Origin of the sequence: Flavobacterium reichenbachii, assembly GCF_002217435.1 — a bacterium.
GTDB lineage: Bacteria > Bacteroidota > Bacteroidia > Flavobacteriales > Flavobacteriaceae > Flavobacterium > Flavobacterium reichenbachii.
Genome location: NZ_MUHF01000030.1, coordinates 57,672 through 110,690 on the forward strand (window position 1 = coordinate 57,672; position 53,019 = coordinate 110,690).

General features: G+C 34.2%; 40 protein-coding genes and 2 tRNA genes (1 of these 42 cut by a window edge). 21 read left to right on the plus strand and 21 right to left on the minus strand.

Going from position 1 to position 53,019, the window contains the following annotated elements; all coding sequences use genetic code 11:
• From B0A68_RS21580 to B0A68_RS21635, 12 genes are all read left to right on the plus strand, one after another.
• Positions 1-34 (plus strand) — tRNA-Thr (locus B0A68_RS21580) (it extends 38 nt beyond the left edge of the window).
• A gap of 55 nt (positions 35-89) precedes the next feature.
• Entirely contained in the window at positions 90-1,277 is a 1,188-nt protein-coding gene (tuf, locus tag B0A68_RS21585) for an elongation factor Tu (RefSeq protein ID WP_035684958.1), read from the plus strand.
• 60 nt (positions 1,278-1,337) lie between these two features.
• A tRNA-Trp gene (locus tag B0A68_RS21590) sits at positions 1,338-1,408 on the plus strand.
• Positions 1,409-1,426: 18 nt separating this feature from the next.
• Entirely contained in the window at positions 1,427-1,624 is a 198-nt protein-coding gene (secE, locus tag B0A68_RS21595) for a preprotein translocase subunit SecE (RefSeq protein ID WP_035684955.1), read from the plus strand.
• 11 nt (positions 1,625-1,635) lie between these two features.
• On the plus strand, positions 1,636-2,187 hold the full coding sequence (gene nusG, locus B0A68_RS21600) for a transcription termination/antitermination protein NusG (RefSeq protein WP_029273444.1): 552 nt from the start codon (positions 1,636-1,638) through the stop codon (positions 2,185-2,187).
• A gap of 67 nt (positions 2,188-2,254) precedes the next feature.
• Positions 2,255-2,692, plus strand: coding sequence for a 50S ribosomal protein L11 (gene rplK, locus B0A68_RS21605; RefSeq protein WP_026713295.1), 438 nt, complete (start codon positions 2,255-2,257; stop codon positions 2,690-2,692).
• A 13-nt stretch (positions 2,693-2,705) separates the two neighbouring features.
• Positions 2,706-3,395, plus strand: coding sequence for a 50S ribosomal protein L1 (rplA, locus tag B0A68_RS21610; protein ID WP_035619180.1), 690 nt, complete (start codon positions 2,706-2,708; stop codon positions 3,393-3,395).
• A gap of 22 nt (positions 3,396-3,417) precedes the next feature.
• Positions 3,418-3,918: a 50S ribosomal protein L10 gene (gene rplJ / locus B0A68_RS21615; RefSeq protein ID WP_035684943.1), complete on the plus strand. Its 501-nt coding sequence runs from the start codon at positions 3,418-3,420 to the stop codon at positions 3,916-3,918.
• Between the two features lie 86 nt (positions 3,919-4,004).
• A complete protein-coding gene (rplL, locus tag B0A68_RS21620; RefSeq protein ID WP_007807437.1) occupies positions 4,005-4,376 on the plus strand; it encodes a 50S ribosomal protein L7/L12 in 372 nt (123 codons plus the stop codon).
• Between the two features lie 263 nt (positions 4,377-4,639).
• Positions 4,640-8,452, plus strand: a complete 3,813-nt coding sequence (gene rpoB, locus B0A68_RS21625) for a DNA-directed RNA polymerase subunit beta (RefSeq protein ID WP_035684940.1) — start codon at positions 4,640-4,642, stop codon at positions 8,450-8,452.
• 295 nt (positions 8,453-8,747) lie between these two features.
• Positions 8,748-13,058 (plus strand): DNA-directed RNA polymerase subunit beta', encoded by a 4,311-nt coding sequence (gene rpoC / locus B0A68_RS21630; protein ID WP_035684937.1) that lies wholly within the window; start codon positions 8,748-8,750, stop codon positions 13,056-13,058.
• Positions 13,059-13,067: 9 nt separating this feature from the next.
• Entirely contained in the window at positions 13,068-13,379 is a 312-nt protein-coding gene (locus B0A68_RS21635) for a DUF3467 domain-containing protein (RefSeq protein ID WP_012024017.1), read from the plus strand.
• 247 nt (positions 13,380-13,626) lie between these two features.
• On the opposite strand, the gene B0A68_RS21640 is transcribed toward B0A68_RS21635, so the two are convergent.
• Positions 13,627-15,219 carry a peptide chain release factor 3 gene (locus B0A68_RS21640; protein ID WP_035684935.1) on the minus strand — a complete coding sequence of 531 codons (1,593 nt, stop codon included), beginning with the start codon at positions 15,217-15,219 and terminating at the stop codon, positions 13,627-13,629.
• 354 nt (positions 15,220-15,573) lie between these two features.
• Between B0A68_RS21640 and B0A68_RS21645 the strand changes: the two genes are divergently transcribed.
• Both B0A68_RS21645 and B0A68_RS21650 read left to right on the plus strand, forming a co-directional pair.
• Positions 15,574-17,007, plus strand: a complete 1,434-nt coding sequence (locus B0A68_RS21645; protein ID WP_035684932.1) for a peptidylprolyl isomerase — start codon at positions 15,574-15,576, stop codon at positions 17,005-17,007.
• A gap of 77 nt (positions 17,008-17,084) precedes the next feature.
• A complete protein-coding gene (locus tag B0A68_RS21650) occupies positions 17,085-18,038 on the plus strand; it encodes an AAA family ATPase (RefSeq protein ID WP_035684929.1) in 954 nt (317 codons plus the stop codon).
• Between the two features lie 56 nt (positions 18,039-18,094).
• On the opposite strand, the gene xrtN is transcribed toward B0A68_RS21650, so the two are convergent.
• On the minus strand, positions 18,095-19,402 hold the full coding sequence (gene xrtN, locus B0A68_RS21655) for an exosortase N (protein WP_035684926.1): 1,308 nt from the start codon (positions 19,400-19,402) through the stop codon (positions 18,095-18,097).
• Positions 19,333-21,825 (minus strand): XrtN system VIT domain-containing protein, encoded by a 2,493-nt coding sequence (locus B0A68_RS21660; protein ID WP_035684923.1) that lies wholly within the window; start codon positions 21,823-21,825, stop codon positions 19,333-19,335. Before B0A68_RS21660 ends, xrtN begins: the two co-directional genes overlap by 70 nt.
• A gap of 438 nt (positions 21,826-22,263) precedes the next feature.
• Here B0A68_RS21660 and B0A68_RS21665 point away from each other — a divergent pair, with 438 nt between their 5' ends.
• Together B0A68_RS21665 and B0A68_RS21670 are read left to right on the plus strand one after the other, a co-directional pair.
• The gene (locus B0A68_RS21665) at positions 22,264-25,035 is read left to right on the plus strand and encodes a bifunctional aconitate hydratase 2/2-methylisocitrate dehydratase (protein WP_035684921.1); all 2,772 of its coding nucleotides are present in this window, start codon (positions 22,264-22,266) and stop codon (positions 25,033-25,035) included.
• A gap of 122 nt (positions 25,036-25,157) precedes the next feature.
• Positions 25,158-27,422 (plus strand): aconitate hydratase, encoded by a 2,265-nt coding sequence (locus B0A68_RS21670; RefSeq protein ID WP_035684919.1) that lies wholly within the window; start codon positions 25,158-25,160, stop codon positions 27,420-27,422.
• A 198-nt stretch (positions 27,423-27,620) separates the two neighbouring features.
• Here the strand turns inward: B0A68_RS21670 and B0A68_RS21675 are convergent, their stop codons facing one another.
• Positions 27,621-29,000, minus strand: a complete 1,380-nt coding sequence (locus B0A68_RS21675) for a Kelch repeat-containing protein (RefSeq protein WP_035684916.1) — start codon at positions 28,998-29,000, stop codon at positions 27,621-27,623.
• A 258-nt stretch (positions 29,001-29,258) separates the two neighbouring features.
• On the opposite strand from B0A68_RS21675, the gene B0A68_RS21680 reads away from it, so the two are divergent.
• Positions 29,259-30,383 (plus strand): C40 family peptidase, encoded by a 1,125-nt coding sequence (locus B0A68_RS21680; RefSeq protein ID WP_035684915.1) that lies wholly within the window; start codon positions 29,259-29,261, stop codon positions 30,381-30,383.
• A 2-nt stretch (positions 30,384-30,385) separates the two neighbouring features.
• Here B0A68_RS21680 and B0A68_RS21685 read toward each other — a convergent pair whose 3' ends face one another.
• Together B0A68_RS21685 and B0A68_RS21690 are read right to left on the minus strand one after the other, a co-directional pair.
• Entirely contained in the window at positions 30,386-31,144 is a 759-nt protein-coding gene (locus tag B0A68_RS21685; RefSeq protein ID WP_035684912.1) for a methyltransferase domain-containing protein, read from the minus strand.
• A 29-nt stretch (positions 31,145-31,173) separates the two neighbouring features.
• Positions 31,174-31,518 carry a hypothetical protein gene (locus B0A68_RS21690; protein ID WP_035684908.1) on the minus strand — a complete coding sequence of 115 codons (345 nt, stop codon included), beginning with the start codon at positions 31,516-31,518 and terminating at the stop codon, positions 31,174-31,176.
• Between the two features lie 214 nt (positions 31,519-31,732).
• On the opposite strand from B0A68_RS21690, the gene B0A68_RS21695 reads away from it, so the two are divergent.
• On the plus strand, positions 31,733-33,142 hold the full coding sequence (locus B0A68_RS21695; protein WP_035684905.1) for an APC family permease: 1,410 nt from the start codon (positions 31,733-31,735) through the stop codon (positions 33,140-33,142).
• A gap of 127 nt (positions 33,143-33,269) precedes the next feature.
• On the opposite strand, the gene B0A68_RS21700 is transcribed toward B0A68_RS21695, so the two are convergent.
• The 5 genes from B0A68_RS21700 to B0A68_RS21720 all read right to left on the minus strand — a co-directional run bounded on the left by B0A68_RS21700 (position 33,270) and on the right by B0A68_RS21720 (position 37,952).
• Positions 33,270-33,731 (minus strand): DUF1810 domain-containing protein, encoded by a 462-nt coding sequence (locus B0A68_RS21700; protein WP_035684904.1) that lies wholly within the window; start codon positions 33,729-33,731, stop codon positions 33,270-33,272.
• Between the two features lie 151 nt (positions 33,732-33,882).
• Positions 33,883-34,509: an alpha-ketoglutarate-dependent dioxygenase AlkB family protein gene (locus B0A68_RS21705; protein WP_035684903.1), complete on the minus strand. Its 627-nt coding sequence runs from the start codon at positions 34,507-34,509 to the stop codon at positions 33,883-33,885.
• Between the two features lie 36 nt (positions 34,510-34,545).
• The gene (locus tag B0A68_RS21710; protein ID WP_035684901.1) at positions 34,546-35,925 is read right to left on the minus strand and encodes an exonuclease domain-containing protein; all 1,380 of its coding nucleotides are present in this window, start codon (positions 35,923-35,925) and stop codon (positions 34,546-34,548) included.
• Between the two features lie 86 nt (positions 35,926-36,011).
• On the minus strand, positions 36,012-37,271 hold the full coding sequence (locus B0A68_RS21715; RefSeq protein ID WP_035684899.1) for a Y-family DNA polymerase: 1,260 nt from the start codon (positions 37,269-37,271) through the stop codon (positions 36,012-36,014).
• Between the two features lie 231 nt (positions 37,272-37,502).
• A complete protein-coding gene (locus tag B0A68_RS21720) occupies positions 37,503-37,952 on the minus strand; it encodes a LexA family protein (RefSeq protein WP_035684897.1) in 450 nt (149 codons plus the stop codon).
• A gap of 96 nt (positions 37,953-38,048) precedes the next feature.
• On the opposite strand from B0A68_RS21720, the gene B0A68_RS21725 reads away from it, so the two are divergent.
• Both B0A68_RS21725 and B0A68_RS21730 read left to right on the plus strand, forming a co-directional pair.
• A complete protein-coding gene (locus B0A68_RS21725) occupies positions 38,049-38,822 on the plus strand; it encodes an XRE family transcriptional regulator (RefSeq protein WP_035688189.1) in 774 nt (257 codons plus the stop codon).
• Between the two features lie 50 nt (positions 38,823-38,872).
• Complete coding sequence (locus B0A68_RS21730) at positions 38,873-39,658, plus strand: hypothetical protein (protein ID WP_131407087.1); 786 nt, start codon at positions 38,873-38,875, stop codon at positions 39,656-39,658.
• A gap of 63 nt (positions 39,659-39,721) precedes the next feature.
• Here B0A68_RS21730 and B0A68_RS24555 read toward each other — a convergent pair whose 3' ends face one another.
• The 10 genes from B0A68_RS24555 to B0A68_RS21775 form a co-directional block, all read right to left on the minus strand.
• Complete coding sequence (locus tag B0A68_RS24555; RefSeq protein ID WP_165571340.1) at positions 39,722-39,880, minus strand: hypothetical protein; 159 nt, start codon at positions 39,878-39,880, stop codon at positions 39,722-39,724.
• Between the two features lie 49 nt (positions 39,881-39,929).
• A complete protein-coding gene (locus B0A68_RS21735; protein ID WP_035684891.1) occupies positions 39,930-41,648 on the minus strand; it encodes an ATP-binding protein in 1,719 nt (572 codons plus the stop codon).
• 256 nt (positions 41,649-41,904) lie between these two features.
• Entirely contained in the window at positions 41,905-43,026 is a 1,122-nt protein-coding gene (locus tag B0A68_RS21740) for a universal stress protein (RefSeq protein ID WP_035684889.1), read from the minus strand.
• Positions 43,027-43,103: 77 nt separating this feature from the next.
• A complete protein-coding gene (locus B0A68_RS21745) occupies positions 43,104-44,180 on the minus strand; it encodes a porin (protein ID WP_035684886.1) in 1,077 nt (358 codons plus the stop codon).
• A gap of 497 nt (positions 44,181-44,677) precedes the next feature.
• The gene (locus B0A68_RS21750) at positions 44,678-45,229 is read right to left on the minus strand and encodes a K(+)-transporting ATPase subunit C (protein WP_035684884.1); all 552 of its coding nucleotides are present in this window, start codon (positions 45,227-45,229) and stop codon (positions 44,678-44,680) included.
• Positions 45,230-45,391: 162 nt separating this feature from the next.
• Positions 45,392-47,449, minus strand: a complete 2,058-nt coding sequence (gene kdpB, locus B0A68_RS21755; RefSeq protein ID WP_035688186.1) for a potassium-transporting ATPase subunit KdpB — start codon at positions 47,447-47,449, stop codon at positions 45,392-45,394.
• Between the two features lie 206 nt (positions 47,450-47,655).
• The gene (gene kdpA / locus B0A68_RS21760; RefSeq protein WP_035684881.1) at positions 47,656-49,377 is read right to left on the minus strand and encodes a potassium-transporting ATPase subunit KdpA; all 1,722 of its coding nucleotides are present in this window, start codon (positions 49,375-49,377) and stop codon (positions 47,656-47,658) included.
• Between the two features lie 91 nt (positions 49,378-49,468).
• A complete protein-coding gene (kdpF, locus tag B0A68_RS21765; RefSeq protein ID WP_082421266.1) occupies positions 49,469-49,546 on the minus strand; it encodes a K(+)-transporting ATPase subunit F in 78 nt (25 codons plus the stop codon).
• A 184-nt stretch (positions 49,547-49,730) separates the two neighbouring features.
• Complete coding sequence (locus B0A68_RS21770; protein WP_035684878.1) at positions 49,731-50,012, minus strand: DUF7674 family protein; 282 nt, start codon at positions 50,010-50,012, stop codon at positions 49,731-49,733.
• A 269-nt stretch (positions 50,013-50,281) separates the two neighbouring features.
• On the minus strand, positions 50,282-51,628 hold the full coding sequence (locus B0A68_RS21775; RefSeq protein WP_035684875.1) for a sigma-54-dependent transcriptional regulator: 1,347 nt from the start codon (positions 51,626-51,628) through the stop codon (positions 50,282-50,284).
• A 234-nt stretch (positions 51,629-51,862) separates the two neighbouring features.
• Between B0A68_RS21775 and B0A68_RS21780 the strand changes: the two genes are divergently transcribed.
• Positions 51,863-52,870, plus strand: a complete 1,008-nt coding sequence (locus tag B0A68_RS21780) for an LLM class flavin-dependent oxidoreductase (RefSeq protein WP_035684873.1) — start codon at positions 51,863-51,865, stop codon at positions 52,868-52,870.
• Positions 52,871-53,019 lie beyond the last annotated feature (149 nt).

A 53,019-nucleotide genomic window follows, 5' to 3' on the forward strand; every position in this document is an offset into this window, starting at 1 on the left:
GAAGAGGTCTCGGGTTCAATTCCCGACATTGGCTCAAGTAAGTAGGAAATTGAAAATTAATATATAACTAAGATTAAAAATTAAGTAAAATGGCAAAGGAGAATTTTAATCGTTCCAAACCGCACTTAAACATAGGTACAATTGGACACGTGGATCACGGAAAAACTACATTAACTGCAGCAATTACAAAAGTATTGTCTGATGCTGGTTACTGTCAAGCAAAATCGTTTGATCAAATCGATAACGCTCCAGAGGAGAAAGAAAGAGGTATTACTATTAATACATCACACGTAGAGTATGAAACAGCTAACCGTCACTACGCTCACGTTGACTGTCCAGGTCACGCGGATTACGTAAAGAACATGGTTACTGGTGCTGCTCAAATGGACGGAGCTATCTTAGTAGTTGCTGCTACAGATGGTCCAATGCCGCAAACTCGTGAGCACATCCTTTTAGGTCGTCAAGTTGGTATTCCAAGAATCGTTGTTTTTATGAACAAAGTGGATATGGTTGATGATGCTGAATTGTTAGAGCTTGTTGAAATGGAAATTAGAGATTTATTATCTTTCTACGAATATGATGGAGATAATGGTCCTGTAGTTCAAGGTTCTGCTTTAGGAGGATTGAATAATGATCCTACTTGGGTACCAAAAATCATTGAATTAATGGCAGCTGTTGATGCTTGGATCGAAGAGCCAGTGCGTGACGTAGCTAAACCATTCTTGATGCCGGTTGAAGATGTATTTACAATTACTGGTCGTGGAACTGTTGCTACAGGTCGTATCGAAACAGGTATTGCTAATACAGGAGATCCAGTTGAAATTATTGGTATGGGAGCTGATAAATTGACTTCTACTATTACAGGAGTTGAGATGTTCCGTAAAATCCTTGATAGAGGTGAAGCTGGAGATAACGTAGGTTTATTGTTAAGAGGTATTGATAAAGAATCTATCAAAAGAGGAATGGTTATCATTAAGCCAGGATCAGTAAAACCACACGCTACTTTCAAAGCAGAGGTTTATATCTTGAAAAAAGAAGAAGGTGGACGTCATACTCCATTCCATAATAACTACCGTCCACAGTTCTACGTACGTACAACTGACGTAACAGGAGTTATTACTTTACCAGAAGGAGTAGAGATGGTAATGCCAGGAGATAACTTGACTATCAATGTTGCTTTATTAAGCCCAATCGCAATGAGCGTAGGTTTACGTTTTGCTATCCGTGAAGGTGGTAGAACTGTAGGTGCAGGTCAGGTGACTGAAATCGTAGGATAATCCTATAAAAATTATATAAAGCCAGTTGATTTTCTTAACTGAAATCACTGGCTTTTAATTACGGGCGTAGTTCAAGGGTAGAATAGCGGTCTCCAAAACCGTTGATGGGGGTTCGAATCCCTCCGCCCGTGCAATAAAAAATTTATCAAATGACAAAAGTTACTAATTATTTATCAGAGGCTTTCGAAGAGTTAAAGTCAAATGTTACTTGGCCAGCTTGGGCTGAAGTACAAAAATTGACAATTGTTGTAGCTGTATTTTCGATTCTATTTGCTTTGGCAACATGGGGAGTAGACGAATTTTTTGCAAAAGCTTTAGCTGGATTTTTTAACTGGTTAAAAGCGTAAATTTTTTTGTCATGGCAGATAATAATGTGAAGAAATGGTATGTGGTTAGAGCTGTAAGCGGACAAGAAAATAAAGTCAAAGCTTATATCGAAACTGAGATTGCCAGATTAGGTATGGGTGATTATGTTTCCCAGGTTTTAGTGCCTACTGAAAAAGTGGTTACTGTAAAAGAAGGGAAAAAAATGTCTAAGGATAAAGTTTATTTCCCTGGATATGTTATGATCGAAGCTAATTTAGTTGGTGAGATACCTCATATTATTAAGTCTATTACTAGTGTAATTGGTTTTTTAGGTGAGATTAAAGGTGGTGAGCCTGTTCCGTTAAGACTTTCTGAGGTGAATCGTATGTTAGGAAAAGTAGATGAGTTGGCTGTAAATACAGATACTCGTGCTATTCCATTCAATTTAGGAGAAACTGTGAAGGTTATAGATGGTCCATTTAATGGATTCAATGGTACAGTTGAAAAAATTAATGAAGAAAAGCGTAAACTAGAAGTAATGGTTAAGATTTTCGGAAGAAAAACTCCACTAGAGCTAAGTTTTATGCAAGTTGAAAAAGTATAATTTTTTGTTACATATATAATAACCATTGTAATCGCTTCCATAGATTGCAGTGTTAAATTTTTTAAAAATGGCTAAAGAAATTAGTAAGGTAGTTAAACTACAAGTTAAGGGAGGTGCTGCGAATCCGTCGCCACCGGTTGGACCTGCTTTAGGAGCTGCTGGGGTAAACATCATGGAGTTCTGTAAGCAGTTTAATGCTAGAACTCAAGATAAACCTGGCAAAATTTGTCCAGTGCAAATCACTGTGTACAAAGACAAATCATTCGATTTTGTTGTTAAGACTCCTCCAGCAGCAGTTCAGTTAATGGAAGCTGCAAAGCTAAAATCTGGTTCTGGTGAGCCTAATCGTAAAAAAGTAGCTAGTGTTACTTGGGAACAAATTAGAGCTATTGCTGAAGACAAAATGCCTGACTTAAATGCTTTTACAGTAGAAAAAGCAATGAGTATGGTTGCAGGAACAGCTAGATCTATGGGTATAACCGTATCAGGAGATGCTCCTTTTTAATTAAGAAAAAGACATGGCAAAATTAACAAAAAAGCAAAAAGAGGCTGCTTCAAAAATTGAAAAGAACAAATTATACTCTCTTAAAGATGCTGCGGCATTATTGAAAGTTGTTGCTTCTGCAAAATTTGATGAGTCTGTTGATATCGCAGTTCGTTTGGGTGTTGATCCAAGAAAAGCGAATCAAATGGTTAGAGGTGTTGTAACATTACCTCACGGAACAGGTAAAGACGTTAAAGTATTAGCATTGGTTACTCCAGATAAAGAAGCGGAAGCTAAAGAGGCTGGGGCTGATTATGTAGGTCTTGACGATTATTTACAAAAAATTAAAGATGGTTGGACAGATGTTGATGTTATCATCACAATGCCAGCTGTTATGGGTAAATTAGGTCCATTAGGTCGTATTTTAGGACCTAGAGGTTTAATGCCAAACCCTAAAACAGGTACTGTAACTATGGATGTTGCAAAAGCTGTTCAAGAGGTTAAAGCTGGTAAAATTGACTTTAAAGTTGATAAAACTGGTATCGTGCACGCAGGAATTGGTAAAGTTTCTTTTGGAGCTGAGCAAATTGTTGACAACGCACACGAAATTATTCAAACATTAATAAAACTTAAACCAACTGCTGCTAAAGGTACATACATTAAAGGTATCCACCTTACAAGCACTATGAGTCCTGCTATTGCATTAGACCCAAAAGCAGTATAATTGGTAGTTAAAAATTTTTAGTATGACTAGAGAAGAAAAATCAATCGCGATTGAAAATTTAACTGCGCAGTTAGCTGGTACAAATATCATTTATGTATCTGATATTTCTGGTTTAAACGCAGAAACAACTTCAAACTTACGTAGAGCTTGCTTTAAAGCAGGAATCAAATTAGAAGTTGTAAAGAACACTTTGCTTGCAAAAGCAATGGAAGCTTCTGCTAATGATTATGGTGATTTACCTACAGTTTTAAGTGGTAATAGTGCTATATTTATTTCTGATGTTGCTAACGCACCTGGAAAAATTATCAAAGATTTCCGTAAGAAATCTGATAAACCAGTTTTAAAAGGAGCTTACATCAATTCTGAAATATACATTGGAGATAACCAATTAGATGCATTAGCAACTATTAAATCTAAAGAAGAACTTCTTGGAGAGCTTATCGGATTGTTACAATCTCCAGCTCAAAGAATTATTTCTGCTCTTCAGAACAAATTCGCTGGCGAGGAGTCAGAAGAAGCATAATATTAAAGACCAGTGTCTTTTGTATTATTAAATTCGCACACACAAATAAATTATAATTTTACAAATCATTTTAAACGATAGAAAAAATGGCAGATTTGAAACAATTCGCAGAACAATTAGTTAACTTAACAGTTAAAGAAGTTAACGAATTAGCAACAATATTAAAAGACGAGTATGGTATCGAGCCTGCTGCTGCAGCTGTAGTAGTTGCTGCTGGTGGTGGAGAAGGTGCTGCTGAAGAAGCACAAACTGAATTTACAGTTGTATTAAAAGAGGCTGGTGCTTCTAAATTAGCAGTTGTAAAATTAGTTAAAGAACTTACAGGTTTAGGTTTGAAAGAAGCTAAAGATGTAGTTGACGGAGCTCCAAGCAACGTTAAAGAAGGTGTTTCTAAAGAAGAGGCTGAAGGTCTTAAAAAATCATTAGAAGAAGCTGGAGCTGTAGTTGAACTTAAATAAGTTTACTCGGTTTTAAGAACTAGGTTTAGGTCCTGAGTTAACACTCAAAGGCCTAAACCATTTTTCGTATAATAAAATAGATCAAGTTTTATTATCAAATAGTTTAAAATACGAAAAAGTTTTTGATCAATACGAAGAAAAAAAATTGAACAGATTTTATCGGTTTATTTTTAAAGATGTATTGATTATAATAAGAAAGTATAGATTAAACAGTGTGTTTTACACAAAAAATTACTTTTTTTTAATCAAAATTTTGTCCATTGATGATAACAAATCAGACTGAAAGATTGAATTTTGCCTCTACAAAAAATATTCCTGACTATCCGGATTTTCTAGATGTTCAGGTTAAATCTTTTAAAGATTTTTTTCAATTAGAAACTAAATCTGATGAAAGAGGCAACGAAGGATTGTACAATACCTTCATGGAAAACTTTCCAATTACAGATACAAGAAATAACTTTGTATTGGAGTTCCTTGATTATTTTGTTGATCCACCGCGTTATACAATTCAAGAATGTATAGAGAGAGGTCTTACTTATAGTGTGCCTTTAAAAGCCAGGTTAAAACTATACTGTACAGATCCAGAACATGAAGATTTTGAAACTATTGTACAAGATGTTTATCTTGGAACAATACCTTATATGACTCCAAGCGGTACTTTTGTTATCAATGGTGCTGAGCGTGTGGTAGTATCTCAACTACACCGTTCTCCTGGGGTTTTCTTTGGTCAATCATTCCACGCAAATGGAACAAAACTTTATTCTGCCAGAGTAATTCCTTTTAAAGGTTCTTGGATAGAATTTTCTACAGATATCAACAGCGTAATGTATGCTTATATCGATAGAAAGAAAAAATTACCTGTTACAACTTTATTCCGTGCAATTGGTTTTGAAAGAGATAAGGATATCCTTGAAATCTTTGACCTTGCTGAAGAAATTAAAGTTTCTAAAACTGGTATTAAAAAATATATTGGAAGAAGACTTGCTGCACGTGTATTGAACACATGGCACGAGGATTTCGTTGATGAAGATACCGGTGAGGTAGTTTCTATCGAACGTAACGAAATCATCCTTGATCGTGATACAATTATCGACAAAGATAATGTTGAAGAGATTATCGATTCTAACGTTAAATCTATTTTGTTACATAAAGAGGATAATAATCAAGCAGATTATGCTATTATCCACAATACATTACAAAAAGATCCAACAAACTCTGAAAAAGAAGCTGTTGAGCATATTTACAGACAATTGCGTAATGCAGAACCGCCTGATGAAGAAACTGCTCGTGGTATTATCGATAAATTGTTCTTCTCTGATCAACGTTATAATTTAGGTGAAGTTGGTCGTTACAGAATGAACAAAAAACTTGGTTTAGATATCCCAATGGAAAAGCAAGTGCTTACCAAAGAAGATATCATTACCATTGTAAAATATTTGATCGAATTGATCAACTCTAAAGCAGAGATTGATGATATTGATCACTTATCAAACCGTCGTGTTAGAACAGTTGGAGAACAATTGTCTCAACAATTCGGTGTTGGTTTAGCACGTATGGCTAGAACTATTCGTGAGAGAATGAACGTTAGAGATAACGAGGTGTTTACACCAATCGATTTGATTAATGCTAAAACATTATCATCGGTTATCAACTCTTTCTTTGGTACTAACCAGTTATCTCAATTTATGGATCAAACGAATCCATTGGCTGAGATTACGCACAAAAGAAGACTTTCTGCACTTGGACCAGGTGGACTTTCGAGAGAGAGAGCTGGTTTTGAGGTTCGTGACGTTCACTATACACACTATGGTCGTTTATGTCCGATTGAAACTCCTGAGGGACCAAACATTGGTTTGATTTCATCTCTTGGTGTTTATGCAAAAGTGAACGGAATGGGATTCATTGAAACTCCATACCGTAAAGTAACTAATGGTGTAGTTGATTTAGAGAGTACTCCAATTTACTTAAGTGCTGAAGAAGAAGAAGGTAAAATGATTGCTCAGGCAAACATTGAAATGGATGAAACTGGTAAAATTACAGCTAGCAATGTTATTGCTCGTGAGGAAGGTGACTTCCCGGTTGTTGAACCATCTGTAGTTCATTATACAGACGTTGCTCCTAACCAGATCGCTTCGATTTCTGCTTCATTGATTCCTTTCTTGGAGCATGATGATGCGAACCGTGCGTTGATGGGATCTAACATGATGCGTCAGGCGGTTCCTTTGATCCGTCCTGAAGCTCCGATTGTTGGTACAGGTTTAGAGCGTCAGGTAGCTTCAGATTCAAGAGTATTAATCAATGCTGAAGGGCATGGAACTGTTGAGTATGTTGATGCTAACATTATTACTATTAAATACGATCGTACGGAAGACGAGAGAATGGTTAGTTTTGATGCTGATGAGAAAACATACAACTTAATTAAATTTAGAAAAACCAATCAAGGTACTAGTATTAACTTGAAACCTATCGTAAGAAAAGGTGATAGAGTTATTCCGGGACAAGTATTATCAGAAGGATATGCTACTCAAAATGGAGAATTAGCTTTAGGTAGAAACCTAAAAGTTGCGTTCATGCCATGGAAAGGGTATAACTTTGAGGATGCGATTGTAATTTCTGAAAAAGTAGTTCGTGATGATATTTTTACTTCTATCCACGTTGATGATTATTCATTAGAGGTTAGAGATACTAAGTTAGGAAATGAAGAGTTAACAAACGATATTCCTAACGTTTCTGAAGAAGCTACTAAAGATTTAGATGAAAACGGTATGATCAGAATTGGAGCAGAGGTTAAACCTGGCGACATTCTAATCGGAAAAATTACACCAAAAGGAGAATCAGATCCTACTCCGGAAGAGAAATTGCTTCGTGCAATCTTCGGGGATAAAGCAGGTGATGTAAAAGATGCTTCATTAAAAGCTTCTCCATCTTTACACGGTGTAGTTCTTGATAAAAAATTATTTGCAAGAGCCGTAAAAGATAAACGTAAACGTACTCAGGATAAAGATGCTTTAGGCGCTTTAGAAATGGAGTTCGAAACTAAATTTGTTGAATTAAAAGACAGATTGGTTGAGAAATTATTCCTGATCGTTAACGGAAAAACATCTCAAGGTGTAATGAATGATTTGGGTGAAGAAGTTTTACCAAAAGGTAAAAAATATACTCAAAAAATGCTTTACGCAGTAGAAGATTTTGCTCACTTAAGCAAAGGTCAATGGGTTGCTGATGATGCTACAAATAAAATGGTGAATGATTTAATTCATAACTATAAAATTAAGCTGAACGACTTACAAGGATCTTTAAGAAGAGAAAAATTCACTATTACAGTTGGAGATGAATTACCATCTGGAATCTTGAAATTAGCGAAAATTTATATCGCTAAAAAACGTAAACTGAAAGTAGGGGATAAAATGGCTGGACGTCACGGTAACAAAGGTATTGTTGCAAGAATCGTTCGTCATGAAGATATGCCTTTCCTTGAAGACGGAACACCAGTAGATATCGTATTGAATCCACTTGGGGTACCTTCACGTATGAACATTGGTCAGATTTATGAAACTGTTCTTGGATGGGCTGGTATGAACTTGGGTAGAAAATTCGCTACTCCAATTTTTGACGGTGCTTCTTTAGATCAAATTAATGAATTAACTGATGAAGCTGGAGTACCACGTTTCGGACATACACACCTTTATGATGGTGGTACTGGAGAGCGTTTCCATCAAGCAGCGACTGTGGGTGTAATTTACATGCTTAAATTAGGACACATGGTTGATGATAAGATGCACGCACGTTCTATCGGACCATACTCATTAATTACGCAACAACCACTTGGAGGTAAAGCTCAATTTGGAGGTCAGCGTTTTGGAGAGATGGAGGTTTGGGCACTTGAGGCTTATGGAGCATCAAGTACACTTCGTGAAATCTTAACAGTTAAGTCAGATGACGTTATTGGTAGAGCTAAAACTTACGAAGCTATCGTTAAGGGTGAGTCTATGCCAGAACCAGGATTACCTGAATCATTCAATGTATTAATGCATGAATTAAAAGGTCTTGGACTTGACATTCGTTTAGAAGAATAATAAGTATTAGGAAGTTATCAGTCCCGATTTTTATCGGGGCTGATTACTCATTTATAAAAGTTTTTAGGATTTATACCCGTAACCCGTTCCGATTTTTTATTTAAACCTGAAAAGTTTTGTAATTAGCACTTCAATTTAGTTTGAAGTTTAGAGAAGTAATCCGAGGTAGTGTTTAAGTCCAAAGTTTGAAAGTCCAAAGTCCAAAGTCATTCGTGACTTTAAAAACTTTATGACATTTGACTTTAGACTGAAATAAAATCAATTTTTAATTGCAGATAAATCAATAGTAAAAACTATGATGAATAATAGAAACAATAATAAGGATAAAAATCCAGTTAAAAGGTTTAACAAAATCTCAATTGGATTAGCTTCACCAGAATCTATCTTGAAAGAATCAAGAGGAGAGGTGTTGAAACCAGAAACAATTAACTACAGAACTCACAAACCTGAGCGTGACGGACTTTTCTGCGAAAGAATCTTCGGACCTGTTAAGGATTTTGAGTGTGCTTGTGGAAAATATAAAAGAATTCGTTACAAAGGTATCATCTGTGACCGTTGTGGTGTTGAAGTTACTGAGAAAAAAGTACGTCGTGATAGAGTAGGACACATCAACCTTGTTGTGCCTATTGCTCATATTTGGTATTTCCGTTCTCTTCCTAACAAAATTGGTTATATCCTTGGTCTTCCATCTAAGAAATTAGATATGATCATTTACTATGAAAGATACGTAGTAATCCAGGCTGGTATTGCTAAAAATGCAGATGGAGAATCATTACAAAGATTAGATTTCTTAACTGAAGAAGAATATTTGAATATTTTAGATACTCTTCCGCAAGAAAATCAATATTTAGATGATATGGATCCTAATAAATTTGTTGCCAAAATGGGGGCAGAATGTATTATGGATTTATTGGCTCGTATTGACTTAGATGCTTTATCTTATGAATTAAGACACAGTGCTAATAACGAAACATCTAAACAACGTAAAACTGAAGCTTTAAAAAGATTACAAGTTGTTGAGTCTTTCCGTGAGTCTAACTTAAACCGTGAAAATCGTCCTGAGTGGATGATTATGAAAGTGGTTCCTGTTATTCCACCAGAATTACGTCCGCTTGTGCCGCTTGATGGAGGTCGTTTTGCAACTTCAGATTTAAATGACTTATACCGTCGTGTAATCATCCGTAACAACCGTTTAAAAAGATTAATGGAGATTAAAGCTCCAGAAGTTATCTTAAGAAACGAAAAACGTATGTTACAGGAATCTGTAGATTCATTATTTGATAACACTCGTAAAGCTTCTGCTGTTAAAACAGAATCTAACAGACCATTAAAATCATTATCTGATTCCTTAAAAGGTAAGCAAGGACGTTTCCGTCAAAACTTACTTGGAAAACGTGTGGATTATTCTGCTCGTTCGGTAATTGTTGTTGGTCCAGAATTAAAATTATTCGAATGTGGATTGCCAAAAGATATGGCATCTGAATTATACAAACCTTTCGTTATCCGTAAATTGATAGAAAGAGGTATTGTTAAAACAGTAAAATCTGCTAAGAAAATCATAGACAAAAAAGAGCCTGTAGTTTGGGATATCCTTGAAAATGTAATTAAAGGACACCCAGTATTGCTTAACCGTGCTCCGACGTTACACAGACTTGGTATTCAAGCTTTCCAGCCAAAATTAATTGAAGGAAAAGCGATCCAATTGCACCCATTAGTATGTACGGCTTTCAACGCCGATTTTGATGGGGATCAGATGGCAGTTCACTTGCCATTAGGACCAGAGGCTATTTTAGAGGCACAATTATTAATGTTGGCTTCTCATAATATCTTGAATCCTGCAAATGGTGCTCCAATTACTGTACCTTCTCAGGATATGGTCTTGGGTCTATATTATATGACCAAAGAACGTATCTCAACTCCAGAACATGTAATTTTAGGTCAAGACTTAACTTTCTATTCTGCTGAAGAAGTAAACATTGCATTAAACGAAGGAAGATTAGAATTGAATGCTCGTGTGAAAATTAGAGCAAAAGATTTTAATGACGCTGGAGAATTAGTGTTCAAAATCATTCAAACAACTGCGGGACGTGTATTATTTAATGAAGTAGTACCTGAAGCAGCAGGATATATAAATGACGTATTGACTAAGAAAAACCTTAGAGATATTATCGGACACATTTTAAGTGTGACTGATGTACCTACAACGGCAGCTTTCTTGGATAATATGAAAGATATGGGTTATAAATTCGCATTTAGAGGAGGATTATCATTCTCTTTAGGTGATATTAGAATTCCAGAACAAAAAACTAAGTTAATTGCAGATGCGAGAGAACAAGTTGAAGGTATCTCAACTAACTATAACATGGGTCTTATTACAAATAACGAGCGTTACAACCAAGTTATTGACGTATGGACTTCAGCAAATGCGCAGTTAACAGAATTAGCAATGAAAAATATTAGAGAAGACCAACAAGGTTTCAACTCTGTATATATGATGCTTGATTCAGGAGCGAGGGGTTCTAAGGAACAGATTCGTCAGTTAACTGGTATGCGTGGTTTGATGGCTAAGCCTAAAAAATCTACTGCTGGTGGTGGTGAGATTATTGAAAACCCGATTCTTTCTAACTTTAAGGAAGGTCTTTCGATTCTTGAGTACTTTATTTCTACTCACGGTGCTCGTAAAGGACTTGCGGATACGGCTCTTAAAACTGCCGATGCTGGATACTTGACAAGAAGGCTTCATGACGTTTCTCAAGATGTTATTGTTAACATCGAAGATTGTGGAACTTTAAGAGGTGTTGAAGTTTCTGCTTTGAAGAAAAATGAGGAAATCGTTGAATCATTAGGGGAAAGAATTTTAGGACGTGTTGCATTGCAAGATGTTATAAATCCACTTACTAATGAAGTAATGGTTCAATCTGGCCAGCAAATTACTGAAGCAATTATGAGAACTATCGAAGCTTCTCCAATTGAAAAAGTAGAGGTTAGATCTCCATTAACTTGTGAAGCTTTAAAAGGTATTTGTGCTAAATGTTACGGTAGAAACTTAGCTACTGGTAAGATGACACAAAGAGGTGAAGCTGTCGGAGTTATTGCAGCTCAGTCTATTGGTGAGCCAGGTACACAGTTAACACTTCGTACGTTCCACGTTGGAGGGGTTGCTGGAGGTATTTCTGAAGAGTCTAGTATTGTTACAAGATTCAACGGTAGACTTGAGATTGAAGATTTAAAAACTGTTAAAGGTGAAGACAGCGAAGGTAATGCGACTGATATCGTAGTATCACGTTCAACTGAATTGAAATTAGTTGACGAAAAAACTGGAATCGTCTTAAATACACATAACATTCCTTACGGTTCTAGCATCTTTGTTAAAGATGGAGAAACTGTTGCTAAAGGAACTGTAATCTGTAAGTGGGATCCATATAATGGTGTAATTGTTTCTGAATTTACTGGTAAGATTGCTTACGAAGATTTAGAGCAAGGACAATCGTTCATGGTGGAGATCGATGAGCAGACTGGTTTCCAGGAAAAAGTAATTTCTGAAGCTAGAAACAAAAAATTAATTCCAACTTTATTAGTTTATGGTAAAGAAGGTGAATTGATTCGTTCGTATAACTTACCAGTAGGTGCCCACCTTATGGTTGAGAACGGTGAGAAAATTAAAGCAGGTAAAGTATTAGTAAAAATCCCTCGTCGTTCTTCTAAAGCAGGCGATATCACGGGAGGTTTACCAAGAATTACTGAGTTGCTTGAGGCTCGTAACCCTTCAAATCCAGCGGTTGTGTCTGAAATTGACGGTGTTGTTTCTTTTGGAAAAATCAAAAGAGGTAACCGTGAGATCGTTATCGAATCTAAATTTGGTGAAATTAAAAAGTATTTAGTTAAACTTTCAAGCCAAATCTTAGTACAAGAAAATGACTTCGTAAGAGCGGGAGTTCCATTATCTGATGGTGCAATTACACCAGATGATATCTTAAGAATTCAAGGTCCAGCTGCTGTTCAACAGTATTTGGTAAATGAAATTCAAGAGGTATACCGTTTACAAGGGGTAAAAATTAATGACAAGCACTTTGAGGTAGTTATTCGTCAAATGATGCGTAAAGTAAGAGTTCAAGATCCGGGAGATACATTATTCTTAGAAGATCAATTGATTCATACTAAAGACTTTATCGTTCAAAATGATAAGTTGTATGGTATGAAAGTAGTTGAAGATGCTGGAGATTCTGCTGTATTGAAACCAGGTCAGATTATTACACCTCGTGATTTACGTGATGAAAATTCATTATTAAAACGAAATGATAAAAATCTTGTTGTAGCAAGAGACGTAATTACTGCAACTGCAACGCCAGTTTTACAAGGTATTACGAGAGCTTCGTTACAAACTAAATCATTCATTTCTGCTGCTTCTTTCCAAGAAACAACAAAAGTACTTAACGAAGCTGCTGTAGCTGGTAAAGTAGATGATTTAGAAGGATTAAAAGAAAATGTAATTGTTGGACACAGAATTCCTGCAGGAACTGGTATGAGAGAATACGATAATACTATCGTAGGATCTAAAGACGATTACAATGAAATGATGGCTAATAAAGAAGAATATATTTATTAATTAGGAACTATGAGTAATCCGAAACAACAACAAGAGCAAATTAATATTGAGTTAGACGAAACTATTGCAGAAGGAATTTATTCTAATCTTGCGATTATCAATCACTCATCATCAGAATTTGTTTTAGATTTTGTAAGCATTATGCCAGGTATTCCTAAAGCCAAGGTAAAGTCAAGAATTGTTTTGACACCACAACATGCTAAAAGATTATTGCGTGCAATTGGAGAAAATATTCATCGATTTGAAGCCGCTCATGGCGAAATCAAAGAGACCGAACAAGCACCAATACCGCTTAATTTTGGTCCGGCAGGACAAGCATAAATTATTAAAGCCCCTTTTTAAGGGGCTTTTTTTTTGAAATATAAAACATGTAGTTCGTCCGATTTTATTTCACTTCGTCGAGTATTTTTCCTTGATGAATTCTATTGTTTTAAATTAGCAACGCAATTATGAAAAGAATAAAATTTTAGAATATTAATGACTTGATAAAGGTTGATTAATTCAAATTAAAAACAAAAAAGCGCTAATGAAAATTAGCGCTTTTTTTATGAAATTGTGTAAATAAAAATTAATCAAATTCTGATGTGAAAAATAATTTTACACTTTGATATTTACTTTGTGTCATTTGAATAGTGAAATCCGAATCGGCCAAAAATACTAATTGTCCATATTTGTCGTGCGCGAGAAATTTTTGTTTGATACGCTTAAATTCCTTAAATTCTTCATTTTTTGCGTCATCCGGTTTTACCCAGCATGCTTTGTGTACAGGGAAATTCTCATAAGTACATTTTGCACCGTATTCATGCTCTAAACGATATTGAATTACCTCATATTGAAGCGCACCAACCGTTCCGATAACTTTACGATTGTTCATTTCTAAAGTAAATAACTGAGCAACACCTTCATCCATTAACTGATCTACTCCTTTTTCTAATTGCTTAGCTTTCATCGGATCGGCGTTGTTGATGTATCTAAAATGTTCTGGAGAGAAACTTGGAATTCCTTTAAAACTCATAATTTCTCCTTCAGTTAGGGTATCTCCAATTTTAAAGTTTCCAGTATCATGTAATCCCACAATATCTCCAGGATACGAAATGTCAACGATTTCTTTTTTCTCTGCAAAAAAGGCATTAGGACTCGAGAATTTTAAATTTTTCTTTTGACGAACGTGATAATAAGGTTTATTTCTTTCAAAAGTTCCAGAAACAATTTTGATAAATGCTAGACGATCGCGGTGTTTAGGATCCATATTAGCATGGATTTTAAATACAAATCCAGACATTTTGTCTTCAGCTGGATCAACTAAACGAGTTTCAGAATCCTTAGGTCTAGGAGATGGTGCAATTGCAACGAAGCAGTCTAATAATTCTCTAACTCCAAAATTATTCAAGGCAGAACCAAAAAATACAGGCTGAATTTTTCCGTCTAAATAATCCTGACGTTCAAATTTTGGATAAACTTCATCGATTAACTCTAATTCTTCACGAAGTTTTTCCGCTGCTTTTTGACCCACAATTTTATCTAATTCAGGATTGTTTTGTACATCAGAAAAAGCAATAGTTTCTTCGATATTTTTACGGCTGTCTCCACTAAAAAGATTAATGTTTTCTTCCCATAAATTGTAAATTCCCTGAAAATCATAACCCATTCCAATAGGGAAACTTAAAGGCGTAACTTTTAGACCTAGTTTTTGTTCTACTTCATCCATAAGGTCAAAAGCATCTTTTCCTTCACGGTCTAATTTGTTGATGAAAACAATCATCGGAATATTGCGCATTCTACAAACTGCAACTAATTTTTCAGTTTGTTCCTCAACCCCTTTTGCAACGTCAATAACAACGATTACACTATCAACAGCCGTTAGAGTCCTAAAGGTGTCTTCAGCAAAATCCTTGTGACCAGGAGTATCCAGGATGTTGATTTTTTTATCTCTATAATTAAAAGCAAGCACAGATGTTGAAACCGAAATCCCTCTTTGGCGTTCGATTTCCATAAAGTCACTCGTGGCTCCTTTTTTAATTTTATTGTTTTTTACAGCTCCAGCTTCCTGAATTGCACCTCCAAACAACAATAATTTTTCTGTTAAAGTTGTTTTACCGGCATCGGGATGCGATATAATTCCGAATGTTCTTCTGCGTTGTATTTCTTTTAAAAAGCTCATATTTTGTATAAATAGGATGCAAAAGTACTATTATTTACTGCCAATTAAAAATAAATACTATTCTGTTTTTAATCTTGATGCTTTGATTTTAAGCCTGAATCAGCAATAAAAAGCGCTAGAGTTGTTGGTTTTTAAAGATTCGATTTACTGTGGCATATAATTTTTTGTTAATAGTATAGCTGATAGTTGTATTATGTAATTGAATTGTTATTTTTGTTCGTGATAAGTTAAAATCAGCTAGAACTTAATTATTTAGTATTTTTAGATCCTTTTCTGAAATTATAGATTTAATGAGTTTTGGTTTAAAGGAAATTCTAAAGCAAGATCTTTACATTCAAAATTAAATTTAAAATAATGTTATTAAAAAAATTACAGCTAAAAACAATTGATTGCAAGCTAGTGTTAACAATATGTTTTTTACTTTTTTTCAACTCAATTATTTCGGCTCAGGAAGTTATTAAAGATGCTGTAGCAGAAAAGCCGGCTGAGGCTCCGAAAACTGGAGGCAGACAGAAAATAGATGGTATTATTGCCACTGTAGGAGATTATATTGTTTTGGATTCTGATATTGACAAAGGATATTTGGAGATTGCAAGTCAAGGTGGTTCTGTAAAAGATATTACAAGATGTCAGATGCTTGGAAAACTTTTGGAAGATAAATTATATGCGCATCAGGCGATTCAGGATAGTATCATTGTGAGTGATGCTGAAGTAAGAACTATGATGGACGACCGTTTGAATTATATGATTCAACAAGTTGGGGATATTAATAAAGTTGTAGAATACTATAAAAAAAGTTCTGTAGAAGAATTTAAAACTTATTTTTCTGACATCTTAAAAGAGCAAAAATTAGCCTCAGAAATGAGAGATAAAATTGTTAAAGATGTGGAGATTACTCCAGAAGAAGTTCGAAATTTCTTTAAGAAAATTCCAAAAGAAGAATTACCGACTTTTGGAGCAGAAATGGAAGTTGCACAAATCGTGGTAGAACCAAAAGTTTCTGAAGAAGATAAACAAAAAGTAAAAGACAGATTAAACGCTATTAGAAAAGATGTTTTAGAAGGTTCTAGTTTTGCGACAAAAGCAGTTTTGTACTCACAGGATCCTGGATCTGCGCCTAATGGAGGTTATTATAAAATGACAAGAAAAACTCCATTTGTTAAGGAATTTAAAGATGTAGCTTTTAGTTTGCAGGAAGGTGAAATTTCGGCTCCTTTTGAAACAAATTTTGGATATCATATTATTATGGTTGATAAAATAAAAGGACAAGAAGTAGAATTACGTCATATTTTAATTTCGCCAACAGTTTCTGAAGATGCTTTAAAGGCTGCAAAAGAAAGAATCACCAATGTTAGAAATAAGATTGTAAATAAAGAATTAACTTTTGCAGATGCAGCAAGAACAGAATCTGATGAGAAAGAAACCAGAACAAACGGAGGAACTTTAGTAAATCCTAATACACAGGATACACGTTTTGAATTGACAAAAATGGATCCGACTTTATACAGCCAGGTTTCTAATTTGAAAGACAATGAAATTTCACAGCCGCTTTTAAACACAGATGAAAAAGGTAAAAAAACGTATAAATTAATTACAGTTACCAATAGAATTGAAGCACATACGGCTGACTATGCTAAAGATTATACTAAAATTAAAGAATTAGCATTAAAAGAAAAACAAATCGACGCAATTGCTAAATGGTTTGATACAAAAATTAAAGATACTTATATCAAAATTATCGGAGAATACAGAGAATGTAGTTTTGCTAATAATTGGTTGAAAAAATAATTTTTATTAAATAAAGAAAAGAGTTAGTTTTATGATTTCATACAACTAACTCTTTTTAATTTAAAATATATTCATAAATGTCTGACGTAACAGCAATTCATAATTTAGTTCAAAAAAGAAACGAATTAAAAACAGAGATAGCAAAAATCATTGTAGGGCAGGACGCCGTTGTAGATCAAATTTTACTTTGTATATTTTCTGGAGGACACGCACTTTTGATAGGTGTTCCCGGTTTGGCAAAAACTTTAATGATCAATACTTTGTCTCAGGCTCTGGGTTTAGATTTTAAAAGAATTCAGTTTACACCAGATTTAATGCCTTCTGATATTTTGGGAAGTGAAATTTTGGATGAAAACAGACAATTTAAATTTATAAAAGGACCAATCTTCTCTAATATAATTCTTGCAGATGAGATTAACAGAACTCCGCCAAAAACTCAGGCAGCTTTATTAGAAGCTATGCAGGAGCGTTCTGTGACAATTGCAGGGCAAAATTATAAATTAGACTTGCCGTACTTTGTATTAGCAACTCAAAACCCAATTGAGCAGGAAGGAACTTACCCGCTTCCAGAAGCACAGCTTGACCGTTTTATGTTTGCTGTAAAATTAGAATATCCTAGCTTTGAGGAAGAAGTACAAGTTGTAAAACGTACCACTTCTGATATTAAAACAACAATAAATCCGTTATTTACTGCACAGGAAATTATAGATTTCCAACATTTAATCCGCAGGATTCCTGTTGCTGATAATGTTATTGAATATGCAGTAACTCTAGTGAGTAAAACGAGACCGGATAATCCTCTGACAAATGATTTTGTTAAAAATTATCTGGATTGGGGAGCTGGACCGAGAGCTTCTCAGAATCTAATACTGGCAGCAAAAGCACATGCAGCTTTTAATGGTAAGTTTTCGCCAGATATAGAAGATGTAAAAGCAGTTGCTGTTGGAATTTTAAGACATAGAATCATCAAAAACTATAAAGCAGATGCTGAAGGAATTACAGAAGAAATTATCATACAAAAACTAATGTAGTTTACAAATAAATAAAACCCTAAACAAGATGTTATTTCTAGTTTGGGGTTTTTAATTTAATTTATTTTGGCAGTTTCGTTGATTAAAAAAATCGGTTTATTGTAAAGCAGTTTTAGATACATAATCTTTATAAAAGAAGTGTATTTTTTGCCATCGCATTCATACCACCAATAAGAGTTGTAGTGAATGTTGTTTTTCTCCATTTTATTGAACCATATTTCTTCCTTGTTTACTAAAATTTTATTTGTTTTGATGATTTTGTAGCCATCGCCAGTCCAGCATACTAAAGGGTTATGAGATGGAGTTTTGATATAAGTTAATTTTTCTTCAGTTTCAATCTTAAAAACCTCAAGATTTACCCAGTTTCCTGTTTTTGTATTGTAATTGGATTGTACCTCTTTAAGAAAGTCGTTCCTGTTCTCATTTTTAATTTTTGCACCTGTTATCATAATAAGTAAAAAAGAGACTAATACTATAATTGCATTTGGCTGTATTTTTTGTACAGCACTATTAGTCAATTTAGGCTTTATATACTGTATAATCACAAGCATTGGGAGGATTTGATAAAATGCAAAGCAGATCAAACCTATAGTATGGTGTAAAACATTTTCCTGAGTGCAATTAAAAATTATTAATGTTATAATTCTGAAATAATTAGATATGATATTTAGAAAAATAATTAGAATACAAAAAACAAGTATTTGGAATATTCCGTAATGTTGTTTCTGTTTTCTCTCTTCTAAGGTTAACAATATTGCGCCAGATAATAATCCGGTTTTAAACATTGATAATCCCATACAAGCGGTATCAATTGTTATTTTAGCGTTGTTGATATAAAAATTAACACCTTCTATTTTTTGTATAGGTATAAAATTTTTCAACGTGAGATACACTACATAACAAAGACTTTGTTTTATTTCTGAAGTCAAATGGACAAAAAAAGTGCTGAAAAGTGTCGAAAATAACACAATGCAGATAAATGCGATAAAAGAAAATTTACCTGTAAAAAAATGAAAAATCAAACACAGAAATAAAATTACAGCCAGAAAATGAACCGACTTTGTATGCAGTCTGTAACTGACAAATTCAAGCAGTAAAATGAGTATTATTAGAAAATAATTTATTTTAAAGTTTGACTTTCTGCCTCCAATAACAAAAAGGGAAAATGAAATAATTATACCAAAAAAATCACTGTTTAAGCCAGATAGCAATATCTTGCTGTTGCTTACAAACACTATAAGTATTGCAAGAACAGCAAGGAATATTTTACTTTTTTTAGAAATTAAATCATTCATTAACAGGCTAATTTTTTCTTTTTGAAATAGAATAAAATAAAACACAAACTTATAATGAGCATTGCCCATTCGTGAGGTTCTGGAACTGCGCCGTCATTGTTGATAGAAGCATTTCCTAAAGTGTTGATGTTTTTTTCAATTCCATTATCTGCATAGTCCTGATCTGTTTCTAAAACTATCAATGATGAAATAGGAGTTACAATATTGGCATCTTTTGCTAAGTCAACATATTTATTTTGTGCAAGAGTATCATTTTGTATCTCAACCTGATCGTTCAAAACTTTTCCAAAACAAAACATTCTATATAAATGATTAGAACCATTTCCAGTTTTTTGAATCGCAGGATTTTCTGAAATAGAAATTCCGGCAGTTTCTATATTAATGCTGTTTTCGCTGGTTTGAAATTTAAGAAAGTTATTGTGCTGCACCAGATTTAAACAGTTATAAATATCAGTTTTAATATAATCAACATACTTTTGCTCCTTTACAGTCTGCCAGAAAGGATTTATCTCTTCAGAAATATTAATGACTTTAAGATTTTTATTTTTTACATCTTTTTTAATCTTTTTTAAATAATCAGATGATTCTAATTCTTCAAAATTGGCAGAAAATGTACTGCATTTTGTGATTATCAAACTGCTTTTTTCTAAATCAAAAAGTGGTAACAGAGAGTAATTCAATTCTTCAAATTGATCCCAAATGTCTATATAATTAGAATTATTTATTTCGGTTTTAGAGTTATTTAGTATAACGAAATACTTTTGGCTATGAAGTTTTAGTAATTCTTCGATTTCTTCAATTTTCCAACTGTTGTTAAGATCAAGAATAATTTCGCTTGGTTTAAATTTGATTTTTTCCTTTACAATTGGCTTTATTTCGTAGCTTTTATTTTTCCATGTAAATGCACTTTTTGCAACTTGTTTCTTCAGGGGGAACTCTGCTTTCCAGTCTTCTAAACCTTTAGAGTTATTGATATAATAATTGTTTTGAAGATCGAAATCTTTTGATGCTTCAAATTTTGTGTTTCCGCTAACCTGAATTCGTGAAACTGTTGAAGCTCCGTTAATATTTGGTCCTTTAATGTTTAAGCTCTGATAGGCCATTTTATCGTTTATAACTTTTAATGGAGTTGTAAAACCGCATTTAAAAGTACGGGGTAGATCGTTGGTAATCGGGAAAACACGCACAGTAACTCTATTGCCTTCTTTCCATTGCATCAGCGAAGGATCGCGAGCTTCTACACCAACAATTTGCTTATAGGCCTCTTTGGCTTTTTCCTTGGTTGTCAAAACACCTTTTCTTTCTATTCCATTTACCCAAAGTGATAACGATGTTGCTACAGAGCCTTCGGGAAGTTGAAAAGAGTATATCGCTTCATTTTGCTGCCAGCTTTCTTTATCGCACACTACATCAATTGTTATTTCTGTGTAGGCTAATCTGTCATTTGGGTAAATTTTTACATCTTCTTTAATATTTTTAGTCAGCAGATCTTTGCCACTCCATAATTGCTCTTCGGTTTCCAGTCTTTTATCAAAATTAGATTTCAGGATATTGACTTGGTCATCTGCACTTAAATTATTATTGGGAATAAAATAATAAGCAATATTTAAAAATGGATCGTGTGTTTTTCTTTCATTATATTGAACGTTACTTCCAAATTCCCCGAAATCCCTCATGGTAAAGAAATTATCTGAATAAAGGTAAACGATGTCTTTTTTTAATAGAATTTCATTAAGAAAATTAGGTTTTAGATTTTGTGAAATTTTGATATAAGCAGGAAGGTCATCATTTTGTTCAAATGTTTTTGTAACGCTGTATTTGTTTATTTTCTTACTTTCATTATTGAGTAGTATTATAAAAATAAATAGAGTTGCAAAAACAGCTGCTATTCCAGAACAAAACGCGTAAAAATTACTTTTGTATTCGAAAACTAATTTTGAAAGTTTTAGAGCATGAATCATCAGTACAATTCCCGGAACCAAACCGTAAAAGCCCAATCCTAGGGCAAGAATACCTATTACTGAAAATATAAAAATTGGAATAAGGTAAACAGCATAATAAAGAATCAAAATACAAGAACACCCATTTATAAAATAAGAAATCAGGTTAACAGATTTGTTTTTTAAATTGTTGTAAATAATAAAGTTAGAAAGACAAAATAGAAACGTTGTAAGGTATACCCAAATAGGCAGGTTTTCAAAAACATTAATATGAATATTAGTTGAAAAACATCCTACAAACCAGTTGAGGAATAAAAATGGTACTAAATGCTGATATTTTTCTCTATTTCTTAAAATGTTGAAACTTACAATAGCTCCGTAAGGAAGCAAAATAATGATGTTAATAATAGAAAGCATTTGGAAGCTTTTGTAATCAATCCTGCTTCCTAAGATAGAAACCATAAGCAGGAGGGTGCTGAATAGTGTTACAGCCAAGCTGATTTTTACACCAATGCGATCGTAAAATATGCGGTTTATTTCAGTTGTATTCATTTGTTTTTGGTTTATAATTAAAAGTACTTTGAGTTGCAAAGTTATAATAATTATTGAAAAACAAACTTTTTATTTGCTTTTTTTATTATTAGTGATTGTTTGAAATTTTTCTACTTTGTTTATAGTTATAGATGATCCGGAATTAGAAGAAAATTGATCAACTATAACGTTATAATTCTTTATTTAGAAAGATTCTTTGCTAAAAATGGGGTAAAATCTGACATCCTTCTTAACATTAAATTTCGACTTTGTTAAAGAAAAGATTTTAAAATGTTAATAATTCATTTTTTTAATTCATAATTGAGATTTTAGTAAAAACCAGCAATGAAAATCGTTTTTTAGCAATAATAATTTTTGAAAAGGGGAGTTCTATTATATTTTTTTTAATTATCGGCATTAATACGTAAATTTGCGAAAAAAAATAAATCTGCCTATATTATGAACATTTATAAGGATTATATCCAAGAGATTGAAGAAAGAAAAAATCAGGGACTTCACCCAAAACCAATTGACAGCGCTGCATTATTAAGTGAAATCATTGAACAAATCAAAGATTTAAACAATGAATACCGAAATGACTCGCTTAAGTTCTTTATTTACAATACTTTGCCTGGAACAACTAGTGCAGCTGGTGAAAAAGCTAAGTTCTTAAAAGAGATCATTCTTGGTCAATCTGTTGTGAGCGAAATTACACCTGCTTTTGCATTTGAATTATTGTCGCACATGAAAGGAGGACCTTCAATAGAAGTACTGCTTGATTTAGCTTTAGGTAATGACACTGCTATTGCAGAAGAAGCTGCAAAAGTTCTTAAAACCCAGGTTTTTCTTTATGAAGCGGATACAGACCGATTAGTAGAGGCGTTTAAAAATGAAAATAAAATTGCTAGAGAAATTCTTGAAAGCTATGCTCAGGCTGAGTTTTTTACAAAACTGCCAGATGTAGCTGACGAAATTAAGGTAGTTACTTATATTGCTGGAGAGGGCGATATTTCTACAGATTTACTTTCTCCGGGTAATCAGGCTCACTCACGTTCTGACCGTGAACTTCATGGTAAATGTATGATTACTCCTGAGGCACAAGACGAAATTAAAATGCTTCAAGCACAGCATCCTGATAAAAGTGTGATGTTGATTGCTGAAAAAGGAACAATGGGTGTTGGTTCTTCAAGAATGTCAGGTGTAAACAACGTGGCTCTTTGGACTGGTAAACAAGCAAGTCCTTATATTCCGTTTGTTAATATTGCTCCAATTGTAGGAGGAACAAATGGTATTTCTCCAATTTTCCTAACCACTGTTGATGTTACTGGCGGAATTGGTTTAGATCTTAAAAACTGGATTAAAAAAGTTGATGTAAACGGGAATGTTGTTCGTAATGAAAACGATGAACCAATTCTGGAGCAAACCTATTCTATTGCTACAGGAACTGTTCTAACAATAAACATAAAAGAGAAGAAACTTTATAGCGGTGATGAGGAAGTAATGGATATTTCTAAAGCATTTACTCCTCAGAAAATGGAATTCATTAAAGCTGGTGGTTCTTATGCTATTGTCTTTGGTAAAAAACTTCAAACATTTGCTGCGAGAGTTCTAGATGTAGAAGCTCCGCTTGTATTTGCTCCATCAAAAGAAATTTCTCATGAAGGACAAGGTCTTACAGCAGTAGAAAAAATCTTTAATAAAAATGCTGTTGGAATCACTCAAGGAAAAGTATTACATGCTGGTTCTGACGTTCGTGTAGAAGTTAATATCGTAGGTTCGCAAGATACGACTGGTCTTATGACTGCTCAGGAATTAGAATCTATGGCTGCAACAGTGATTTCGCCAATCGTTGACGGTGCATACCAGTCAGGCTGTCACACTGCTTCGGTTTGGGATAAAAAAGCTCAGGCAAACATTCCAAAATTGATGAAATTCATGAACGATTTTGGTTTGATCACAGCTCGTGACCCAAAAGGTGTTTATCACGCAATGACTGACGTTATTCACAAAGTGCTTAATGATATTACTATAGACGAGTGGGCTATCATTATTGGTGGTGACTCTCATACAAGAATGTCTAAAGGTGTTGCCTTTGGTGCAGACTCAGGAACTGTTGCTCTTGCATTGGCTACGGGTGAGGCTTCAATGCCAATTCCGGAATCAGTAAAAGTGACGTTCAAGGGAGATATGAAAGGTTATATGGACTTCCGTGATGTGGTTCATGCAACTCAGGCCCAAATGCTTCATCAATTTGGTGGAGAGAACGTTTTCCAGGGTAGAATTATTGAGGTTCATATTGGAACTCTTACTGCTGACCAAGCGTTTACATTTACAGATTGGACTGCAGAAATGAAAGCAAAAGCTTCTATCTGTATTTCTGAAGATGATACTTTAATCGAGTCGTTGGAAATTGCAAAAGGCAGAATCCAGATCATGATCGACAAAGGTATGGATAACGAAAAACACGTTCTTCAAGGATTGATTAATAAAGCTGATAAGAGAATCACAGAGATTAAATCGGCAGAGAAACCAGCATTGACTCCAGACGCAAATGCGAAGTATTATGCTGAAGTTGTGGTTGATCTTGATCAGATTTCAGAGCCAATGATTGCTGATCCAGACGTAAACAATATTGATGTTTCTAAAAGATATACACACGATACTATCAGACCTCTTTCTTTTTATGGAGGAATTAAAAAAGTAGACCTTGGGTTTATCGGTTCTTGCATGGTTCATAAAGGCGACATGAAAATCTTGGCTCAAATGCTTAAGAATATAGAAGAGCAGCAAGGTAAAGTTGAGTTTAAAGCGCCGCTTGTAGTAGCGCCGCCAACGTACAACATTGTTGATGAGCTTAAAGCAGAAGGTGACTGGGAAGTTTTACAAAAATACTCTGGTTTCGAATTTGACGATAATGCTCCTAAAGGTGCTGCACGTACGGAATATGAAAACATGTTATACTTAGAGCGTCCAGGGTGTAACCTTTGTATGGGTAACCAGGAAAAAGCTGCTAAAGGAGATACTGTAATGGCAACTTCTACTCGTCTTTTTCAAGGAAGGGTAGTAGAAGATACAGAAGGAAAAAAAGGGGAATCATTGCTTTCTTCTACTCCAGTAGTAGTCCTTTCTACAATTTTAGGCAGAACTCCTACAATGGATGAGTATACAGCTGCAGTAGACGGAATCAACTTAACTAAGTTTGCACCGTCTAATAAACAGTTAGTTATGTAATCTGAATATTAGTAATTATAATTCAAAGTCCGAGTCATAAAACTCGGACTTTTTTTTTAATAACTGCTCTATTTTTTGTATCTTGTGATGTTCAAAAAACAATAATAAAACAAACAAATCTTATGGCTTTTGATATTGAAATGATTAAAAAGGTGTACGAAAAGATGCCAAGTCGTGTTGATAAAGCACGCGAAATTGTCGGTCGTCCACTTACTTTAACGGAGAAAATTTTATACAATCACCTTTGGGACGGAAATCCATCTAAGGCGTTTGGAAGAGGAATTGATTATGTTGATTTTGCACCCGATCGTGTTGCATGTCAGGATGCAACTGCGCAAATGGCATTATTGCAATTTATGCACGCAGGTAAATCTAAAGTAGCAGTTCCAACAACAGTTCATTGTGATCACTTAATCCAGGCAAAAGTAGATGCAGCAACCGATTTGGCCAGAGCAAAAACACAAAGCAACGAAGTTTTCGACTTTTTGTCGTCAGTTTCTAATAAATACGGAATTGGTTTCTGGAAACCAGGAGCAGGAATTATTCACCAAGTAGTACTCGAAAATTATGCTTTCCCAGGCGGAATGATGATTGGTACCGATTCTCACACTGTAAATGCAGGTGGTTTAGGAATGGTGGCTATTGGTGTTGGTGGAGCCGATGCAGTAGACGTTATGTCAGGCATGGCTTGGGAATTAAAATTTCCTAAATTAATTGGAGTTAAATTAACTGGTAAATTATCAGGATGGACAGCTCCTAAAGATGTAATTCTTAAAGTAGCGGGTATTCTTACTGTAAAAGGTGGTACTGGTGCTATTGTTGAATATTTTGGTGAAGGTGCAACTGCTATGTCTTGTACTGGTAAAGGTACTATTTGTAATATGGGTGCAGAAATTGGAGCTACAACTTCGACTTTTGGTTACGATGATTCTATGAGTCGTTACCTGCGTTCTACAAACAGAGCCGATGTTGCCGATGCTGCAGATAAAGTTGCTTCTTACTTAACTGGAGATCCAGAAGTTTATGCAAACCCAGAACAATATTTTGATCAGGTTATCGAAATCAACTTAACAGAATTGGAGCCACACTTAAACGGACCTTTTACTCCAGATTTAGCTACGCCAATTTCTAAAATGAAAGAAGAAGCAATCAAAAATAACTGGCCATTACAAATTCAGGTTGGTTTAATTGGTTCTTGTACCAACTCTTCTTACGAAGATATTGCACGTGCAGCTTCTTTAGCCAGACAAGTAAGTGCTAAAAACTTAAAAACCAAATCTCAATTTACGATTACTCCAGGTTCTGAAGTAGTTCGTTATACAATCGAAAGAGACGGATTTATCGATACTTTCGAAAAAATCGGTGCTACCGTTTTTGCTAATGCCTGCGGACCATGTATTGGTATGTGGGACAGAGATGGTGCAGAGAAAGAAGAAAGAAATACAATCGTTCACTCCTTCAACCGTAACTTCTCAAAACGTGCAGATGGTAACCCAAATACCTTAGCCTTCGTAGGTTCTCCAGAATTGGTTACCGCTATGGCTATTGCAGGAGATTTAGGTTTCAATCCATTAACAGATACTTTGATCAATGAAGATGGAGAAGAAGTAAAACTGGATGCGCCAACAGGAGACGAATTGCCTCCAAAAGGTTTTGATGCCGAAGATCCGGGATTTCAGGCTCCCGCTGCAGATGGTTCAGGAGTTCAGGTTGTAGTTAACCCTGAGTCAGAACGTTTACAATTGCTAGCTCCGTTTGATGCTTGGGATGGTAAAAATATAACAGCTGCTAAATTATTAATAAAAGCATTCGGAAAATGTACGACTGACCATATTTCTATGGCTGGACCTTGGCTGCGTTTCCGCGGACATTTAGATAATATTTCAAACAATATGCTGATTGGAGCTGTAAATGCATTCAACCAAAAAACAAATTCTGTTAAAAATCAATTAACTGGAGATTATGAGGCGGTTCCCACTGTCGCTCGTGCTTATAAAGCAGCTGGAGTTCCTTCTATTGTTGTAGGAGATCACAATTACGGTGAAGGTTCTTCTCGTGAGCATGCCGCAATGGAACCTCGTTTCTTAGGTGTCAAAGCGGTATTAGTAAAATCTTTTGCTCGTATTCACGAAACAAACCTTAAAAAACAAGGTCTTTTGGGATTAACTTTTGCTAATGAAGCCGATTATGATAAAATCCAAGAGAATGATACAATCAACTTTACAGATTTAACGGAGTTTGCTCCTGGAAAACCATTAACGTTAGAATTTGTTCATGAAGATGGTACAAAAGACATTATCTTGGCAAACCATACGTACAACGCAGGTCAAATTGGCTGGTTCGTTGCTGGTTCTGCATTAAACTTAATTGCGGCAGGAAAAGCTTAAATTTTTAAAGTTCAATTATACTAAAAGTGCTCTGTGAAAACAGGGCATTTTTTATTAGGAGCTAATCCGGCTGTCCGCTATATCTTTTATGGCTCCCGATAGCTATCGGGACCGCCATAAAAGGATGTCGCTTCCATCCGGGCTATGGCAGTCGGTTTCAAAAGAAAATTTTCGAAAAGAGTTTCAGAATAAAAAGATTTAACCGTTCGATTTTACACTATTTTTTTCTTGTGATAAGGTTTTTGTTTTAATAGGTTTAGTGTGCTTAAATTCTTCCAGATCAATACTGAATACTTTTGAAGAAGGGACTTTAGAATAGCTGTTTTCAAAACGGCCTCCTAAAATGTATAATTTGTTATTATCGTAATACATGGCCGAATATTTTAATTCAATATCAATTTCATATTCTTTCAATTGTTTTGTTTTTATATTATAAGTGCACATTTTTTGATCTTCAAAAAAGTAGATAATATTTTCATGAAAGGTAATAGCCGGCCTTTCTAATTCAGTAAACAATTCACCTTCAATCTGCCAGCTTTCAGTCGTTAAGTCAAAAGTTTCAATTTGAGAAGTGGGTTTTCCGTCATTACCGCCAATGAGATAGATTTTTTCGCCAATTATAGTTCCTGTCGTTTCTTTAGCGGTGGGCATAGATGCAAGTTCATACCAATTTCCTGAAGTAATGTTGTATAAATGCACTTTGTTGGTAAAGGCTTTTACATCTTTTTCGCTTCTTTTTACAGAACCTCCCATTACAATAATATTGTCGCCATAACTAAACGAAGCAAAATCTGCTGCTTGATGAGGGTTTGTGTTATCTAATTTAATACTTTGTTTGTCAAGATCTAAAACTTCGATCTGATCTTCTAAATATTCCCAGCTGCTTTTAAAGTTTACTAGAATTCTTTTACCTCCTAAAACATAAATCAAATTATTGTAATAATGCAGGCTGTGATAGCCTCTTGCCTTTAAATTTAATTTTGAAGATTCCCAAGTATTGGTTTTAATATCATATATAGAAAGATATTTTTTATAATGTCTTTTTGTAAAATCTACATTCACTCCAGCCATATAGTCGGCTATAGTGTAGCCAGCTCTTTCTGCGCGGCCTTTTTCTAAGTAATTTATTTCAGGATATGCATCTCCGCCGCTTACATAAATTTTCCCGTCTTTTAAAAAAGAGCCAAATGAAAATACAGGATTTTTTAACGGACTCAGCATATTAAAAGAAAGGCTTGTTTTTAATTTTGCGTTCGATGAAATTGCTACTTCTGATAAATTTTGAACACTTTCTTCAAGGTAGATTTTAAATTTATGTTTTGTTAAATATTGCAGCGAGTGTTGCACGGTTTTGTAGCCTATATGAGAAAATTCTAATATTTCATCTGCTTTTAGATTTGAAAAAGCAGCTGTCGAAAATTCTCCTGTTTTATTAGTTATAGTTCCAGTTTTGCTGTTTACAGCAAAAATATTAACATCTTCAAGAGGTTCATTATTTATAGAAAATACAAACCCTTTTTGATTTTGTGCAATTGAAATTAATGGGAATAAGAGAAAAATAAAGAGTAGTTTTTTCACAAGTTTTTGAAAGTTAAGTTAATATTAAATTTAAAATTATGGTGTTTTGTAAAAATCTGCATTTCAAAAAGTTGGCTCAATTTTTATACCGAACATCTTAATTTGGATGAAATTAGTTGTTAAAAAATGTGTTTCTTTTAGTTTAAAAAGTTAAATTCGCTTTTTACATAATATATTCGCCTTCTTTAGAGTTATATCATTTAGGCTTAAAGTTATATTATTTAAACTTAAAGAAGTATTCATTAAACTTTAATAGGTATGGTTTTTAGATTAATTATAGTGTTGTTTTTTTTTAGTGTCGGAGTTTTTTCTCAAGAAAAATTTATCCAGCACAAAATATCAAAGGGAGAAAATCTAACTATAATAGCTAAAAAATACGGACTTAAAGCCAAAGATATACAAGACGCAAATCCCAGCGCTCCTAAGGTTTTAAAACTCAATTCGATTTTATTAATTCCCAATAAAAACCAAAAAGATGTTGTAGAAAATACTGGGAATAATACCCCAGGTTTTCATGAAGTTTTAGCAAAAGAAACACTTTGGGGAATTTCAAAAAAATATAATGTTTCTGTTGATGATTTAAAAAAGGCGAATCCGCTTTTGGAGACAGAAGGCTTAAAAATTGGACAGCAGATTTCTATTCCATCTCTTTCTTCTAATGACTTAAAAACTGTTGCAGAAAACGAAAAAACAGTAATCTCAACTGATGTAGAAGTTTATAGAGAGGTTTTGCCCAAGGAAACCAAATATGGAATTTCTAAAGAATACGGTATTACAGTAGCAGAATTAGAAAGACAGAATCCAGCAATTAAGGGGCAGACACCAGCAGGTTTCCTGCTAAAAATTCGAATTCCAAAAGAAAAAGCCGATGCTATAGAGGCTCTAAAAGCAAATCAACAACTAAAAGATATACCCGCTATAACTTCATCAGAACAAATTGCAGAAAATAAACCTGAAATAAAAACAGATTCCACCTATGTAAGAGCAGGAAATCATTCTGATCTGGTAAACCAGCTAATTTCTAATGCAACTCAAAATATAGGAACCAGATATCGATCTGGAGGTACTACAAAAGCTGGTTTTGACTGCTCTGGATTGATGATTTGTACATTTAATAATTTTGATATTAAATTACCTCGAAGTTCTATAGAACAATCCAGAATTGGAACAAAAGTTAGCAGTGATGAAGCTCAAAAAGGAGATCTAATATTTTTTAGAACCAATGGAAGGCGCCAGATTAACCATGTTGGTATGGTGGTTGAGGTTGCAGATGGAGAAATAAAATTTGTTCATTCTTCTACACATGGCGGTGTTATGATATCTTCTACAAAAGAACCTTATTACGAAAGAACTTTTACACAGGTTAATCGTGTTTTGCAATAAGTTCAAAAAGAAGCATAAATAATCAATCTCTTAAAAGCATATATTGACGGAATAGCTGGAAAATAAAAATAAATCCTTTTCTTAAACTCAGCAGCGAGTTCTTCAAATTCATTTTCTTGCAGGCGCTCTTGATAAACAGTAAGAGCAGATCCTGAAATGAAATCAAAAAAAGTATCTTTTTTATCAGAAATAAGAGGATACACTTTTTCATATAAAACGATATCCTTTCCTCCATTATCAAAAAGAATTTTAGCATATTCATCCAGAGTCAAAACTGGAGATGGGCGTGTCCAATTGTTTAAATAAGAAGAATATGGTTCTTCCTGCACTAAATTAAGCAGTATTTTATTGAGTATATTTTCATTTTGCTGAGGCATTTGTATGGCCAATTGCCCTTTTGTATTAATTCGGGATATTATTTTAGGAAATAATTCATAATGGTTGTCTATCCATTGTAATGCTGCATTAGAAAAAATCAAATCCCATTTTGTATCCTCATCTAACTGATCCGGAATTGATAATTGTTTAAATTTAAGATTCTCCTGACTTGTTGTTTTTGCCAGCATTTCTGCAGAATTATCAATGCCCAGTACAACAGAATCTGTAAAATTTTCAGAAAGCTTTTTTGTCAGCTCGCCAGTACCGCATCCTAAATCTATAATTTTAAGATTTGGTTTATTGATAATATGACTTGTAAGATCATCAAAAGGTTTAAAACGGTCTTTTTTAAATTCGTTGTATTTTTTTGGATCCCAAGTCATAGTATTATATTATTTTAAATTAAAAAATCTTAACGCTTTAAATTAAGTGGTTGAGATTGTCCCATTTGTTTAAAAGTTCCTGTAATAACTTGATCTTTATCAAGAATTCCTTCATACTCTATAGCTAGTTGTTGTACAGTAAACTTTAAAGTTGAATTTTCAAATTTCGTCGCAGTGACTGGTATTCCAAGTGCTTTCTGATCAGGGCTGTCCAAAGTAGCACTTAAGCCATTTTCAGTTTTTATAATATGCAGCACAAGATTAAGTTCTGCTCCTGGAACTTTAAGAATACCTTTCCAATCACCTGTAATATCTTGAGCAAATGTATATAATGAAGAAAAGAGTAATACAATTAGAAAAATATTTTTTTTCATGTCTTTTGATTTTTAAAAACGGTTAATTAAAGGGTCAAAATTCTGAAATAAAGTTAAGGATTTATACTTATAAATCGCTTGAAAAAATGAATAACCATAATTACAAATTTTATGAGACTAAATACAAATCGTTGAATAATAATCTAAAATCTATAATGCAAATTCTAAAATTTCTAAAAAAAGTATATCTTTAACAAACCCTAAACCAAAAACAATGCAAGAAGAAAACCAGGAACATTTTAAAAGAGAACTCGGATTATTAGACGGAACCATGCTTGTAGTGGGATCTATGATTGGCTCTGGAATATTTATAGTAAGTGCCGATATAGCAAGACAAGTTGGTTCTGCAGGATGGCTTACTCTGATTTGGCTCGTATCAGGTTTAATTACAATCATAGCCGCTGTGAGCTATGGCGAATTAAGCGCAATGTTCCCTAAAGCGGGAGGACAATATGTATACTTAAAAGAATCGTACAATAAATTAATTGCCTTTCTGTATGGCTGGAGTTTTTTTGCTGTAATACAAACTGGAACAATAGCAGCCGTAGGTGTAGCTTTTTCTAAATTTGCAGCTTATTTGTATGAACCTTTTAGTGACGAAAATATATTATTTAAATTAGGCTCTTTTGAACTTAGTGCTGCTCAGATTGTTTCTATTTTTACAATTATCCTGCTGACTTTTGTAAACAGCCGAGGTGTAAAAAACGGAAAGATTCTGCAGACAGTTCTTACTATTATCAAAATTTTATCATTGCTGGGATTAATCGTTTTTGGATTAACGCTTGCTGCGAAAGCTTCGGTATGGGACGCCAACTGGACTAACGCATGGGAAACATCTACGTATATTAAAGAAAAAGGGTGGTTTCCAATAAGCGGTACAGCTTTGATTGCTGGTATATCGGCTGCAATGGTGGGCTCTTTATTTTCGAGCGATGCCTGGAATGGTGTTACTTTTATTGCAGGTGAAATTAAAAACCCAAAACGAAATGTTGGTCTTAGTTTGTTCCTGGGAACTTTTATTGTTACTATCATTTATGTATTGACTAATTTAATGTATTTGGCTGTTATTCCGCTTAACGAAATTGCAACTGCAAAATCGGATCGTGTCGCAGTTGTGGCTTCTCAATATATTTTTGGTGACAATGGCGCAATTATTATTGCAATTATGATTATGATTTCGACTTTTGCCTGCAATAACGGATTAATTATGGCAGGTGCAAGGGTATATTATACAATGGCAAATGACGGTTTGTTTTTTAAGAAAGCAACTGCATTAAATAAATTCAGCGTACCGGCATGGGCTTTATGGGCACAGTGTATTTGGGCTTCTGCTTTGTGTTTGACAGGAAAATACAACGCTTTGTTGGATTTTGTTATTATTATTGTTTTGATTTTCTACATTTTGACAATTTATGGCATTTTTATTCTGAGAAAAAAAATGCCAGATGCAGATAGACCTTATAAAGCTTTCGGATATCCATTTTTGCCAATGTTATACATTATAATCGCTTCGGCAATTTGTATTTCTTTATTGTTTACAAAATTTTCGACTTGTGGCTGGGGTGTTTTAATTATGCTGGCTGGAATTCCAGTTTACTACTTAACAAAACCAAAAGGATCATAGAGTTTAATAAGAAGTGATTAAAATTTGTTTAATCGATATATTCCTTACCATATTCCGTATAAAAAAAAACGACATTGCTTAAAGTAAGCAGTGTCGTTTTAATTAAATAATCATTAAGATAAAACAGTTAAACTGCTTCGGTCTCTACAGAAGATTTTATTGTTGAATTAATAATAGACATAGTAAGCGGATCTAATTCTCCAGAGAAAAAAGCATCTAATATATTTTGAAATATAGGATTAGTATTTTCTGCTAAAAAGAAAAGTGTCATGCAAGAGCGTAATTTACGAGCATCTAAGTCTCCAAAAATTGCTTCAGCAGATTTCTTATTATAAGTTAATAAGAGTTCTGAAATTTCTATAAGATGTTTTCCTAATATTGGATGTTCCAAAAATTCAGAAGCTTCTTTCAGATCGTTAATGGCATAAAGATTTGCTGTATCGCTTGTACCCAATCCTTTAATCTGAGGAAAAATAAACCACATCCAGTGCGTTTCTTTTTTTCCTTTATTAATTTCAGAAAGAGCGGTAAGGTAAAGTTTGTTCTGCGCATCTAGAAAACGCGATAAATCATTGTTAGGATAAGCCATTACGGTATATATTTAAAAAAGGGTTGCAAAAGTAGTAAAAAAGATAGGGTCTGCCTAATAAAAGGTTCATAACGTGTGTGTTTTAACTTTTTAAAGAAGTAATATCTTATGTTTGTTAAAAGAAAAACACTTTTTTTTAATTCTATAAAAATCAAATATTTCTATTGGTTCTTCTAAAAGTAAGATTGATCCTCGGCAAAACGTCCCGTGCTGTTTTAGGAACCTGATGCTGCCAAAAACTATTAGTAGTTCCTGCCATTAATAAAAAGGAACCATGATGCAGCGGAATCTCAACCGGAGCAATATCTTTCCTGTATTTATGACGAAGTTTAAACATTCTCGTCTCTCCCAAAGTAACTGAGGCAATAATAGGATCTGGACCTGTATTATGTTCTTTGTCGCTGTGCCAGCCTACGCCATCTTTTCCATTTCGGTACAAATTCAGTAAAACAGTATTAAAATCGAGCTGTGTTTCTTTTTCTACACGACTTCTGATCTTTAATAATTCGTAAGTCCAATCAGGCCCTTTTGGGTCTGCGCCGGGATTATCCTTGTCTTCGTACCAGGAAATCATTCTCGGAACCGTAATATTTTTGTCAAAAATTTCCATTTGATATTCTCTCCATTTAGTTTTACGAAGTATTCTTTCATAAAGACGGTCAGATTCTTCTTTAGTAAAAAAATTATCGATTAAAATAAGTTCCGAATCAGGCAGATCATATATGATTTTACCACTGCTGCCTGTAGTAAATAATTCGGTATCGCTAAATAGTGTCATAATTCAGTTTTTAGTTTTACAGCTCTATTTCAAATTTTATTTTATAAAATGTTTGTTAAAGAATACTTTTCCCGGATGTTTTTCTGCGTATGAAAAAATTAACTGCTCAATATATTGACTGCTTTTATAAAGCGTCACATAGCTTTTTACTTCAGAAGCGTCGTTAATTGCAGCATCTCTTGGAATATATCCCATTCCATGAAAATGCCCGTTTTCAATCCAAATACAGCTTCGTTCATCTGCTGATCTTCCTTTATCTATAATGGCAAAACTGGGTCTGTTATTTAATAAAAAATCAATTGCATTGTCAACTTGTTCATTATGGAGTAAAATGTCTGGTAAACTTTTTACTTCATTATTCTGAAAAAGCTCTCCTTCTTCCGGCCTTGAATATTTGCAGAACCGATGATCAATTTCAAATTGTTCTGCTAAGCTTCGCAGTAAATTGATTCCGTCATATTGGCTGTTAAATTCATGAACACAGATTTGAAATTTACTTACTTTTCCTATTGCCAGATATTTATAACCATTTCGTGCTTCATATTGATAGATTCCAAATTTTGCTTCAAAACGTTTTAAAGCTCTGTTATAAGTCGGCCAGAGTTTTTTGATTTCAGTACATTCTAAAAGAAGTGCCATAAGTTCTGTTGCGCAGACTTCGAATGAAATGCCGCAAATATCTCTTAAGAAATGCTGTCTTTGCGGTTTGATATTATTGCCTGTAAAATGCGATGTTACCCTTTTTTTTAAATTCACAGCTTTTCCAACATAAATTACCTTCTTTTGTTGATTATAAAAATAATATACACCAGGTTTTTCTGGTAAATTATTAAAATCTTCTGGAGGAAGATTTGGCGGTAAACGCTGATCCTGAGCCGTTTTTTTGAGCATTTTATCTATTTCTCCTGCATCGTCCCATTCTAACAAAAGAGAAAACAGCAGGGCTGTAGCATCTGCATCTCCGCCGGCGCGATGTCTGTTTTCTAAAGATATATTTAAGGAGTTGCAAAGATTTCCCAAGCTGTAAGAACCTAGACCCGGTTTGATTTTTCTTGCGGCACGAACAGTACACAGTTTTCTTGCAGTCCATTTAAATCCCGCTTGTTCCAGCTGATGATGGACAAAAGAATAATCGAAGTTGACATTATGTGCCACAAAAATACGATCTGTAAGCATTTCTAATACTTTTTCAGAAATGTCATCAAAAATAGGGGCATTGGCAACCATTTCGTTGTTAATGCCCGTTAGTCCAAAAATAGAAGGCGGAATATCTTTTTGAGGATTTACAAGCGTTTCGTAACGGTCAATTACATTTTTGCCATCATGAATAATAATAGCAATTTCGGTAATGCGGCTGCCACTGGCATTTCCGCCTGTGGTTTCAATATCGACTATGGCATATTCCATATTTTTCATCTCTATGTAACTTAAATTCGATTGTTTTTCTGTTGTTTTTATTAAATTTAAAATCTTAATCAGGTTTATCTTTTATCTAAGAACATTTAAATTTTAACCGTAATAACATCTTTGAGTGAAGTAGAAAACTTAGGAGATAATCTGTTCTGTCTCATTTTCCATTGACGTCCCAAAGACTGCACGCCGAATTTTATTTTATTGTTACCATAACTCTGATTCATTTTATCAATCGCTTTCATTAAAGGCAGATGTTTAGGATTTGAAGTCTCAAATAAATTAAGCTGAGTTTCGCTATTTGGCGTTAATCCCATTACAATTACACCTGCTTTTTTATAACGATAGCCTTTTTTAAAAATAGCTTGAAATCCTTTTTGCGCTGCCTCATTAAGCTCTATTGTCGAATTGGTTGGGAAATCTGTAGTGATGGTAATACTTCGTGAATAAGTTGATTCCTCATTCTTTAAAAAACTTGTTTGGATAAAAACAGTCACCATATTACAATGACAATCCTGACGCCTTAATTTCTCAGCACAAGAAGCTGTAAACGTGCTGATTCGTTCTGAGATTTCTTCATAAGTGGTATATTTTTTTTCAAAAGATCTGGTAGTGGCAATCATTTTTCGGTCTGTGGCTTCTTCCAATTCCAAAGTTGGTTTACCTTCTAATTCGTGCTTTAGTCGAAGCCCGACTACAGACATTTCTTTTCTCACCCAAGCATCTGGAAGTTGAGTAAATTCATAAGCCGTGTTGATTTTTTTTAATTTAAGTCGTTTGGCGTGTTTTCTCCCAATTCCCCAAACATCTTCAATTTTAGTCCATTTTAATGCTTTGATTCTTTTTTCTTCAGAGTCAATGCAATAAACATCCTGCGTACGATCTGCAAATTTTCGGGCAATTTTATTCGCCATTTTAGCCAAAGCTTTGGTAGGGGCAAAACCTATACTAACAGGAATGCCTGTTCCTTGTGTTACTTCTTTCCGCATCTTTAAACCCAGCATATTGAGATCAAATAAATCGTAACCTGAAAATTTCAGAAAAGCTTCATCAATACTGTAAATTTCGATTTCAGGAGTATAAGTCTGAAGCAGGTTCATTACGCGATTGCTCATATCGCCGTACAGCGGATAATTAGAAGAAAAAACAAAAATGTTTTTTTCTTTAAAAATGGATTCATACTTAAAAGCGGGAATCGCCATTGGTATGCCCAAAGTCTTGGCTTCATCAGAGCGCGAAATAACACAACCATCATTGTTAGAGAGAATAACGATAGGTTTTCCTCTTAAACGCGGATCAAATACTCTTTGACAAGAAGCATAAAAATTGTTACAATCGACTAAAGCAAACATTTTTAAACATATTTTTTATTTCTATTTTAACCTACTGAGTGTAATTATTTTTAACACATAGAAACATAGTTTTTAAAAAATTAAAATCAGGTGTTTCACTTACATTAATAAACATAGCTATGTGTGAGAAACTAGTTTCTTTTTATATTCTTTTACACATTTAAAATCTATCCGAAGCGTCGGGACTATGTGTTAAATTGTTTTTTGTGATATATCCATCAACAGCTTATTTTAAAAAGATTTAATACTATGAATTACAATTCCCCAAATCACAAAATTATTTTCTGGAGTTACTTTTATAGGTTGATAATCTTCATTTTCGGCAATAAGCCAGATGACGTCTTTTTCTATTCTGATACGTTTTACAGTAAATTCACCATCAATTTGGCAGACAGCAATTTTATTGTTTTGAGGTTCCAGGCTTTTATCAATAATCAATAAATCGCCATCATTGATACCAGCATTTTTCATAGAATGTCCTTTTACTCTGGCAAAATAAGTAGTGTATTTATGTTTGATAAATTCTTTGTTGAGATCAATCGATAATTCGATAAAATCATCAGCAGGCGAAGGAAAACCTGCGCTGATACCAACGTCAAAAAAAGGGAGTTTTATCTCCGAACTTACATCTGGGATGTAAAACTCCATTGATTTTGTGGTATTTATATTTCTCGATTTCATAATCACTTCAAAAAAGGTTTTTTGTGAATTACAAAATTAATACAGATGATAACAATTTTTTGTATATTTGCTGTTCCAAATTATAACAAATTAATTATGTCCTTATTTTCAGATAACATCAGAGCATTGAGGGTTAAGCATAAAATATCACAAGAGAAATTAGCTGGAAACCTGAGTATTACAAGAGGAAGATACGTAAAATACGAAGACGGAACTTCGGAAGCACCGTATGATATTTTAAAGAAAATCGCTTTGTATTTTCATACCAGTATTGATTTGATCTTATCGGTCGACATTCGTAAAATTAACATCGAAAATTTGATTAAACTCGAAGGCAACCGACTTATTCTGCCCATTCAGGTTGATAATTTTGGTGAAAATTATATCGAAATTGTATCTCAAAAAGCAAAAGCGGGTTATCTAAATGGATATGCCGATCCGGAATATATTGAAAGTCTACAGCAGGTTTCGCTTCCTTTTTTAGGACCTGGAAAACACCGCGGATTTCCTGTAGAAGGCGATTCGATGCCACCGCATGAAGATGGTTCGATTATCGTGGGTCGCTATGTCGAAAGGCTGGGAGAAGTTATGGATGGCAGGACGTATATCCTAATTACAAAAAGCGAAGGAATGGTCTACAAACGTCTCAACAAAAATAAAAAGAACGCCTTGGTTTTAGAATCAGATAATAGTTTTTATCCGAATTATGAAGTAAAAGCTTCTGATATTCTAGAGATTTGGGAATACGAATGCAACATCGGCCGATCAGACAAAAAACAAACATTATCGGAAACGGAAAGTATGAAAGAATTGCTTTTGGAAGTAAAAAGAGAAGTGATGGAGATTAAGAATAATACTTCGAATACGTAAAAGTTTATATTAGCTTTAAATTGCATTAGATCAAAATATTAAAATAAACAGTGATTTTTATGAAATACTTATTATTCTCTTTTTTACTTTTTAGTTGTTTTACTTTTTCTCAAACCAAATCTATTTTAGAGAATATCAAAATTGATAAAAACACTAAGCTTATTGGGATGTATCCTCAATATGATAAAAATAAAACATATAAAAACTTGAATTTTTATATAAATGATCAAAATATAATCACAGACTTAATAAACAAATTATCTTATGAGAAAATTGTTAAAAATAGAATTGAACGTAACGATTTTAGAATATTAGTTTTACAAGGAAATGAAGTGTTAGAAAATTGGATGCTAAGTCCGGCAAATTCTAATATAAATATGAATGGGACTTTTTATGAATTTAATTTTAAAATAATCAAAGAACTTTCGAAAAAATATCCTTTTGATTATACTTTTTTTAAAAAAGAATTTTCAACGCAGAAAGAATATGACGCATTTGTTTTATCTCTTAGAAAAGATAATAAGTTTCTTTTTTCTTATGAACCCGATTTTAAATTTGAGGGAACTTTTCAAATTAAATTTTTAAAAAATAGCCAGTTTCCAAACCCTAAAGTAATTGATGAATATTTAAGACCAAAAATTCTTAAAATTGCCAAAGAAAGTGAATTCAATATTACTTATATATTAGATAATTATAATAAAGAAAATACAGATCAATATACAATGACAATTGAAGCGAACAAGGATATTTTTGATAAGCTAAAGCTGGAAAATTTGAAACAAAAAAATTGGCAAAATAATATAGCAACAGGAATGTTTTTTATGCGAAAAATATAAAACTAGAAACATATATTATTCTATGGAGATTTTTGGAAGCCCATAAGTTTATAGAGGAAAAAACTATTTCTCTTTTAGCCATTGTTTCATTTCTGAAATTACATCTTCATTTTTATCAAATTGATCATGTTGGATTTGATCTCGACTAATTTTAATGGAAGAATTTTGTTTAGGAGTAAGTTCATGCAAATCTTGCTCAAATGTTTCTTCTTTAATATTCATAATGTCTATTTCTATTTAGTCAAATGTAAATAAATTTTATAAATAAAAACTAAACCTTCAACGAAAACCAAAAAGTACTCCCCAAACCTAAAGTACTCTCAACCCCAACATTCCCATTCTGAGCTTCAATAAATTCTTTGCTAATTGCCAATCCCAATCCCGTTCCTGATTTTTGACTTCCCGGAACTTGGAAATATTTATCAAAAACTTTGTCTTTATAACGGGCATCAATTCCTTTTCCAGTATCGATAACCTGAAATACGATTTGGTTACTTTCTTTTTTCAGTTTAATAAAAATGGTACTTTTTTCAGAAGAATATCTTATGGCATTTGATAAATAATTAATCAAAACCCAGCCCGTTTTTTCGCTGTCCGCTTTTACATCTGAGAGATTTTCATCGGCATCAATAACCAATTTAATCTGTTTTTGATCGGCCTGAACTTTCACGGCTTCAACGGCATAAATTACAATTTTATGCGGATTGCTTTTTTCGATATTCAGTTGAATATTTCCTGTTTCTAATTGTGACAAATTCAATAGTTCTCCGGTGATTTTCAGCAATCTTTGGCTGTCATCTTTTATGCTTTCGACCAATTGTTTTTGGTCGTCATTCATATCGCCGGTTTTGGTATTTTCAAGCAATTGAAGGCTTAATTTTATAGAAGCAATTGGTGTTTTCAATTCGTGTGAAACGGTTGCAATAAAATTGGTTTTTGCAAAATCCAGTTCTTTAAATAAAGTAATGTTTCGAAGAATAATCACATCGCCAATATTAATTTCCTTTTCTTCTCCAGTCGGAATTATAGTAATATTCAGAATCTCTTTTTCGAAATAACTTTCTTTTCCGTGTGCATAAATTTTCAGCGGTTGTTTTTTAGGAGTTTCTGAATCTTCTTTCAAAATCAAAGACCGAATCAAATCATTGGACAAGGCTAGAGTAGAAGCCGATTTTCCGATAACATCTTCCAATTTCAGACCAATAATTTTCAACGATTCATCATTCGCAAACAAAACAATTCCTTCATTGTCCAGACCAATAATAGGATCGTGCATATTATTGATTAAAGTTTCCAGTCGTTTCTTTTCAAAGAAGAGTTTGTACAAATTACTATCATTATATTCCTGAAGTTTTTGTGCCATCGTATTAAAAGATTTAGCCAGATCTCCATATTCGTTATGATTGGTAAAATGCACACGTTCGGAATAGTTTTTATTGGCAATTTCCTTAATGCTCAACGTCAATTCTTTAATTGGATTAGCAATATTATTCGGCAGATTAATCAATAAATTAAAAGCGATCAAAAAGCACAAAGTTCCAACAATGGCAATCCATAAATTAGCAGTTTCGGCGGTATGTTTTGCAATATCGCTTTTCTGTTTTATGGCATTCATATTGAGTTTCATAATCGCAAAAATGTCTCGTCTGATTTGAGTTTTTAATGCTTCATCTAAACTATTTTTTTCTAAGAGAAGAAAGTTTTTCTTAAGATTATCGGTTTCTTTTTTCTCACCGGATTCCGTAACATTCTGCGTTTGTTTTTCAAGATTTTCTTTAAAAGTAACAATCGCATGATTTGTATCATGGCTGATTTCATCTAATGACAAAAGCATATTTCTGGAATATTCCAGCGTATTATAATTCGCTTTCAGAATATTCTCAGTGTCTGCTTTTATCAAAAAAACAGAATAAGAACTCACTAAAGAAAGTATGATAATCATTAAAAATAACAATCCAACTCCCAGATTCAATTTGGTTTTAATTCTCATTTTATAAAACATTTATTTTTTTGAACTTTTTTGAACCATATAAGTGATATAAGAAAATATTAGAATTGTTTTTTAACCGCAAAGGGCACCAAGGTTTTTTCTAACAATATGTGTATAAACACAAAGTTCGCAAAGCTTTGCGAACTTTGCTTTGTTATCAATTACGCAAGCATAAAAAAACTTCGCGACCTTTGCGGTTAAAAATTCAGCCCCCTAATTAAAATGAACTTATATAACTTATATGGTTTAAAAAAAATTACGACAAAATAACAAGATCGACATTTGATAAAGACAATTTATTTAGCAAACGCCTGAAAATTGTTGTAGACAAAATTACTTTAAATAAATTCAAATGCGGTTTTCCGATGCAGACAGTTGTAATTTGTTTTTCTTCAACGGCTAGTAAAATCGCGTCAGCAATATTTTCGTTTTCTATTTTGATCACTTCTGCACCTAATTGCACTGCCAGTTTGAAATTATTGATTAAATGCCGTTGTTTGTCCAACGCAATTTTTGTACTGCTTTCCTTTGGAGTTTCTACATACAAAACATACCAGGATCCGTTGTAATAACTCGCTAAACGCGCGGCTTTTCGAATCACAATTTTAGCTGTTTTATCGTTACTGCTAATGCAAGCTAATAATTTTTCGTGTCGTAAAGCATGTAGATTCGGAACCTCATTTTCAACTTTTCGAACCACCTGACTTGCAACTTCTTTCAAAGCCAATTCACGCAATTGAAGAATTTGTTCCGATTTAAAAAAGTTCGTTAATGCCGTCTGGATTTTATCAGCCGTATAAATTTTCCCTTCTTTCAAACGCGCAATCAAATCTTCAGCCGTCAAATCGATATTCACAACTTCATCTGCCAATCGCAAAACATTATCCGGAATTCTTTCCTGAACATCAATTCCTGTAATGCGTTTGACATCTTCATTCAAACTCTCAATATGCTGAATATTGACTGCCGAAATTACATTAATTCCCGCATCCAAAATCTCCAAAACATCCTGCCACCGTTTTTCATTTTTGCTTCCTTCAATATTTGTGTGTGCTAGTTCGTCGACAATAACAACTTCTGGTCTAAGATTAATAACCGCCTGAACATCGAGTTCCTCCAGTTTTTTTCCTTTATAAAAAATCGTCCGTCGCGGAATGACAGGCAAACCCGCTAAAAGTTCATGCGTTTCTTTGCGCATGTGCGTTTCGATGTAGCCAATTTTTACATCAATTCCGTTTTTCAATAACGAATGCGCTTCCTGAAGCATACGAAAAGTTTTCCCCACACCGGCACTCATCCCAATGTAGATTTTAAACTTTCCTTTTCGTGATTTCTGAATTAAATCGAGAAAGTGCTGTGCGTTATTTTTCTGTTCCATAAAAATATGCTTTAAGCAATAAGCTGTAAGCTTTAGGCAGTATAACTTTTGAAAAGCTTACTGCCTATAGCCTAAAGCTAGAAAGAAATCGCCAGCGAAGTCGTTAAAAACGTATTGCTATCCGTTGGCAGATTATTTTTTATAAAAATTTCATCTTTGCTCGAAAGATTTCTCGCTTCAATTCTAAACATAACATTATCAGTAACCAAGTAATCAAAGTTAGCCGAAAATCCGTAAGTTTTAAAGCCATTTGGCGTTTCCGTTGTGATAATAACTCCTTTTTCATCACTGTAATATTCACCGCGTGCCGCTAACTGAATCTTATCTGTTGGTTTGTATTGCAGAATCAAAACAGGCGAAAACCAAGTATCGTATTTATCACTCTTTTTAGCCGATTGTTGTGAACCAACATCAAAACCAGCTGTTACATTTGTCTTCTCCGTTACTTTAAACTGTCCGTAAAAGTTATTAAAATAGCGCCATTTTTTGTCAATATCCGGCTGCTCATTTCCAACATACGTACTCCAGTTCAAAACCACTTTATCTGATGGTTTGTACGTAATCTGCGTTCCAAAAGCCGGCGTCTGATTGCCTTCTACTTTCTCAATTCGTTGCCAGCCATTCAAATACATTCCGGCCAAATACCATTTTCCAGATTCAGAGGTGTAACCAATTTTAACTCCCGCTTCATAATAAGGAGAATTCTCCGCGAGAATACTTCGCGTTAAAGTCTGGCAATCCTTCCCAATCGCACTTTCAAAGCCAATATGTGCAGGCATAATTCCCGCATCGATCCATAAATTATGACTTTGCGAAATCTTAACACCAACATTTGCTTCGTAAACATTTTTCAGCAAACCTTGCTCCGCCGACATATTATATTCGGCGTAAGTTCCCGCCATCAAAGCAAAATTCCCGCGAATATTTTCTTTCGAATAATTCACTTTTGCCAAACCCAAATTCAGGTTTACTTCATTGCTTTTGTTATAATTATAAAAAAATCCGGGGCGCGTATGATCCTCCGGTTTCCCAAAATCATAACTATAATAAGCGTCTACATATCCTGAAAATGTCAATGGACTTTTAGATTCTTCTTGTGCGTGTAAATTGCTATAACCAAAAGCGATTAAAGCTGTAAGTATTATTTTTTTCATTTTAATTTTGGTATTCAAACCCGAAAAGGTTAATTAATTATTTAGTAGATTTTTTAGGAGCTAATCCCGCTGTTCCTTCCAATCTTTTGTGCCGAACCCCGGCACAAAAGGATTTTCCCTCCCATCGGGGCTAGGACATTTGGGGTAAAAAGGCGTTTTGTATTATAATAGTTTTTATATCCTAACAGGTTTCCAAAACCTGTTAGGTATTATTTTAAGTTTAGTTTCCGATTCCAATTCTCGCCATAGTTGTCATTTCCCAGGAGAAATCTTCGTAAGAAACTCCACTAAGAGTATCAATCTTTGTCGATTTAGCAACGAAGATTTGCTTCGCCTATTCGCTATTGCTCGGGTCTCCTTCGTCGAAATGACAAACTGAGTGGTTACTTTATGTTTATGCAGATTTTATCATACCTAACAGGTTCTGGAAACCTGTTAGGATAAAAACCTTAGAACCTTAGCGACTCAGTCCCGAAGCTTCGGGATCAGAACCTTTTTTAGCGTAACTGATCCAAAGCCACATTCAATTCCAAAACATTAACCGTTTCAGGTCCCATAACAGCTGTATTAATTTTAGACTCCACCAAAGCTTTTACTTTAGCTTCATCTAGTTTTCTTTCTTTAGCAATTCGTTTTACCTGAACCAAAGCGCCTTGCGGAGAAATATTCGGATCCAATCCACTTCCCGAAGCAGTTACCATATCTGATGGAATCTCAGATTTTTTCAAATAAGGATGAACAACTAAAAACGTATCAATTCTTTTTTGAACCAAAGCCAGATAATCAGCATTGCTTGGTCCTTTGTTGCTTCCGGCACTTCCGGCAGCATTATAATCTACAGCCGAAGGTCTTCCCCAGAAATAATTGGATTTGTCGAATTTCTGACCAATTTTTTGGTAACCAACCACTTTTCCGTTAACCGAAATCGTTTCTCCTTTTCCTTGATTAGGAGCAAATTGTGCAATTCCGTAAATCGCTAAAGGATAAATAACTGCGAATAAAATCAAAGTAATCACAGTAAGTTTTAATAGTGAAAATATAGTTTTCATTTTTTTGAGATTCTAAGGGACTAAGTTGCTAAGATTCTAAGTTTTTTTTCAGAAGCTTAGCAAATCGAAGTCATGTTTTTAATTTGAGTTTTTAAAGATTCCTTGATTTTACGATTCTAAGAGAAAAACCTTAGCCCCTTAGAATCTTAGCATCTCAGAACCTTACATAAATAAAGCAACGAGCAAATCAATTAATTTAATTCCGATAAAAGGCACAATCAATCCACCTAAACCATAAATCAAAAGGTTTCTTTTTAAAATTGCACTAGCCCCAATTGGACGATAATCAACACCTTTCAGCGCAAGCGGAATCAAAATCGGAATGATAATCGCATTAAAAATTACAGCTGATAAAATCGCGCTTTCAGGACTGTGCAAATGCATAATGTTTAAACCTTGCAAAGCTGGAATCGCAGTAATAAAAAGAGCAGGAACAATAGCAAAATATTTCGCAACGTCATTTGCAATAGAAAAAGTAGTTAAAGTGCCTCGAGTCATTAAAAGCTGTTTTCCAATTTCAACAATCTCAATTAGTTTCGTTGGATCATTGTCCAGATCGACCATGTTTCCTGCTTCTTTTGCAGCCTGAGTTCCGCTGTTCATGGCAACTCCAACATTTGCTTGGGCAAGGGCAGGAGCATCATTTGTACCGTCTCCCATCATGGCAACCAATCTTCCTTCGGACTGTTCTTTTTTGATGTAATTCATTTTATCCTCTGGCTTGGCTTCGGCAATAAAATCATCAACTCCGGCAGCTTCTGCAATAAATTTAGCTGTCAGCGGATTATCTCCCGTAACCATAACCGTTTTGATTCCCATTCTGCGTAAGCGCTCAAAACGTTCTTTCATTCCGGTTTTTATAATATCCTGAAGTTCGATAACGCCTTGAATTTCATTGTTTTTAATCACAACTAGTGGAGTTCCTCCGTTAGAAGAAATCGTAATGACTTGTTGTGCAGTATCTTCAGGAAATGCATTTCCAGCTTGTTGTGCAATATTCCTTGCAGCATCTTGCGCACCTTTTCGAATATTAGTTCCATCTTTTAAAATAACTCCTGAAGTTCTGGTTTCGGCGGTAAATTTTATAGTATGTGAAATGTTATCTGTGAAATGTGACAGGTCTTCCTGCATTTTACCGTTTAAATTAATTGTTTTACTCAATTCAATAATACTTTTCCCTTCCGGAGTATCATCTGCAAGCGAACTCAAAACGGCAGATTTAATAAAATCATCCAAAGAAATTCCTTTTGTCGGATAAAAATTGGTTGCTTTTCTGTTTCCAATCGTGATTGTTCCGGTTTTATCCAAAAGCAAAACATCAATATCTCCGGCAGTTTCAACGGCTTTACCAGATTTTGTAATTACGTTGGCACGCAACGCTCTGTCCATTCCCGCAATTCCAATTGCAGAAAGTAAACCTCCAATTGTAGTTGGAATCAAACAAACAAACAAAGCAATAAAAGCCGCAATCGTGATGGGTGCATTGGCATAGTCGGCAAACGGTTTTAGCGTAACGCACACAATCACGAAGATTAAAGTAAATGCGGCTAATAAAATAGTTAGGGCGATTTCGTTTGGCGTTTTCTGACGGCTTGCACCTTCAACCAAAGCAATCATTTTGTCTAAAAAGCTTTCGCCAGGTTCAGATGTTACAATTACTTTAATTTTATCAGAAAGTACTTTTGTTCCTCCGGTAACGGAAGATTTATCTCCGCCAGCTTCCCGAATTACCGGAGCACTTTCTCCCGTAATGGCACTTTCGTCAATCGTGGCTAAACCTTCGATAATCTCACCATCGGTTGCAATTAAATCGCCTGATTCGCAAACGAAAATGTCTCCTTTTTTTAATTGTGAAGAACTGATATTTTTGATTTCTCCGTTAGGCAAAATTTGTCTTGCCGGAGTTTCTTCCCGCGTTTTTCTTAAACTATCGGCTTGTGCTTTTCCTCTGGCTTCGGCAATAGCTTCGGCAAAATTGGCAAACAAAAGTGTCGCCAGTAAAATTAAAAACACAATTAAATTATAAGTAAAACTACCTTGGTCAGTTGCGCCCATTAATATGGAAATGCAAACGGCAAACATAATGGCAGTTCCTATTTCTACGGTAAACATTACCGGATTTTTGATCATCATTTTTGGATTCAGCTTGACGAAAGATTGCACTAAAGCTTCTTTTACCTGCTTACTTTCAAACAATGAAGTGGATTTATTAGTTGTCATTTTTGATGTTATTTTGTTTAACTGATTTTTTAAACACATAGAAACATAGATTTTAACTTTGATGAAAATGCGTTTCACTTGCATTAACACATCCCGAAGCTTCGGGACTATGTGTTAGAAACTAGTTTCTTTTGATTTTCTTTTTTTAGTAAAGAAAAACTATGTTTCTATGTGTTTAAATATCTTCAGCATTGAAAAATGAGTTATTATTTTAGTGTAAAATATTCCGCTAAAGGTCCAAGTGCCAATGCAGGAAAGAACGATAAAGCGGCAATAATCGCGATCACAGCAAAAACCATTACACCAAAAATAGAAGTATCAGTTTTTAAAGTTCCTGCACTTTCCGGGATGTATTTTTTGTTTGCCAATAATCCTGCAATTGCCAATGGTCCAACGATAGGAATGAAACGACTTAACAGTAACACAATTCCGGTAGTGATATTCCAGAACGGATTGTTATCGCCCAAACCTTCAAAACCAGAACCGTTATTGGCAGCACTCGAAGTATATTCGTATAACATTTCAGAGAATCCGTGATTTCCAGGATTGTTTAACCAGCCTGTTGCGTTGCCGCTGAACCAATAACCCATTGCGGTATCATGTGCAGCAAAATAAGAAGCCAAAGCTGTTCCGGCTAAGATCAATAAAGGGTGAAGAATGGCAATAAAAGCAGCAATTTTAACTTCCCGCGCTTCGATTTTCTTTCCTAAGAATTCTGGTGTTCGACCCACCATTAATCCGGAAATAAATACAGCCAGAATAATGAAAATATAGAAGTTTAAAATACCAACACCGCAACCGCCGTAAAACGCATTGACCATCATGGCAAGCAATTGCATAGCTCCGGAAACCGGCATTGAACTATCGTGCATACTATTTACAGAACCTGTAGAAATTACAGTTGTAGCAATACTCCAGAAACCTGAAATGGCGGGCCCAAACCGAACTTCTTTTCCTTCCATTGCTCCGGTTGCCTGCGCGATTCCCATTTTTTCGATAGCAGGATTTCCGTTGATTTCCGTCATCATTGTTGGGATAACGAGTAATAAGAATCCAATTGTCATTACTCCGAAGATTACATAGGATAATTTCTTTTTCTTTAAATAAAAACCTAAAGCAAAAATCATAGCAAACGGAACAATTAATTGTGCCCAAAGTTCAACGGCATTAGTAAAATAAGTAGGATTTTCTAACGGATGTGCCGAGTTGGCTCCAAAAAATCCACCACCATTTGTACCTAAATGTTTAATGGCAATAAAAGCAGCAGCAGGGCCGCGGGAAACATCAACGTGATCGCCTTGTAAAGTGGTGATTGAATCTTTACTGTCAAAATTCATTGGAGTACCGCTGAATGCTAAAATAGCAGCTACAATGACAGAAATTGGTAATAAAACACGAGTACAGCTTTTGATAAAATAGTTGTAAAAATTACCTAATTTATCTGTAGTTCTTTCTTTCATTGCAGTAAAAATCATTGCTGCAGCTGCCATTCCGACACCGGCAGAAACAAATTGCAAGAACATCAAAAACATTTGTGATAAATAAGAAACGCCACTTTCGCCTGAATAATGCTGTAAATTACAATTGACAACAAAAGAAATAGCCGTGTTAAAAGCCAAATCTGGTGACATTGACGGGTTATTATCAGGATTTAAAAACAAAGATCCTTGGAACAATAAGATAAAGAAACAAAGAAAGAACCAAATCATGTTGATGCTTAAAAGTGCTTTTAAGTGTTGTTTCCAGTTCATTTCTTCAGTGGAATTAATTCCGCTGATTTTAAAAATAAATTTTTCAATTGGATTGAAAATCGGGTCAAGCAATGTTTTATCGCCCAAATAAACTTTAGCAATATATTTTCCTAAAGGAATAGCTAAAACTATCGAAACGATAAAAATACTGATGACGCCTAATAATTCTGTGTTCATAATTGTGAGATTTTAGTAAAATGTCAGATGTGATTTGTAAAAGGAGATTGACGCAAAACATCTAACATCTCACTTATAACTTTTTGCAACATTAAAATTTTTCGGGTTTGATTAATACATAAACCAAATAGCCGAAAACGACGATGGAAACAATAAATAGTGCAGTCATGATTTAGATTTTTTCAAAAAATTCAACTGATTTAAAACAAATTGCAAAAAGCAAAACTGCCAATGCGAGTAAAAGAATAGTGATTAACATATTTTTATTTTAGATTTTAGATTTAAAACTTTTAGCGATTAACCGAATTAACTATTGACGATTAAACAGCTAAGCAGTTAACCGATTAAACTTTCTAAACGCCCGAAGTATTAACCTGCTTGATATATTCCGCTTTAAGCGTTTGAGGAAAAAGATGAGAAATATTGCAGTGGCGTACTTCCATAAAAGAAGAAACCGAGAAAATATACACATTAGAAATAGCATTTTTTGTTTCCATACTTCCATTTATGAATAGACGTTCAGCAAGTGCCAGACATTTTTTTGCCCGCACGATATTACCAGAAATAATAGATTTTTTGGTGATGTCCGCAAAGCGTTCAGCTTGTTTGTAGATTGAGGTGACTTGATTTTTCATGAGAATGAATTTTTATGTTCTTCCTCCTTATGCCAAAATATGTTCCGAAAAAGTCAAGTTACAGCTAAAGTGCTGTCAATAAAAGGAATGTAGTTTTGTGCCAAAAATTGAGCATAAAAAAAGCCTATCAAAATGATAAGCTTTTATTGAAATGATAAGGTTTGTTTCGTTTTCTGCCAGGTTTTCAAAACCTTGTAAGTATTCGATTTATGTTGTAAATATTCGTTCTTTAAAATTTAAAGCTACAAGGTTTTAAAAACCTTGCAGGATTAAGGCTGTATATTATACTCTTCTAATTTTCGATACAAAGTCGCAATTCCAATTTCTAATAATCTAGCCGTTTCCGCTTTATTGCCTTTTGTATAATTTAAAACCTTCTGAATATGAAGTTTTTCTATGCTCTGCATCGAAAAAGCCGATATCGATTTGGTGTTTTTTTCAGGTTGATGCAGCATTTCGTAAGGAAGAACATCCGAAGTTAAAGTATCGCCATTACTCAAAATAACCGATCTTTCGATGATGTTTTTGAGTTCTCTAATATTTCCCGGCCACGAATAATTTTCTAATTTCTGCAGAAAATTATCGGCTATATTTAAGGTTTTTTTATTCGTTTTTTCAGAAAACTGCTTGACGAAATAGTGGGTCAAAGTTGCAATATCTTTAATTCTTTCGCGTAAAGGAGGTAGTTTTATTTCGAAAATATTCAAACGAAAATACAAATCAGAACGAAAACGATGTTCGTCGCTTTCTGTTTTTAAATCTCGGTTTGTCGCGGCAATTAATCTGAAATTTGATTTTTTGGGTGTGGTATCGCCAACAGGAATATATTCGGAAGTTTCTAAAACACGTAATAATTTTGCCTGAAGTTCGATTGGCATTTCTCCAATTTCATCTAGAAATAAAGTACCGCCATTAGCTTCTTCAATAAAACCTTTTTTATCTTTTAAAGCTCCCGTAAAAGCACCTTGTTTGTGGCCAAATAATTCACTTTCCAGAATTTCCTTGCTGAAAGTACTGCAGTTTAAAGCAACAAAAGATTTTCCAACACGATTGCTGTTTTCGTGAATTGCCTGTGCAAAAACTTCTTTCCCGGTCCCCGTTTCACCTGTAAGCAAAACCGTAGAATCTGTTTTGGCAACTTTTTGTGCAAGATCTATAACCTGTTCAATTCCTTTCGATTTTCCGATAATGCTGCTGAAAGAATACTTATCGCCAATGCGTTTTTCGAGTTGTTGTACTTTTTTCTGTAACTGCACTTTTTCGACAGCTTTGTATAAAAGCGGAATAATTTTATCGTTATCATCGCCTTTTACAATATAATCAAAAGCGCCATTTTTCATCGCCTGAACGCCATCTGGAATGTTTCCAAAAGCAGTTAACAAAATAACTTCTGTCATTGGAAAACTTCTTTTTATATTCTGAAGAAAATCAACGCCGTTTCCGTCAGGCAGTTTCACATCGCATAAAACGACATCAACATCTGTTTGTTCTAATTTTTTAAAACCTGATTTTAAATCTTTGGCTTCAATAACTTCAAATCCTTCCGATTTAATAATGCGTGCCAGCAGACTTCTCAGTTTTTCTTCGTCGTCTATAATTAAAATTTTATGTATCATTTAAGGAAATATAACTCGAAAGTTGTTTTTTGAAATACAAATTTAGGTTTTAAATCATTTGTCTTTTTTGATTCGGTCGAAATTATTTTTCAATGTGTAATCAGTTTTTAAAATACTTTTTCTTAAAAAGGAAGTAGAAATATTTGTACCTACAAATATTATAATTCTATTAACATTAGAAAGTAAAGTGCATCAATATAAATGAGTTAATTTTGTGTCTTAGCATTATTTTATATGAAAAAACCAATTTCAGTTTCAATATTAGAGCTTGCAATCATTACGCAAGACAGTAACGCATCAGAAACATTTAAAAAAACAAAAGACATCGCGCAATTAGCCGATAAACTCGACTATAAAAGAATTTGGCTCGCAGAACACCATAATATGGCACACGTTGCAAGTACGGCAACAGTAGTTTTAATTGGGTATGTTGCAAGTCAAACAGAGAATATCCGTGTAGGCTCAGGCGGAATTATGCTGCCAAATCATTCTCCTTTAGTAGTTGCCGAACAATTTGGAACATTAGAAACACTTTATCCAAACCGAATCGATTTGGGTTTAGGAAGAGCTCCGGGAACAGATCAGCCAACAGCCGAGGCTATTCGAAAAGATTTTTTTGAACAAGCACAGCGATTTCCGCAAAATGTGAGCAAGCTTCAAGAGTACTTTTCAGACGAAAATGCAACTGGAAAAGTTCGTGCATTCCCCGCTGAAGGCTTAAAAGTCCCAATATGGATTTTAGGTTCAAGTATGGAAAGTGCTGCTTTGGCCGCAGCTTACGGATTACCTTATGCTTTCGCAGGACATTTTGCTCCGCGTTTAATGATTCAGGCATTTGAGTTCTATCGAGAAAACTTTCAGGCTTCAGAGTATTTAGATAAACCAAAGACAATGGCATGTGTCAATATAATCGCTGCAGACACAAATGAAGAAGCAGAACTATTATCTACAAGTTTGTATCAAATGTTTTTAAATTTAATTAGAAATGATCGCAAAGGATTGCAGCCTCCGGTTCCTTCACTTGATGATATCATGAGCGAAGAAGAACGCTTCCATGTTAATCAAATGACAGCTGGAACTTTCACAGGGAATAAAGAACAATTAAAAACTGATTTAAAAAAGTTTATAGATTACGCAAAGGTCGACGAACTTATGGCAACAAGTCCAATCTTTGATCATGAGGCAAAACTCAAAAGCATCCACATTACAAAAGAAGTAATAGATAGTATAAACGATTTATGACTACATTTTTCTTCTCCTATATATAAGGTAAGATTTCACTCCCGAAGCCCGACAGTTTTCAAAACCTGTCGGGTTTATTTTTGATACCTATATATAAGGACAGCTTTTAGAATTTAAATTAGGAGCTATTCCCGCTATCCGTTTCAATC

Coding starts and splice junctions, on each gene's coding strand:
- tuf (WP_035684958.1), top strand. CDS start 90: ATGGCAAAGGAGAATTTTAATCGTTCCAAACCGCACTTAAACATAGGT.
- secE (WP_035684955.1), top strand. CDS start 1,427: ATGACAAAAGTTACTAATTATTTATCAGAGGCTTTCGAAGAGTTAAAG.
- nusG (WP_029273444.1), top strand. CDS start 1,636: ATGGCAGATAATAATGTGAAGAAATGGTATGTGGTTAGAGCTGTAAGC.
- rplK (WP_026713295.1), top strand. CDS start 2,255: ATGGCTAAAGAAATTAGTAAGGTAGTTAAACTACAAGTTAAGGGAGGT.
- rplA (WP_035619180.1), top strand. CDS start 2,706: ATGGCAAAATTAACAAAAAAGCAAAAAGAGGCTGCTTCAAAAATTGAA.
- rplJ (WP_035684943.1), top strand. CDS start 3,418: ATGACTAGAGAAGAAAAATCAATCGCGATTGAAAATTTAACTGCGCAG.
- rplL (WP_007807437.1), top strand. CDS start 4,005: ATGGCAGATTTGAAACAATTCGCAGAACAATTAGTTAACTTAACAGTT.
- rpoB (WP_035684940.1), top strand. CDS start 4,640: ATGATAACAAATCAGACTGAAAGATTGAATTTTGCCTCTACAAAAAAT.
- rpoC (WP_035684937.1), top strand. CDS start 8,748: ATGATGAATAATAGAAACAATAATAAGGATAAAAATCCAGTTAAAAGG.
- B0A68_RS21635 (WP_012024017.1), top strand. CDS start 13,068: ATGAGTAATCCGAAACAACAACAAGAGCAAATTAATATTGAGTTAGAC.
- B0A68_RS21640 (WP_035684935.1), bottom strand. CDS start 15,219: ATGAGCTTTTTAAAAGAAATACAACGCAGAAGAACATTCGGAATTATA.
- B0A68_RS21645 (WP_035684932.1), top strand. CDS start 15,574: ATGTTATTAAAAAAATTACAGCTAAAAACAATTGATTGCAAGCTAGTG.
- B0A68_RS21650 (WP_035684929.1), top strand. CDS start 17,085: ATGTCTGACGTAACAGCAATTCATAATTTAGTTCAAAAAAGAAACGAA.
- xrtN (WP_035684926.1), bottom strand. CDS start 19,402: ATGGGCAATGCTCATTATAAGTTTGTGTTTTATTTTATTCTATTTCAA.
- B0A68_RS21660 (WP_035684923.1), bottom strand. CDS start 21,825: ATGAATACAACTGAAATAAACCGCATATTTTACGATCGCATTGGTGTA.
- B0A68_RS21665 (WP_035684921.1), top strand. CDS start 22,264: ATGAACATTTATAAGGATTATATCCAAGAGATTGAAGAAAGAAAAAAT.
- B0A68_RS21670 (WP_035684919.1), top strand. CDS start 25,158: ATGGCTTTTGATATTGAAATGATTAAAAAGGTGTACGAAAAGATGCCA.
- B0A68_RS21680 (WP_035684915.1), top strand. CDS start 29,259: ATGGTTTTTAGATTAATTATAGTGTTGTTTTTTTTTAGTGTCGGAGTT.
- B0A68_RS21685 (WP_035684912.1), bottom strand. CDS start 31,144: ATGACTTGGGATCCAAAAAAATACAACGAATTTAAAAAAGACCGTTTT.
- B0A68_RS21690 (WP_035684908.1), bottom strand. CDS start 31,518: ATGAAAAAAAATATTTTTCTAATTGTATTACTCTTTTCTTCATTATAT.
- B0A68_RS21695 (WP_035684905.1), top strand. CDS start 31,733: ATGCAAGAAGAAAACCAGGAACATTTTAAAAGAGAACTCGGATTATTA.
- B0A68_RS21700 (WP_035684904.1), bottom strand. CDS start 33,731: ATGGCTTATCCTAACAATGATTTATCGCGTTTTCTAGATGCGCAGAAC.
- B0A68_RS21705 (WP_035684903.1), bottom strand. CDS start 34,509: ATGACACTATTTAGCGATACCGAATTATTTACTACAGGCAGCAGTGGT.
- B0A68_RS21710 (WP_035684901.1), bottom strand. CDS start 35,925: ATGAAAAATATGGAATATGCCATAGTCGATATTGAAACCACAGGCGGA.
- B0A68_RS21715 (WP_035684899.1), bottom strand. CDS start 37,271: ATGTTTGCTTTAGTCGATTGTAACAATTTTTATGCTTCTTGTCAAAGA.
- B0A68_RS21720 (WP_035684897.1), bottom strand. CDS start 37,952: ATGAAATCGAGAAATATAAATACCACAAAATCAATGGAGTTTTACATC.
- B0A68_RS21725 (WP_035688189.1), top strand. CDS start 38,049: ATGTCCTTATTTTCAGATAACATCAGAGCATTGAGGGTTAAGCATAAA.
- B0A68_RS24555 (WP_165571340.1), bottom strand. CDS start 39,880: ATGAATATTAAAGAAGAAACATTTGAGCAAGATTTGCATGAACTTACT.
- B0A68_RS21735 (WP_035684891.1), bottom strand. CDS start 41,648: ATGAGAATTAAAACCAAATTGAATCTGGGAGTTGGATTGTTATTTTTA.
- B0A68_RS21740 (WP_035684889.1), bottom strand. CDS start 43,026: ATGGAACAGAAAAATAACGCACAGCACTTTCTCGATTTAATTCAGAAA.
- B0A68_RS21745 (WP_035684886.1), bottom strand. CDS start 44,180: ATGAAAAAAATAATACTTACAGCTTTAATCGCTTTTGGTTATAGCAAT.
- B0A68_RS21750 (WP_035684884.1), bottom strand. CDS start 45,229: ATGAAAACTATATTTTCACTATTAAAACTTACTGTGATTACTTTGATT.
- kdpB (WP_035688186.1), bottom strand. CDS start 47,449: ATGACAACTAATAAATCCACTTCATTGTTTGAAAGTAAGCAGGTAAAA.
- kdpA (WP_035684881.1), bottom strand. CDS start 49,377: ATGAACACAGAATTATTAGGCGTCATCAGTATTTTTATCGTTTCGATA.
- kdpF (WP_082421266.1), bottom strand. CDS start 49,546: ATGACTGCACTATTTATTGTTTCCATCGTCGTTTTCGGCTATTTGGTT.
- B0A68_RS21770 (WP_035684878.1), bottom strand. CDS start 50,012: ATGAAAAATCAAGTCACCTCAATCTACAAACAAGCTGAACGCTTTGCG.
- B0A68_RS21775 (WP_035684875.1), bottom strand. CDS start 51,628: ATGATACATAAAATTTTAATTATAGACGACGAAGAAAAACTGAGAAGT.
- B0A68_RS21780 (WP_035684873.1), top strand. CDS start 51,863: ATGAAAAAACCAATTTCAGTTTCAATATTAGAGCTTGCAATCATTACG.